The organism is Nereida sp. MMG025, assembly GCF_021654165.1.
Taxonomy (GTDB): Bacteria; Pseudomonadota; Alphaproteobacteria; order Rhodobacterales; family Rhodobacteraceae; genus Nereida.
In genome coordinates, this window is record NZ_JAKFZN010000003.1 from 57672 (window position 1) to 114132 (window position 56461).

57 protein-coding genes and 4 pseudogenes (2 of these 61 only partly in view) are annotated in these 56461 nt (G+C 56.2%); 23 read left to right on the plus strand and 38 right to left on the minus strand.

All coding sequences use genetic code 11. From position 1 onward, the window contains the following. Window positions 1–156: the end of a hypothetical protein gene (locus tag L1065_RS09480; protein WP_237095242.1), read on the plus strand. It extends 234 nt beyond the left edge of the window; only the last 156 of its 390 coding nucleotides appear in the window; its start codon lies off the left edge, out of view; the stop codon is at window positions 154–156. A gap of 69 nt (window positions 157–225) precedes the next feature. Here L1065_RS09480 and L1065_RS09485 read toward each other — a convergent pair whose 3' ends face one another. Continuing rightward, entirely contained in the window at window positions 226–417 is a 192-nt protein-coding gene (locus L1065_RS09485) for a DUF1127 domain-containing protein (protein ID WP_237095243.1), read from the minus strand. Between the two features lie 364 nt (window positions 418–781). Here L1065_RS09485 and ruvC point away from each other — a divergent pair, with 364 nt between their 5' ends. The 16 genes from ruvC (at window position 782) to folD (ending at window position 15874) form a co-directional block, all read left to right on the plus strand. After that, window positions 782–1285, plus strand: a complete 504-nt coding sequence (ruvC, locus tag L1065_RS09490) for a crossover junction endodeoxyribonuclease RuvC (protein WP_237095244.1) — start codon at window positions 782–784, stop codon at window positions 1283–1285. Beyond that, window positions 1282–1932: a Holliday junction branch migration protein RuvA gene (gene ruvA / locus L1065_RS09495; protein WP_237095245.1), complete on the plus strand. Its 651-nt coding sequence runs from the start codon at window positions 1282–1284 to the stop codon at window positions 1930–1932. Before ruvC ends, ruvA begins: the two co-directional genes overlap by 4 nt. Window positions 1933–1935: 3 nt before the next feature. Further along, the gene (gene ruvB, locus L1065_RS09500) at window positions 1936–2964 is read left to right on the plus strand and encodes a Holliday junction branch migration DNA helicase RuvB (protein WP_237095246.1); all 1029 of its coding nucleotides are present in this window, start codon (window positions 1936–1938) and stop codon (window positions 2962–2964) included. A 15-nt stretch (window positions 2965–2979) separates the two neighbouring features. Continuing rightward, window positions 2980–3630 (plus strand): hypothetical protein, encoded by a 651-nt coding sequence (locus tag L1065_RS09505; RefSeq protein ID WP_237095247.1) that lies wholly within the window; start codon window positions 2980–2982, stop codon window positions 3628–3630. Further along, the gene (gene ybgC, locus L1065_RS09510; RefSeq protein WP_305082549.1) at window positions 3620–4009 is read left to right on the plus strand and encodes a tol-pal system-associated acyl-CoA thioesterase; all 390 of its coding nucleotides are present in this window, start codon (window positions 3620–3622) and stop codon (window positions 4007–4009) included. The genes L1065_RS09505 and ybgC overlap by 11 nt, the downstream gene beginning before the upstream one ends. A 100-nt stretch (window positions 4010–4109) precedes the next feature. Next, a complete protein-coding gene (tolQ, locus tag L1065_RS09515; protein ID WP_237095248.1) occupies window positions 4110–4784 on the plus strand; it encodes a protein TolQ in 675 nt (224 codons plus the stop codon). 1 nt (window position 4785) lies between these two features. Further along, entirely contained in the window at window positions 4786–5271 is a 486-nt protein-coding gene (gene tolR, locus L1065_RS09520) for a protein TolR (RefSeq protein WP_237095249.1), read from the plus strand. Window positions 5272–5280: 9 nt separating this feature from the next. Next, window positions 5281–6357, plus strand: a complete 1077-nt coding sequence (locus tag L1065_RS09525) for an energy transducer TonB (RefSeq protein WP_237095250.1) — start codon at window positions 5281–5283, stop codon at window positions 6355–6357. Window positions 6358–6392: 35 nt separating this feature from the next. Further along, entirely contained in the window at window positions 6393–7718 is a 1326-nt protein-coding gene (tolB, locus tag L1065_RS09530; protein ID WP_237095691.1) for a Tol-Pal system beta propeller repeat protein TolB, read from the plus strand. A 57-nt stretch (window positions 7719–7775) separates the two neighbouring features. After that, a complete protein-coding gene (pal, locus tag L1065_RS09535; RefSeq protein ID WP_237095251.1) occupies window positions 7776–8309 on the plus strand; it encodes a peptidoglycan-associated lipoprotein Pal in 534 nt (177 codons plus the stop codon). After that, on the plus strand, window positions 8310–9122 hold the full coding sequence (gene ybgF / locus L1065_RS09540) for a tol-pal system protein YbgF (protein WP_237095252.1): 813 nt from the start codon (window positions 8310–8312) through the stop codon (window positions 9120–9122). It begins immediately after the preceding gene. Window positions 9123–9125: 3 nt separating this feature from the next. After that, a complete protein-coding gene (gene tilS, locus L1065_RS09545) occupies window positions 9126–10382 on the plus strand; it encodes a tRNA lysidine(34) synthetase TilS (RefSeq protein WP_237095253.1) in 1257 nt (418 codons plus the stop codon). Between the two features lie 84 nt (window positions 10383–10466). Continuing rightward, window positions 10467–12386, plus strand: a complete 1920-nt coding sequence (ftsH, locus tag L1065_RS09550) for an ATP-dependent zinc metalloprotease FtsH (RefSeq protein WP_237095254.1) — start codon at window positions 10467–10469, stop codon at window positions 12384–12386. A 102-nt stretch (window positions 12387–12488) separates the two neighbouring features. After that, window positions 12489–13085: an MOSC domain-containing protein gene (locus L1065_RS09555; RefSeq protein WP_237095255.1), complete on the plus strand. Its 597-nt coding sequence runs from the start codon at window positions 12489–12491 to the stop codon at window positions 13083–13085. 155 nt (window positions 13086–13240) lie between these two features. Then, entirely contained in the window at window positions 13241–14917 is a 1677-nt protein-coding gene (locus L1065_RS09560) for a formate--tetrahydrofolate ligase (RefSeq protein WP_237095256.1), read from the plus strand. 54 nt (window positions 14918–14971) lie between these two features. After that, window positions 14972–15874, plus strand: coding sequence for a bifunctional methylenetetrahydrofolate dehydrogenase/methenyltetrahydrofolate cyclohydrolase FolD (gene folD, locus L1065_RS09565; protein ID WP_237095257.1), 903 nt, complete (start codon window positions 14972–14974; stop codon window positions 15872–15874). Here the strand turns inward: folD and L1065_RS09570 are convergent. From L1065_RS09570 to L1065_RS09590, 5 genes are read right to left on the minus strand one after another with little or no spacing between them, the layout of a single operon-like run. Continuing rightward, window positions 15871–16281 (minus strand): PaaI family thioesterase, encoded by a 411-nt coding sequence (locus tag L1065_RS09570; RefSeq protein ID WP_237095258.1) that lies wholly within the window; start codon window positions 16279–16281, stop codon window positions 15871–15873. The two genes, folD and L1065_RS09570, sit on opposite strands and share 4 nt — an antisense overlap. Window positions 16282–16291: 10 nt before the next feature. Beyond that, window positions 16292–16951, minus strand: coding sequence for a ligase-associated DNA damage response endonuclease PdeM (gene pdeM / locus L1065_RS09575; RefSeq protein WP_237095260.1), 660 nt, complete (start codon window positions 16949–16951; stop codon window positions 16292–16294). Between the two features lie 39 nt (window positions 16952–16990). After that, the gene (locus L1065_RS09580; RefSeq protein WP_237095261.1) at window positions 16991–19444 is read right to left on the minus strand and encodes a ligase-associated DNA damage response DEXH box helicase; all 2454 of its coding nucleotides are present in this window, start codon (window positions 19442–19444) and stop codon (window positions 16991–16993) included. A 1-nt stretch (window position 19445) separates the two neighbouring features. After that, window positions 19446–20183, minus strand: coding sequence for an NAD(P)-binding domain-containing protein (locus L1065_RS09585; RefSeq protein ID WP_237095262.1), 738 nt, complete (start codon window positions 20181–20183; stop codon window positions 19446–19448). A gap of 51 nt (window positions 20184–20234) precedes the next feature. Further along, on the minus strand, window positions 20235–21545 hold the full coding sequence (locus L1065_RS09590) for an ATPase (RefSeq protein WP_237095263.1): 1311 nt from the start codon (window positions 21543–21545) through the stop codon (window positions 20235–20237). Between the two features lie 184 nt (window positions 21546–21729). Between L1065_RS09590 and L1065_RS09595 the strand changes: the two genes are divergently transcribed. Further along, window positions 21730–23382, plus strand: coding sequence for a hypothetical protein (locus L1065_RS09595; RefSeq protein ID WP_237095264.1), 1653 nt, complete (start codon window positions 21730–21732; stop codon window positions 23380–23382). On the opposite strand, the gene L1065_RS09600 is transcribed toward L1065_RS09595, so the two are convergent. The 12 genes from L1065_RS09600 to L1065_RS09655 form a co-directional block, all read right to left on the minus strand. Then, on the minus strand, window positions 23379–23879 hold the full coding sequence (locus tag L1065_RS09600; protein ID WP_370641166.1) for a prepilin peptidase: 501 nt from the start codon (window positions 23877–23879) through the stop codon (window positions 23379–23381). The genes L1065_RS09595 and L1065_RS09600 overlap by 4 nt on opposite strands. Before the next feature lie 29 nt (window positions 23880–23908). Further along, a complete protein-coding gene (locus tag L1065_RS09605; protein ID WP_237095265.1) occupies window positions 23909–24766 on the minus strand; it encodes a lipopolysaccharide assembly protein LapB in 858 nt (285 codons plus the stop codon). A 33-nt stretch (window positions 24767–24799) separates the two neighbouring features. After that, window positions 24800–25348, minus strand: a complete 549-nt coding sequence (locus L1065_RS09610) for a tetratricopeptide repeat protein (RefSeq protein WP_237095266.1) — start codon at window positions 25346–25348, stop codon at window positions 24800–24802. 34 nt (window positions 25349–25382) lie between these two features. Beyond that, window positions 25383–26366, minus strand: a complete 984-nt coding sequence (locus L1065_RS09615; RefSeq protein ID WP_237095267.1) for a type II secretion system F family protein — start codon at window positions 26364–26366, stop codon at window positions 25383–25385. Window positions 26367–26378: 12 nt separating this feature from the next. Continuing rightward, on the minus strand, window positions 26379–27347 hold the full coding sequence (locus tag L1065_RS09620; RefSeq protein ID WP_237095268.1) for a type II secretion system F family protein: 969 nt from the start codon (window positions 27345–27347) through the stop codon (window positions 26379–26381). Window positions 27348–27353: 6 nt separating this feature from the next. Continuing rightward, entirely contained in the window at window positions 27354–28805 is a 1452-nt protein-coding gene (locus tag L1065_RS09625) for a CpaF family protein (RefSeq protein ID WP_237095269.1), read from the minus strand. A 6-nt stretch (window positions 28806–28811) separates the two neighbouring features. Next, window positions 28812–30062, minus strand: a complete 1251-nt coding sequence (locus L1065_RS09630; RefSeq protein ID WP_237095270.1) for an AAA family ATPase — start codon at window positions 30060–30062, stop codon at window positions 28812–28814. A 244-nt stretch (window positions 30063–30306) separates the two neighbouring features. Next, window positions 30307–30966, minus strand: coding sequence for an OmpA family protein (locus tag L1065_RS09635; protein ID WP_237095271.1), 660 nt, complete (start codon window positions 30964–30966; stop codon window positions 30307–30309). Window positions 30967–30970: 4 nt separating this feature from the next. Next, a complete protein-coding gene (locus L1065_RS09640; protein ID WP_237095272.1) occupies window positions 30971–32389 on the minus strand; it encodes a type II and III secretion system protein family protein in 1419 nt (472 codons plus the stop codon). Between the two features lie 214 nt (window positions 32390–32603). Next, window positions 32604–33470 (minus strand): Flp pilus assembly protein CpaB, encoded by an 867-nt coding sequence (gene cpaB / locus L1065_RS09645; protein WP_237095273.1) that lies wholly within the window; start codon window positions 33468–33470, stop codon window positions 32604–32606. A gap of 148 nt (window positions 33471–33618) precedes the next feature. Further along, window positions 33619–33810 (minus strand): Flp family type IVb pilin, encoded by a 192-nt coding sequence (locus L1065_RS09650; protein WP_237095274.1) that lies wholly within the window; start codon window positions 33808–33810, stop codon window positions 33619–33621. Window positions 33811–33990: 180 nt separating this feature from the next. Beyond that, window positions 33991–34182, minus strand: coding sequence for a Flp family type IVb pilin (locus tag L1065_RS09655; protein WP_237095275.1), 192 nt, complete (start codon window positions 34180–34182; stop codon window positions 33991–33993). Between the two features lie 366 nt (window positions 34183–34548). Here L1065_RS09655 and L1065_RS09660 point away from each other — a divergent pair, with 366 nt between their 5' ends. Together L1065_RS09660 and L1065_RS09665 are read left to right on the plus strand one after the other, a co-directional pair. After that, the gene (locus L1065_RS09660) at window positions 34549–35361 is read left to right on the plus strand and encodes a lytic transglycosylase domain-containing protein (protein ID WP_237095276.1); all 813 of its coding nucleotides are present in this window, start codon (window positions 34549–34551) and stop codon (window positions 35359–35361) included. A gap of 4 nt (window positions 35362–35365) precedes the next feature. Continuing rightward, the gene (locus L1065_RS09665) at window positions 35366–36802 is read left to right on the plus strand and encodes a UbiA family prenyltransferase (RefSeq protein WP_237095277.1); all 1437 of its coding nucleotides are present in this window, start codon (window positions 35366–35368) and stop codon (window positions 36800–36802) included. A 7-nt stretch (window positions 36803–36809) separates the two neighbouring features. Here L1065_RS09665 and L1065_RS09670 read toward each other — a convergent pair whose 3' ends face one another. From L1065_RS09670 to L1065_RS09680, 3 genes are read right to left on the minus strand one after another with little or no spacing between them, the layout of a single operon-like run. After that, window positions 36810–37547: an SDR family NAD(P)-dependent oxidoreductase gene (locus L1065_RS09670; protein ID WP_237095278.1), complete on the minus strand. Its 738-nt coding sequence runs from the start codon at window positions 37545–37547 to the stop codon at window positions 36810–36812. Window position 37548: 1 nt separating this feature from the next. Continuing rightward, a complete protein-coding gene (locus L1065_RS09675; protein ID WP_237095279.1) occupies window positions 37549–38838 on the minus strand; it encodes an FAD-binding oxidoreductase in 1290 nt (429 codons plus the stop codon). A 3-nt stretch (window positions 38839–38841) separates the two neighbouring features. Then, the gene (locus L1065_RS09680; protein WP_370641167.1) at window positions 38842–39837 is read right to left on the minus strand and encodes a YbhN family protein; all 996 of its coding nucleotides are present in this window, start codon (window positions 39835–39837) and stop codon (window positions 38842–38844) included. A 199-nt stretch (window positions 39838–40036) separates the two neighbouring features. Between L1065_RS09680 and L1065_RS09685 the strand changes: the two genes are divergently transcribed. Beyond that, window positions 40037–41188 carry a winged helix-turn-helix domain-containing protein gene (locus L1065_RS09685; protein WP_237095281.1) on the plus strand — a complete coding sequence of 384 codons (1152 nt, stop codon included), beginning with the start codon at window positions 40037–40039 and terminating at the stop codon, window positions 41186–41188. Further along, window positions 41176–41535 carry a GFA family protein gene (locus tag L1065_RS09690; protein WP_237095282.1) on the plus strand — a complete coding sequence of 120 codons (360 nt, stop codon included), beginning with the start codon at window positions 41176–41178 and terminating at the stop codon, window positions 41533–41535. The genes L1065_RS09685 and L1065_RS09690 overlap by 13 nt, the downstream gene beginning before the upstream one ends. Window positions 41536–41560: 25 nt before the next feature. Here L1065_RS09690 and L1065_RS09695 read toward each other — a convergent pair whose 3' ends face one another. Genes L1065_RS09695 through L1065_RS09705 form a run of 3 tightly spaced genes read right to left on the minus strand, consistent with a single transcriptional unit; the run spans window position 41561 to window position 43228 of the window. Continuing rightward, window positions 41561–41845, minus strand: a complete 285-nt coding sequence (locus L1065_RS09695) for a GNAT family N-acetyltransferase (protein ID WP_237095283.1) — start codon at window positions 41843–41845, stop codon at window positions 41561–41563. A 55-nt stretch (window positions 41846–41900) separates the two neighbouring features. Then, window positions 41901–42524 carry a 3-oxoacid CoA-transferase subunit B gene (locus L1065_RS09700; protein WP_237095284.1) on the minus strand — a complete coding sequence of 208 codons (624 nt, stop codon included), beginning with the start codon at window positions 42522–42524 and terminating at the stop codon, window positions 41901–41903. Further along, window positions 42524–43228: a CoA transferase subunit A gene (locus L1065_RS09705; protein WP_237095285.1), complete on the minus strand. Its 705-nt coding sequence runs from the start codon at window positions 43226–43228 to the stop codon at window positions 42524–42526. The genes L1065_RS09700 and L1065_RS09705 overlap by 1 nt, the downstream gene beginning before the upstream one ends. Before the next feature lie 247 nt (window positions 43229–43475). On the opposite strand from L1065_RS09705, the pseudogene L1065_RS09710 reads away from it, so the two are divergent. Continuing rightward, window positions 43476–43749: pseudogene (locus tag L1065_RS09710) on the plus strand (transposase); the annotation flags it as partial. 966 nt (window positions 43750–44715) lie between these two features. Here the strand turns inward: L1065_RS09710 and L1065_RS09715 are convergent. The 14 genes and pseudogenes from L1065_RS09715 to dprA form a co-directional block, all read right to left on the minus strand. Then, the gene (locus L1065_RS09715; protein ID WP_237095286.1) at window positions 44716–45342 is read right to left on the minus strand and encodes a hypothetical protein; all 627 of its coding nucleotides are present in this window, start codon (window positions 45340–45342) and stop codon (window positions 44716–44718) included. A 526-nt stretch (window positions 45343–45868) separates the two neighbouring features. Continuing rightward, the gene (locus L1065_RS09720; RefSeq protein WP_237095287.1) at window positions 45869–46222 is read right to left on the minus strand and encodes a hypothetical protein; all 354 of its coding nucleotides are present in this window, start codon (window positions 46220–46222) and stop codon (window positions 45869–45871) included. A gap of 50 nt (window positions 46223–46272) precedes the next feature. Continuing rightward, entirely contained in the window at window positions 46273–46752 is a 480-nt protein-coding gene (locus L1065_RS09725; RefSeq protein ID WP_237095288.1) for a hypothetical protein, read from the minus strand. Window positions 46753–46974: 222 nt separating this feature from the next. Continuing rightward, window positions 46975–47872 (minus strand): annotated as a pseudogene (locus L1065_RS09730) (IS3 family transposase). Between the two features lie 674 nt (window positions 47873–48546). Then, window positions 48547–49110, minus strand: a complete 564-nt coding sequence (locus tag L1065_RS09735; protein ID WP_237095289.1) for a hypothetical protein — start codon at window positions 49108–49110, stop codon at window positions 48547–48549. Window positions 49111–49203: 93 nt separating this feature from the next. Then, a pseudogene (locus tag L1065_RS15935) lies at window positions 49204–49386 on the minus strand (hypothetical protein); the annotation flags it as partial. A 26-nt stretch (window positions 49387–49412) separates the two neighbouring features. Beyond that, a pseudogene (locus L1065_RS15940) lies at window positions 49413–49565 on the minus strand (IS5/IS1182 family transposase); the annotation flags it as partial. Window positions 49566–49601: 36 nt separating this feature from the next. Further along, entirely contained in the window at window positions 49602–49784 is a 183-nt protein-coding gene (locus L1065_RS09745) for a hypothetical protein (protein ID WP_237095711.1), read from the minus strand. Beyond that, the gene (locus L1065_RS09750; RefSeq protein WP_370641168.1) at window positions 49720–50055 is read right to left on the minus strand and encodes a PAAR domain-containing protein; all 336 of its coding nucleotides are present in this window, start codon (window positions 50053–50055) and stop codon (window positions 49720–49722) included. Before L1065_RS09750 ends, L1065_RS09745 begins: the two co-directional genes overlap by 65 nt. Before the next feature lie 301 nt (window positions 50056–50356). Then, the gene (locus tag L1065_RS09755; RefSeq protein WP_237095291.1) at window positions 50357–51184 is read right to left on the minus strand and encodes a hypothetical protein; all 828 of its coding nucleotides are present in this window, start codon (window positions 51182–51184) and stop codon (window positions 50357–50359) included. Next, window positions 51184–52416: a type VI secretion system tip protein TssI/VgrG gene (tssI, locus tag L1065_RS09760; protein ID WP_255766493.1), complete on the minus strand. Its 1233-nt coding sequence runs from the start codon at window positions 52414–52416 to the stop codon at window positions 51184–51186. The genes L1065_RS09755 and tssI overlap by 1 nt, the downstream gene beginning before the upstream one ends. A 98-nt stretch (window positions 52417–52514) precedes the next feature. After that, the gene (locus tag L1065_RS09765) at window positions 52515–52652 is read right to left on the minus strand and encodes a hypothetical protein (RefSeq protein WP_237095292.1); all 138 of its coding nucleotides are present in this window, start codon (window positions 52650–52652) and stop codon (window positions 52515–52517) included. A 478-nt stretch (window positions 52653–53130) separates the two neighbouring features. Then, on the minus strand, window positions 53131–55713 hold the full coding sequence (topA, locus tag L1065_RS09770; protein WP_237095293.1) for a type I DNA topoisomerase: 2583 nt from the start codon (window positions 55711–55713) through the stop codon (window positions 53131–53133). A 96-nt stretch (window positions 55714–55809) separates the two neighbouring features. Further along, window positions 55810–56461, minus strand: the 3' portion of a protein-coding gene (gene dprA / locus L1065_RS09775; protein ID WP_237095294.1) for a DNA-processing protein DprA. The gene runs 494 nt beyond the window's last position; 652 of the gene's 1146 nt are visible here — the last part of the coding sequence; its start codon lies beyond the right edge, outside the window; its stop codon occupies window positions 55810–55812.

A 56461-nucleotide genomic window follows, 5' to 3' on the forward strand; every position in this document is an offset into this window, starting at 1 on the left:
AAAGGGTATCTTTTGGCAGCCGAAGGACCGATCACGTATCTTGAGCGCGTGGCGGAGTTGGAAAACGGATCAACGGTTGGCAAAATTGGTGCCTTCGTGATGCAGGCGGACGTCCTGACGATGTATATTGCCGAACATCTTGCGCGTTTTGTCTAAACGCATGCACACATGAAAAGGGCCGCTCGGATGACTGAGCGGCCCTTTTGATTTAAATGGCTGTCGCCATTAAAAGTTTTCGATATCACCGCGCGACAGGCCGATGTCACCAAGCTCACGCAATGTGAGTTTTGTCAGCGCATTGCGTGTGATGCGTTTGTCGTTCCAGTCCTTGAGGGTGGCGACGGACGCGATTGCTGTTTTCATGATGCGACCGAACCCTTGGGCTGGCGCGAGGCGGGTGGTGTCAATTACGGCCATGAGTCCGTGTCCTTTTGTCAAAATTTGATGTCGTCTGAGCCGCAAATAGGAAGCCCTGCAAAAGCTGACTAGCGGCTTTTTTTGCATGGGTCCCATGCGTTTTTTGCATAGGTCGAAAACGGACAATTCGGATGTCGTATTCAGAATAGGATGCTACGATAAGTGTCGAAAACGGAACGAAAAATGACGATTTTGCCTGATCACCGCCAAAGGCATCACGCGCGTAAAATTTAGCCTAATTTGTTGGATATGCGCAAAGTGATGCGCCTGCGCCACAGCAGCCACCTGGCGCGTTTCCATTTGGCAAGTGTTCGCCTTTCGTGCTACTTACTTGGCCAAGCAATAAAAATGTTTGAGGGCGGCAGTGCGCATCATCGGAATTGACCCTGGGTTGAATAACATGGGGTGGGGCATCATCGATGTGGATGGCCCACGTTTGCGTCATGTTGGCAATGGTGTTTGTAAGTCGTGGGGCGACGATTTGGGCGCGCGGCTCTTGTCTTTGCACATGGCGCTGACGGCTGTAGTGGCGGAATTTGCCCCGACATCTGCGGCTGTCGAGCAAACATTCGTGAATAAAGACGGGGCTGGCACGCTGAAATTGGGCCAAGCGCGCGGTATTGCGATGCTGGTGCCTGCGCAGGCAGGGCTGGTGATCGGGGAATATGCGCCCAACGCTGTCAAAAAGACCGTTGTGGGTGTGGGCCATGCCGATAAGGGCCAAGTTGCGCATATGGTGAAGATGCAATTGCCCGGTGTGCAGATTGCAGGGCCTGATGCGGCAGATGCGCTTGCCATTGCGATTTGTCATGCGCACCATCGCGGAATGGACAGCCATTTGGAGCGCGCTTTGCGCAAAGCGGTATGATTGGAAAGCTACAGGGCAGGTTGGATTATCGCGGCCCGGATCATGTGATGATCATGGTCGGCGGCGTGGGGTATCTTGTGTTTTGTTCCGAGCGGACACTGGCGGCGCTGCCTGCGGTTGGTGGGCCTGTGGCGCTTTACACCGATTTGCTGGTGCGCGAGGACCTGTTGCAACTGTTCGGGTTCACAACACCGATGGAAAAGGAATGGCATCGGTTGTTGATGGGTGTTCAAGGGATCGGTGCAAAAGCGTCCATGGCGATTTTGGGCGCTTTGGGGCCTGATGGTTTGAGCCGCGCGATTGCGATGGGTGATTGGGCCAGTGTAAAGGCGGCCAAAGGTGTGGGGCCGAAAACAGCGCAGAAAGTTGTGATTGACCTGAAGGACAAGGCGCCTGCGGTGATGGCCATGGGCGGTGATCTAGCGCAGGATTTGGCGCAAGTGCCAGAAGATGAGGCGCAGGTGATTGAGCCAGCGGTTGTTCCTGTTGGCCCTTCGGCGCAGTCCGAGGCGTTGTCGGCGCTTGGCAATCTGGGCTACGCCCCGCAGGATGCCGCGCGCGCGGTTGCGCAGGCGGCGGGCGAGGGCGCAGACGGTACGGGCGCGCTGATCAAAGCGGCGCTCAAGCTGCTGGCACCGAAAGGGTAGGCGATGGACAGCGATCCCGCATTGCGCCCCGAACGGATGGCCGAGGACACTGACCGCGCGTTGCGTCCGCAGGGTCTGGACGAATTCATCGGCCAGGCCGAGGCGCGCGCGAACCTGAAGGTCTTTATAGAAAGCGCGCGGCGGCGCGAGCAGGCGATGGACCATACGTTGTTTCATGGTCCGCCCGGTCTTGGCAAAACGACGTTGGCGCAGATCATGGCGCGTGAATTGGGTGTGAATTTTCGGATGACCAGCGGGCCTGTGCTGGCCAAGGCGGGGGATCTGGCGGCGATCCTGACCAATCTGGAAGCGCGTGATGTGCTGTTCATTGACGAAATTCACCGCTTGAACCCTGTGGTCGAAGAAGTGCTCTATCCCGCGCTTGAGGATTTTGAACTGGATCTGGTGATTGGCGAAGGCCCTGCGGCCCGCACCGTGCGGATCGAATTGCAGCCCTTTACGCTGGTGGGCGCGACGACGCGTTTGGGGCTTTTGACGACGCCGCTGCGCGACCGCTTTGGCATACCGACGCGGCTGCAGTTTTACACCACCGATGAATTGCACGAGATCGTGCGCCGCGGTGCACGGTTGCTTGGTGTGAAGGCCGAAGATGACGGGCTGCGCGAGATTGCCAAACGCGCACGCGGCACCCCGCGGATTGCGGGGCGGCTGTTGCGGCGGGTCGTGGATTTTGCGCTGGTGGACGGTGACGGCGTGATCACCAAGGCGCTGGCCGATGGGGCGCTGACGCGTCTGGGTGTGGACCATCTGGGGTTGGACGGGGCCGACAGGCGGTATTTGAGCTTGATCGCAGAAAATTATCAGGGTGGGCCTGTGGGGGTCGAGACGATGTCGGCGGCCCTGTCGGAAAGCCGCGATGCGCTGGAAGAGGTGATTGAGCCGTATCTGCTGCAACAAGGGTTGATCCAGCGCACGCCGCGCGGGCGGATGCTGGCGCAAAAGGCGTGGGACCACCTTGGGATGGCGGCCCCGAAAGGCACGGGCAAAGATACGGGCGATCTGTTTGGATAAGATGGGGATAGGCGGATGAGCGATCTGGAAACCTATGATGCCAAGGCGGTTGAGCGGCTTTTTACCCGTTCGGACGGGCAGTATGTGTTTGCGCGATGGGGTCGTGCGATTGCGCCGGTGGTATTTGGTGTGAACGAAGCGACGCTTGAGGTGTTCAAGGGCGCGTGTGAGGCGGTGGTCACGCTGGCGGGCCACAAGATGACCGATGTGGACCCCGAGCTTGGCACCAATCTGATGGTGTTTTTCTGCAAAGACTGGGGTGAACTGACCGAGGTGCCGCATCTGGACCGATTGGTGCCCGACCTTGTGCCGCTTGTGGCACGCTTGAAGGGGGCGGATGCCAACCAATACCGTATCTTCCGGTTCGATGAGGCGGGTGGGATCAAAGCGTGTTTCGTCTTTTTGCGGCTTGATGAGGTTTTGGCCGACACACCTGCAGAGACAATCGCCCTGAGCCAGATGGCCCAGATGATTGTCTTGTGGTCGGACGAGGCGTTTTTAGGCAGCTCGCCCTTGGCGGTGGTGCCTGACGGTGGTGTGATCCTCAAGCCGCAAGTGGGGGATGTGATCCGCGCGGCCTATGACCCCGTTTTGCCTGTGGTTGCCAATGACGCCAGTCACGCTCTGCGGATATTTGCAAGGATGGGACAGCGCCATGACGCATAAGCTGGACGTGCATGTTTATTATGAAGACACCGATTTGGCGGGGATCGTGTATTACGCCAATTATCTGAAGTTCATCGAACGGGGGCGCACGGAATATGTGCGCGAGATGGGGGTAGATCAGGTAGCGCTGAAACGCGACGAAGGGATCGTCTTTGCGGTGCACCGTGTTGAAGCTGACTATCTGATGCCTGCCAAGTTTGATGATGATCTGGTGGTTGAAACATCCGTTGAGCAGATGACGGGCGTGCGCATGATCTTCAAACAGGACGTGCGGCGCGGCAAAGATCTTTTGTTCAGCGCCTTGGTCACGATTGTTGCGCTCAATGATGCGGGCGGTCCTGCGCGGCTTCCAGCGAATATTCGCCGAAAGCTACATTAGCGCGGGCCATCACACGCTTGTCATAGCATTTGCCATCCACATCGGCTAAACATGGGTTTAATGGAGGCCGCAAAGAGCCCCGTGGCAGATGTAGGCAGTTATGGAACACGCAGCAGATTTCTCAATGTGGGCGCTTTTTGCGCGCGCCACGATTACCGTAAAACTTGTGATGATCATGCTCATCGCGTCCAGTTTCTGGGCGTGGGCGATCATTGTTCAAAAGATCATTCAGTATCGCAAAGCCCGCGCCGAGGCGGCCAAATTCGATCAGGCATTCTGGTCGGGCGAGCCTTTGGACGGGTTGTTTGACCAAATTGGCATGACGCCCGATGGCGCGTCCGAAAAGATTTTCGCCGCTGGTATGATGGAATGGCGTCGTTCGCACCGCACGGATGGCGGTTTGATTGCAGGGGCCACCAGCCGTATTGACCGCGCGATGGATGTCGCCATCGCCCGCGAGGCCGATGAGTTGCAAAAAGGGCTGCCCGTGCTGGCCACCGTAGGGTCGACCACTCCGTTTGTTGGGCTGTTCGGCACGGTTTGGGGCATCATGAACAGTTTTATCGAGATTGCCGAACAGCAAAATACCAACCTTGCTGTGGTCGCTCCCGGTATCGCAGAGGCCTTGCTGGCAACGGGCCTGGGTCTGTTGGCGGCGATCCCTGCGGTGATTTTCTACAACAAACTGTCCTCGGACAGTGACCGCATCGTGAGCGGTTACGAGGCGTTTTCGGATGAATTTGCCACCATCCTCAGCCGTCAGTTGGATAGCTGATATGGGCGCGGGAGTAATGCCATCAGGCTCGGACGGGGGCGGGGGACGCCGCCGCAGACGCCGCCGTGCGACGCAGATGTCGGAAATCAACGTCACGCCATTTGTTGATGTGATGTTGGTGTTGTTGATTATCTTTATGGTTGCGGCCCCTTTGTCCGTGGTGGGCGTGCCTGTTGAGCTGCCCAAGACTGCGGCCAACGCGCTGAGCACGGATCAGGAAGAGCCGCTGACCGTGACGGTCACCGCTGATGGGCTTTTGATGATCCAGACAACCGAGACCGCGGACGCTGATCTGATCCCCAAGTTGCGCGCCATTGCCGCCGAGCGCGAGGACGACAAGATTTTCCTGCGCGCTGATGGTGCCATCGCCTATGAGCGTGTGGTGCAGGTGATGGGCGCGCTGAATGCGGGTGGCTTTTCGAACATCGGCTTGGTCACGGATATCGGCGGGCCAACGTTGGATGGCGCAGCGGTGGAAGGCCAGTAGGCAACACAGATGGCACGTTTGGGCTATATCGTTTCGGGTGTTGGACACGCGAGTTTGATCGGCTTTCTGCTGGTCGGACCAATTTTTACGGCTGAGCCTTTGCCATTCGAGGATGTCGAGGTCAGCGTGATTTCGGGCGAGGAATTCGCAGCCCTGATGGCGCCAAGCCAAGCACCATCCGAGGTGGTCGCCCCCCCTGCACCTGACGTGCCCGAAGCACCAGATGCGCCGCCACCTGCACCGCCAGAAACGCCTGTCGAGACACCTGATGTGGCCCCTGCGCCTGCGCCTGATGTGCCCGATGAAGCGCCTGACGTGACCGAGATTGCGCCTTTGCCGCAAACAGAAGTGACCGATACGCCGCCGCCAACTCCTGCGCCACCTGCTGTGCAGGATGAGCAGGTGACCGTTGTGATTGACGCCAGCAAACGCCCCAAGGCGCGGCCTGCGCCGCGTATTGCGCCAGAGCCCGTGGCCGCCCCGCCAGAAGATGCGCAGCTTGCCGATCAGACCCAGGAGGCCGTGACCGATACCGATGGCGGCGAAACGCTAGCTGAGCCGCAAGAGGCCACGGCCCCCGAAGAAGCGACGACGGAAGTTGTGACCGAAGCCGAAGAACCAGGCGGCGCCCCAACGGCCTCGATGCGTCCGCGCACACGGCCCAATCGGCCCGCACCTGCCGTGGCCGATGATGCCGTGGCCGATGCGCTGGCCGAAGCCCTGTCAGGTGACGGGCAAGAGGCCAGCGAGGCACCAGCCGCTGGTGGCCCGCCCATGTCGGCGGGTGAAAAGCAAAGCCTTGTTGGGCAAATCCAAGGCAAATGGGCCGTGCCACCACGTGTGGTCAGCGATCAGATCAGCATCGTTGTCACCTTTGAGATTGGCCGCGACCGAAAGCCGATCTCTGGCACCGAGCGACTGATCAGTGGCAATGGCAGCGCAGAGCTAAACCAGATTGCCTATCGCGCGGCACGCAGTGCGATTTTCCGCGCAGGGGCGTCCGGTTTTGATTTGCCTGATGACAAATTCGATCAATGGAAAGAAGTTGAAATTACCTTCAATCCATCGGGAATGAGGTTAAAGTGATGCGTAATGTGACCCCAAAGAAGGGACGATTGGCAATGGTTCGGCAGTTTCTGGCAATACTTTGTGTGGCGATGTTATGTGCGCCTGTGATGGCGCAGGCCCAACAGGGGCCGCTGCGGCTGGAAATCAATGACGGGATCATTGAGCCGCTGCCCTTTGCCTTGCCTACCTTTCAGGCCGAAACCCCGAATGCGGGCGAAATGGCCAACCAGATCAGCGCCTTGGTGGCCCAGGATCTGACAGGCACGGGGCTGTTTCGCCAGATTGGATCGGATGCGTTTATCTCAAACGTGAGTGCGTTTTCGGCACCGGTGCAATTTCCCGATTGGCGCGCGATCAATGCGCAGGCGCTGATCACGGGGGCGGTCAGTGTGGATGGTAGCGGGCAGGTCGTGGTGAAATTCCGTCTGTATGACGTGTTTAGCGGCAATGAATTGGGCCAGGGTTTGCAATTTGTCGGCACGACCCAAGGCTGGCGACGCATCGCGCATAAGGTTGCCGATGTGGTGTATGAACGGATCACAGGCGAAGGCCCGTATTTTGATAGCCGCATTGTCTTTGTGGGCGAAACGGGCCCAAAGAATGACCGCCGCAAGCGCCTCGGGATCATGGACTACGACGGCGCCAACACGCAGTATTTGACCGATAGTAGCGCGATTGTGCTGGCCCCCCGCTTTTCGCCAAACGGCGACCGCGTCCTTTATACAAGCTATGAGACGGGCTTTCCGCGCATCTATGTTTTGAACATCGGCAGCGTGAACCGCCGCGCCTTGGACGTCCCTGATGGCACCATGAGCTTTGCCCCGCGCTTTGCGCCCAACGGTCAGACGGTCGTGTTTTCGCTGACCACAGGCGGCAATACGGACCTCTACACACTGGATATCAACAGCGGCCAGCGCACGCGTTTGACATCAACCCCCGCGATTGAAACCGCACCAAGCTATTCGCCTGATGGCAGCCAGATCGTTTTTGAAAGCGACCGATCGGGCAGCCCGCAGATTTACGTGATGCCTGCCGGCGGTGGCGAGGCGCGTCGTTTGTCGAACGGGGCAGGGCGCTACGGCACACCTGTGTGGTCGCCGAAGGGCGATCTGATCGCCTTTACCAAACAAAACAACGGCCGCTTTCATATTGGTGTGATGCGCACCGATGGCAGTGAAGAGCGGTTGTTGACTGCATCGTTTCTGGATGAAGGCCCGACATGGTCGCCCAACGGTCGCGTGATCATGTTCACCCGCGAAACCCAAGGCGAAAACGGCGCTCCTGCGCTGTACTCGGTCGATATTTCGGGACGCAATCTTAAAAAGGTGCGCACCGATACGGCCGCATCTGACCCATCATGGTCGCCATTGCAGCGCTGATATGCTAGGCTGGCAACAATCAATAAACGAGCAAACGAGATACAGGATATTCCAGCTATGAAAACCTTGACCAAAGCAACCTTGCTGATCGGCGCGCTTGCGCTGGCGGCTTGCACTAACGCGGATCGCTTTGGCGATGGCACAGATGGCACCAACCTAAACGGCGCGGGCGCGAACACGGGCGTCGATCCGAATGCTGTCGGTGTGGGCGCGCTTGACCCATCCAGCCCCGAGTATTTCAACCAAACCGTTGGCAACAAAGTCCTTTTTGCTGTGGACCAAAGCACGTTGACCGCTGAAGGCCGTCAAACGCTTGCGGGCCAAGCGGCATGGTTGCAGGCCAACCCGAGCTATATTGCGGTCATCGAAGGGCACGCGGATGAACAGGGCACGCGGGAATACAACCTTGCCCTTGGGGCGCGTCGGTCCAATGCTGTGCGCGAATATCTGGTCAGCCAGGGCATCGCGGGCAGCCGTATGCGCACCTTGACCTACGGCAAGGAACGCCCCTTGGCGGCCTGTTCGACCGAGGCATGCTATGCCCAGAACCGCCGTGCGGTAACGATCATTTCAGCAGGTGGGCTGAGCTAAATGGCGCTGCGTCGGTTTGGTATCGCAATCGCTTTGGTGCTGACGCCTTTTGGGGCCAGTGCCGAAACGCTTGCAGATGTGCGCAATGATCTTGGCGCCCTGCGTGCCGAGATTGCATCGCTGAAAGCAGAGCTTACGGCAACAGGCAGCACTGATCCACTGGCAGGGGATGCACCGACGCTGGACCGCATCCAGACGATGGAGCAAAGCCTGACGCGTCTGACGGCCAAAACCGAGGACTTGGAAATCCGTCTTGGGCGGGTCGTGAGCGACGGGACCAATCGGATCGGCGATCTTGAGTTCCGTATCTGCGATCTTGATCCCGCCTGCGACATTGGCAGCATCGGTGAAACGGCACCTTTGGGGGGCGAGACGTCTGCAGCACCTGCCCCCATTGCACAACCCACGCCAAGCCAAGCACCATCGCTTGCCATCGGTGAACAAGCCGATTTTCAGCGGGCGTCGGAGGCGCTCGCATCAGGTGACTTTCGTGCCGCCGCAGACCAGTTTGCGACCTTTAGCCAGACCTACCCCGGCGGACCGTTAGCCGCCCAAGCCAATCTGCTGCGCGGCGATGCGCTGGCCGGACTTGGTGATATGGCACCCGCCGCACGCGCCTATCTTGAAGCGTTCAGCGCAAACCCAGAGGGCCCCGACGCGCCGCAATCGCTGTTCAAACTTGGCAAAGCCTTGGCCGACTTGGGCCAGACGTCCGAGGCCTGCGTGACCCTTGGTGAAGTGGCAAACCGCTTTCCAACGGCTGAACAGGCGCTTGAGGCGCAATCGGCGCGCCGCAATCTGGGGTGCAGCTGATCGGTGGCTGACCCCGCGACCCCACCCTCGATTTCCAAGGCACGCCTGATTGATATCCTTGATCGTCAATTCGGGTGGGAGCCGCCTGAACGCATTGGCGTGGCTGTGTCTGGGGGCAGTGACAGTCTGGCATTGCTGTACCTTTTGCATGAATGGGGCAGGTCTGAACTATGCGTGGCCACGGTCGATCACGGGTTGCGCAAGGAAGCGGCAGAAGAAGCCGCCTATGTCGCGCGTATCTGTGCATCACTGGATATTCCGCATGATACCTTGCGCTGGTCGTCTTGGGACGGACGCGGCAATCTGCAGGATCAGGCATTGCAAGCGCGGTACCTCTTGCTGGCGAAATGGGGACGCAAACGCAAAGCGAACCTTGTCGCGCTTGGCCACCAACGCGACGATGTGGCCGAGACATTCCTGATGCGATTGGGGCGGCGCTCTGGCGTTGATGGATTGGCGGCGATGCAGTCGCGCATGATCCGCCATGACATACGGTTTGACAGACCCTTTCTAGACGTGCGCCGCAGTGATTTGCGGGCTTATCTGACAGAAAAATCCATCAAATGGGTTGAGGATCCGTCCAATGATGATCCGTCGTTTGACCGTGTGAAAATGCGCAAGGCCTTAACAGCTTTGTCCGATTTGGGGCTGAATGTGGATGTTCTGGCCGATGTTGCGGGCAATCTGCGCGCGGAACGTCAGGCGCTTGAATACGCCGCCTATGAAGTGGCTGATCGGATCAGCGCGGAAGAAGGCGGCGATGTTGTTCTGGACAAAAAACGCTTGTTGCTTGCGGATCCAACGCTTCAGCGGCGTGTGTTGAATGGCGCTTTGCGGTGGGTGTCATCTGCGCGCTATGGGCCGCGCTCGGATGCTTTGCGTGATTTGACCGAAGCGATTGGTATGGGGCAAGACCGCACCCTTCACGGGTGTCATATAACGGTCAATGCCAATTCAGTCAGGGTCGGGCGCGAGGCCAATGCGGTTTGGGATACGGTCGCGCGATTGTCTGAGCTTTGGGACGGGCGCTGGCATATCTCGGGGCCCGAAATGCGGGGCGTTGAGGTGCGTGCATTGGGCGACACGGGGCTGTCATTGCTGGACGATTGGCGCACGGCTGGCCTGCCACGCCGCACATTACTGACCAGCCCCGCGATCTGGCACGGTGGCGAGCTGGTGGCGGCACCTGTTGCAGGATTTAACGATCAATGGCAGGCGAAATGCATCACTTCTTTCCTCGGTTCGCTTTTATCGCATTGAAGTTGGCAGCTTAGCCTCTATTTTAAGATGTAACGAAGGGGGTCACGCTTTGACCCCGATTTTCCCATTTTGAGGAGACCTCCCTTGGGTAACGCGAGAAATTTCGCCTTTTGGATTGTTCTGGGCTTGCTGGTTCTGGCCCTGTTTCAACTGGTTGGTGGCCGTCAGGCGGCAGTAAACACCAGCGAAGTGAGCTATTCCGAGTTTGTGAACTCGGTTGAAGGCAATGAGGTGGCCAACGCCAGAGTGGATGGCGAGCGCGTCACCTATCGGGGCACAGACGGGCGCGATTATACAACGATCATGCCGCGCGACGCCGAAGTGTCGACGTTGCTTTTAGAAAACGACATCCCGTTTGAGGCACGCAGCCAGGAAACCAGCGGCTTCCAGGCCCTGTTGTTCAACCTGCTGCCGATCCTATTGCTGATCGGTGTGTGGATCTTCTTCATGCAACGCATGCAAGGTGGCGGGCGCGGCGGCGCGATGGGCTTTGGCAAATCCAAGGCCAAATTGCTCACTGAAAAACACGGCCGCGTCACATTTGATGATGTGGCAGGGATTGATGAGGCCAAGGAAGAGCTTGGCGAGATCGTTGAATTCCTGCGCAACCCACAGAAGTTCAGCCGCTTGGGCGGTAAGATCCCGAAAGGTGCGCTGCTTGTCGGCCCTCCCGGTACGGGTAAAACATTGCTCGCACGCGCGATTGCGGGCGAAGCTGGTGTGCCGTTCTTCACCATTTCAGGCTCTGACTTTGTCGAGATGTTCGTGGGTGTAGGTGCCAGCCGTGTGCGCGATATGTTCGCGGATGCCAAAAAGAACGCGCCATGTATCGTGTTCATCGACGAGATTGACGCCGTGGGCCGCGCCCGTGGCTCGGGCTATGGCGGTGGCAACGACGAGCGTGAGCAAACGCTTAACCAGTTGCTTGTCGAAATGGACGGGTTTGAGGCCAATGAAGGCGTGATCATCGTGGCGGCAACCAACCGCCGTGATGTTCTGGACCCTGCCTTGCTGCGTCCGGGCCGTTTTGACCGTCAGGTCACAGTGCCCAACCCAGATATCAAAGGCCGCGAAAAGATTTTGGGTGTGCACGCACGCAAGACGCCGCTTGGCCCTGACGTTGATCTGCGCATCATCGCGCGCGGCACACCGGGTTTTTCGGGTGCTGATCTGGCAAACCTTGTGAACGAAGCCGCGTTGATGGCCGCCCGTGTTGGCCGCCGCTTTGTCACGATGGAAGATTTTGAGCAGGCCAAAGACAAGGTCATGATGGGCGCCGAGCGTCGCAGCATGGTCATGACGGCTGAGCAAAAAGAGATGACAGCCTATCACGAAGCGGGTCACGCGATTGTCGGCATCGAACTGCCAAAATGTGACCCCGTTTACAAGGCCACGATCATCCCGCGTGGCGGTGCCTTGGGCATGGTGATGAGCCTGCCTGAAATGGACCGCCTGAACATGTTCAAGGATGAATGCCACCAGCGTTTGGCCATGACCATGGCAGGTAAAGCGGCCGAGATTTACAAATACGGTGAAGATCAGGTCAGCAACGGTCCTGCGGGCGATATCCAGCAGGCCAGCCAACTGGCGCGCGCCATGGTGCTGCGGTGGGGGATGTCCGACAAGGTCGGCAACATTGACTACGCCGAAGCGCATGAGGGCTATCAGGGCAACACCGCTGGTTTCTCGGTTTCGGCCAACACCAAGGAGATGGTCGAAGGCGAAGTTCGCAAGTTCATTCAGGACGGATACGAGCTGGCGGCCAAAATCATCCGCGAAAAATCGGTTGAGTTTGAGCGTTTGGCCCAAGGTCTGCTGGAATACGAAACGCTGACAGGTGAGGAGATCAAACGCGTGATGCGCGGCGAGCCACCTCATCTTGGCAATGCTGATGATGAGGATGACAAGGACGACGGGTCAGCCCCATCTTTGACAGCCATTCCAAAAGCGAAACGGCGCAAGCCGCCCGCAGATGACAGCGGGATGGAACCAGAGCCAACCTAGCAAAGTGAACCCCGCCCCAGTGGCGGGGTTTTTCTTTGCGCAAGTTTCGGGTTGGCGCGGGCTGAACAAGTGGTCATCTTGCGATCAAACAAGGAGAGCCCAATGCCTGCACTGCTGAAAACCGCGCTAACCTGTAACATTACTTGGATGGGGTTTGTGCCTGACCGAGACGCGAGTTTGCGGTCTGTCGCGGTTAGTGAGGCGCAGGCCACCTTTGCGGGGTTTGAGGGCGAGGCACATGGCGGCGCGATGCGGGCGTCGTGTTCGCGGGTGAAATCGCAGCACCCGCGTGGCACACAGATCCGCAATGTGCGCCAGTTTTGTGTGATGAGTGTAGAAGAGCTGGCGCAGATCGCGGCTGCCGCTGACCTTGATCATTTGCCGCCTGAATGGATGGGGGCATCCATCGTGGTGGAAGGCCTGCCCGATTTCACGCATGTGCCACCGTCGTCACGTTTGCAGAACGCGGCCGGGACAACTTTGGTCGTGGATATGGAAAACCGCCCCTGCCATTTGCCTGGTCTGGAGATGGAGGACACAGCTGCGGCAAAGAAACTCAAGGCAGCGGCCAAGCACAAGCGCGGCATCACCGCTTGGGTGGAGCGCGAAGGACCGCTGGCTGTGGGAGATACCTTGACCCTGAATATACCTGATCAACCCGTCTGGTCCCACTTGGACCGTGCGCGTGGCCTGACTTAGCCTTCGTGTTACCCATCGGAAACTTCTATTCCGACGCGTGACGTTCAGAGCGCGGAAAATGTCGGAAATGCTGTGAAGGGCTAGTGAAAAAATGCCTAGGTGTTTTCATACATCAGTATGCACCCGCGACTGCACCATAGGGGAGGGCCAGACCAATGGCTTACAAAACAGACATCGAAATCGCGCGCGAAGCGACAAAGCAACCCATCCAAGAGATTGGCGCGAAACTTGGCATCGGGAGTGATGATCTTTTGCCCTACGGTCATGACAAGGCAAAGGTAAGCCAGTCGTTCATCAATTCGGTTCAGGGCAACAAAAACGGCAAGTTGATCCTTGTGACAGCCATCAATCCGACACCTGCGGGCGAAGGCAAAACCACGACAACGGTTGGTCTGGGTGACGGGTTGAACGCCATCGGTAAAAAGGCGGCTGTTTGTATTCGTGAAGCCTCGCTTGGTCCAAACTTCGGGATGAAGGGCGGTGCGGCAGGGGGCGGCTACGCTCAGGTGGTGCCGATGGAAGATATGAACCTGCATTTTACAGGCGATTTCCATGCTATCACCTCGGCCCACTCGCTTTTGTCGGCGATGATCGACAACCATATTTACTGGGGCAACGAATGTGAGATCGACATCCGCCGCGTGCAGTGGAAACGCGTTGTCGATATGAACGATCGCGCATTGCGTCAGATTACAGCGTCTCTTGGTGGCGTGGCCAACGGGTTCCCGCGCGAGGCGGGTTTCGACATTACTGTGGCGTCCGAGGTCATGGCAATCCTGTGCCTCGCGCTTGACCTCAAAGACCTGCAAAAACGTCTGGGCGATATGATTGTTGCCTACCGCCGCGACCGCACGCCGGTTTTCTGCCGCGATATCAAAGCGGACGGCGCGATGACGGTCCTGCTGAAAGATGCGATGCAGCCCAACCTTGTCCAAACGCTCGAAAACAACCCTGCTTTTGTGCACGGCGGCCCGTTTGCCAATATTGCGCACGGCTGTAATTCGGTTATTGCGACAACGACGGCCCTTAAAATTGCGGATTACGTTGTGACCGAAGCGGGTTTTGGCGCGGATCTGGGTGCTGAAAAGTTCATGAACATCAAATGCCGCAAAGCAGGTCTGGCACCCGACTGTGTTGTCTTAGTTGCCACGGTCCGCGCCATGAAGATGAACGGCGGGGTGGCAAAAGCGGATTTGGGGGCCGAGAATGTCGATGCGGTTAACAAAGGCTGCGCCAATCTTGGGCGTCACATCCGCAACCTGAAATCATTCGGGGTTCCCGTAGTTGTGGCAATCAACCATTTTGTGACCGACACCGATGCAGAGGTGCAAGCCGTTAAAGACTACGTGGCAGGTCAGGGATCAGAGGCGATCCTTTCGCAGCACTGGGAACATGGCTCAAAAGGGTCAGAGGCGCTGGCAAGCCGCGTGGCAGAAATTGCCGATAGTGGGCAAAGCCAGTTTGCCCCGATTTACCCCGACGACATGCCGCTTTTTGAGAAAATCGAACGCATTGCAAAGTCGATCTATCACGCCGATGAGGTGCTGGCCGATCAGAAAATCCGCGATCAACTGCGCCTGTGGGAAGAGCAAGGTTATGGCCACCTGCCAGTCTGCATGGCGAAAACGCAGTATTCATTCAGCACAGATCCAACCCTGCGCGGCGCACCTGAAAACCATTCGGTGCCTGTGCGAGAAGTGCGGCTGAGTGCCGGCGCTGGCTTTGTGGTCGTTGTCTGCGGCGAAATCATGACAATGCCCGGTCTGCCGCGGGTGCCATCGGCTGAAAACATTTACCTGAACGATGATGGTCAGATCGAAGGTTTGTTCTAAAGAGAGTGGGGGCCAATCGGCCCCCGCGCTACGTAAGATCGAAGGAAAACAGAAATGAGTGCGACAGTAATCGACGGCAAAGCCTTTGCCGCAACCGTTCGGGAAAAAGTGGCCATTCACGTGGCGCGCCTGAAAGAAGAGCATGGCATTACACCCGGCTTGGCAGTCGTACTGGTTGGCGAAGACCCTGCAAGTCAGGTGTACGTGCGCTCAAAAGGAAAAATGACCGTTGAGGTTGGCATGAACTCGTATGAGCACAAGCTGGACATCGACACACCTGAGGATGTTTTGCTCGCACTGATCGCCAAGCTGAACGCCGATCCGGCGGTGCACGGTATCTTGGTGCAACTGCCGTTGCCCAAACATCTGGACGAAGACCTTGTGATCAATGCGATTGATCCCGCCAAGGACGTGGACGGGTTTCACATCAGCAATGTCGGGCTGCTTGGCACGGGGCAAAAATCGATGGTGCCTTGCACGCCACTTGGCTGCCTGATGATGCTGCGTGATCACCACGGTGCGCTGTCTGGGATGAATGCGGTGGTGATTGGGCGCTCGAACATCGTGGGCAAGCCGATGGCGCAACTTTTATTGAACGATAGCTGCACTGTGACGATTGCGCATTCGCGCACGAAAGACCTGCCCGACGTGGTGCGCGGCGCAGATATCGTTGTCGCGGCTGTGGGGCGGCCTGAAATGGTGCCAGGGGATTGGATCAAAGACGGCGCCACCGTGATCGACGTGGGCATCAACCGCATTGACGCGCCCGAAAAAGGCGAAGGCAAAACCCGATTGGTTGGCGATGTCCATTACGAAAGTTGTGCAGCGGTTGCTGGTGCAATCACGCCCGTTCCAGGGGGTGTGGGGCCAATGACCATCGCATGTCTTTTGGCCAACACCGTCACCGCCTGTTGTCGTGCGAATAATCTGGCAGAACCGGAAGGGTTGACGGCTTAACCTTTTGGGGCGCCGATCATGGTGCCTTGTAAGGCGGCGCAGAGTTTTCCATCCGCATATACCTTCGCTTCTACAACAGTCAGAAGGCGACCTGCCTTCAATACGGTGCCAACCGCGCGCAGCATGTCGCCACCCGCGGGGCGCATCAGGTTGATCTTCATTTCGGTTGTCAGAACGTCTTGGCCTTTGGGCATCATCGTAAGCGCGGCATACCCTGCCGCGCTGTCGCCGATTGCAAATGTCATGCCAGCATGGGCAAAGCCATGTTGTTGTGTCGCCAAAGGCAGGATCGGGGCGCAAATCTCGACTTCGCCCTCTTCGATGCGCGTCATTCGGGCCTGAAACGTGGCCATTAGTGCTTGTTTGTCAAAGCTGTCGCGGATGTTTTGTATAACGGCTTGATCCATGTATCGCAGCCTAGCGGGGCATCGGGATCGTGCAAGGGGTCTGGCCTGTCAAAACCGCGCGTGCGTCGTCATCCATAAGTCGCACCAAGGCTGCATCGGTCGTTCGCAGACCGCCTGTATAGGCCCCAAAAGCGGGCATGATCAGCTTTGCGGTATCATATAAAAAGCACGGTCGGCTGATCGCCCGTCCGCGCAGATGCATCGTGGCTTTGGGATGGTAATGGCCGCTGATCTCTCCGACCTGTCCGCTTGTGATATGGGTAAAATGGAGCGCGCCAAGTGTCAGGTCGGCCAAATGGGTTCCGCCAAAATCGGTTGGGCCTGCGTCATGGTTGCCTTCGATCCAAATCCATTCGCGCCCTGCTTGCATCCGCGCGATCCAAAGGCGGTGCGCCTCTGACAGGCTTTGGGCGGCGATCAGATCATCGAAACTATCGCCCAGACAGATGACCGTTTTCGGGTCAACGGCTTCAATCGCGGCATCAAGTTTTCCCAAGGTCTCTTCGGTTTCATATGGTGGCACCATCTGGCCGGACCGCCGCGCGATGCGTTCCGATTTGCCCAGATGCAGATCAGAGACAACCACCACTGACTGCGCAGGCCAAAACAACGCACCATCGCCGCGCGCGTGCAATTCCGCACCGTTCAAATGGATAACCCGCTCGTTCATGCTCTGTTCTTGCCCGCAAATGGATCTGCCCGCAAGAGCCTAGAAGGGCACAGCCCATCGTTTGGGTTCATTGGTTTCGACACCAGCGGTTTGCAAAAGTCGTTCGGCCTCTTCTGCCATCAGGCGTTCATCCGCCAAACCTTTCACGGGGACGCGGCCTGCTTCCAAAAATAGCGGCGCGGACAGGGGGGTCACCTTTGGCTGGACGCGCAGATCAATGCGTCCTTCCACACGGGCCAGCATGTCCTCGATACGTCCAAAATCCACCAGACCGCGCATCGCTTCTTCGCGTGTGATTTGCATGATCACATGATCGGGGTCGTATTTGTGAAGCGTGTCGTAAAGGATATCGGACGAAAAAGTGGCCTGCCGCCCCGATTTGCGCTGGCTTGGCAGGTTTCGCTCAATCAGTCCTGCAATCGTCGCGCTGGCCTTGAAGGTGCGCTTCATGACGGCATTGCTGGCAAGCCATGTTTCGAACCCGTCGCGTAAGGTTGCAGGCTCAAACCACGGGGCAGGGTCGGTGACGGCATCCAAAGACCAGATAAGTGTTGCATAATCCGTCGCCACAAAACCCATGGGCCCAAGACCTTCAGCCTCCATCCTGTTGGTCAGCAGCAAGCCAAGCGTCTGTTGCGCGTTGCGCCCTGCAAACCCGTAGACAACCGTCTGGGCACGCCCGTCATGTGGAAAACTTTCGATGAGCAAACGGTCCGGTTTCGGCAACTCGCTGACCTTGCGCTGCAGGTGCAGCCATTCGCGTGTGGCGGGGGGTAGCTCTGGCCAATCATCGTGTTGGAACATGCGCAAGATGCGCTCGCTCAGCTGCGTAGATGTGGCAAATTTTGTCCCAAGGAAGGTTGCGATCTTGGGTTTGTCACTGGCACGTCGCGTGACCTCAACTGTCATTTCGCGCAGCCCTTCGTAGCGCACGATCTGGCCGCCAATCAGAAACGTATCCCCTTGGGTCAGCGTCGCGGCGAACCCCTCTTCGACCTCGCCCAACGGTTTGCCACCCATGCGGTTTTTCAGGCGAACCTTCAGGGTATCGGTGTCCTGAATGGTGCCGATGTTCATCCGTATGCGTTGGGCCGCGCGCGGATCGCGCAGCTTCCATGTGCCATCGGGGTTTTGCATCAGGCGTTGCCAGCGGTCATAGGCCCGAAGGGCATAGCCACCTGTGGCACAAAAATCCAAACAGTCATCAAATTCGGCGCGTGTCAGGGCGCTGTAGGCGCCGCAGGTGATAACCTCATGATAAAGGGCATCGGCATCAATGGGGCCTGCACATGCAGCAATCAGGATATGCTGGCAGAGCACATCGCGTGGACCCGCGCCGCGCGGTTCACCGTCCAGATCATGGGCTTTCACGGCCTCCAGTGCCGCCATACATTCGACGACTTCAAAGCGGTTGGCAGGCACAAGGCGTGCTTTGGACGGTGCATTATAGCGGTGGTTGGCCCGACCAATCCGCTGAACCAGTCGTTTGACATTCTTGGGGGCGCCGATCTGGATCACCAGATCCACATCCCCCCAGTCGATGCCCAGATCAAGACTGCCTGTGCAGACCACCGCCTTAAGCGCGCCATCGACCATGGCCTGTTCGACCTTTTCGCGCTGCACACGGGCCAGACTGCCATGGTGGATGCCGATGGGAAGCTGATCTTCATTGGCCAGCCACAGGTTGTGAAAAAACAATTCTGCCTGTGCACGGGTGTTGTGAAAGATCAGTGTTGTTTTGTGGCGTGCGACCTGCTGCAAGACGGCAGGAATTGCGTATTTGCCGCCTGAACCCGCCCAAGGGGGGGCCTCATCGATCTGCAACATTGCGATATCGGGGGGCGGTCCAGCATCGGCTGTGACGATATTGCAGGTGTCGGGGTGCTTGGCCATCAAATGGGCAATAGCATCGGGGTCTTCGACCGTTGCCGATAGGCCGACGCGCCGCAGATCGGGGCACAGCGCCTGCAACCGTGACAGCGCAAGAAACAGCTGATCCCCTCTTTTGCTTTCCGATAGGGCGTGGATTTCATCAATGATGATCCGCTTCAGCCCTTTGAACATGCGCGGGCTGTCTTCGTAGCTGATCAGCAGCGCAAGGCTTTCTGGCGTGGTCAGCAAGATATGTGGCGGGTCCGCACGTTGCCGCTTTTTCTTGGTTTGCGATGTGTCGCCAGTGCGATCTTCAATTCGGATTGGCAGGCCGATTTCATCCACGGGCGTGCGTAGATTGCGTTTAATATCGGCGGCCAAGGCCTTGAGCGGACTGACATAAAGCGTATGCAGCCCATCGTGTTCGCCGCTGGCCAAATCGGCGAGGGTCGGCAAAAACCCGGCCATTGTTTTGCCGCCACCAGTGGGGGCAATCAACAAGGTGGCGGGGTCATCCGCGCGCGCCAGCATCTCCAGCTGATGCGGATGCGGCTGCCAGCCTTTGGCGGCGAACCAGTCGATTATCGTGTTGGGCAGGGCCATGCCGCTAAGGTGTGGCATATCAATGGGGTTTCAACGCGCGGATCACCTTTTGCACTTCTTTTGGCAATGTGGTGTCCGCCCCGTCAGGAAGGGCGTCTAATGCGGCGTCGATGTCTTTCGTCAGAATGCCGATGGAGTTGTCGAGCGACCATCCGTCTTTGGCAAATTCGATGGTGTTCCAGCCGCTGACCAACCAGTTTTGCCCCGACGAGGCGTTGACGAGGTTAAGGAAGTCCGCTTCGTCCAAGCCTGCAGCGTTGGCCCAGTCCACAACCTTGCGCGTCATCGCTGTGGATGTAGCCGCCAGCAGATTGTTCAGGACTTTAGCCTGCATCCCTGCACCCACCGCACCCATGGGGTGAATACTGCCACCCATGGTTTCGAGCATGGGTTGAATCTGGGTGATGTCGCCGCCTGTCATAAAGCTAAGCCGCTTTTCTTGGGCCGCGATTTGCGCGCCTGACATGGGTGCGTCGATCAGTGCGACGTAACCCGGCAGGCGGCTTTGTAAGCCCATCAGGTATTTAGGTGACAGGGTCGAGCAGATAACGACCGTGTTCAAATCACTTGCATGTTTGGCTATGTTTTGTGCGCCAAACAGCAGATCATCGCACTGCGCAGCGTCCCGAACCACAACAAAGCAAACTTCAAGACCTTGGCAAAAGCTACGGAAATCATTTGATATTTTTGGGTGATCAATACCCCGAACATCAAAGCCGCAGGCATCAAAACCACCCGCCAGCAGGGCGTCCAACATGGGTTCCCCCATTCGTCCGCACCCTGCCATCCCAATTTTCATACTTTGATCCTAGTGTTCGATGTGTTCCTCTTTCACGAACATATTGGCCCAGGCGCGATCAATCAAATCAGGCGTCATCTGGTATGGAATACCTTCAAATTCGCAGATTGAAATCATCTGATCGATCAAGAATATCGGCTGATAGTTTGCATAGACATTGTTGATCGTCGGATATTTCTTCTTGAGCAAATAGACCAGGGCTTCCTCGTTCAGCGGCATTTTCCGCTTCTTTGCCACCAGTGCAAAGATCTTCAGGAAGTCCTGCTGATTTGGGCCATCAATCTTGATTTTAAAGAAGATACGACGCAGCGCCGCTTTGTCGAAAATCTCGTTTGGATGGAAGTTGGTCGAGAAAATAACCAACGTATCAAAGGGCACCTCAAACTTTTCGCCTGACTGGAACGCAAGAATATCGCGGCTTTCTTCAAGTGGGACAATCCAGCGGTTTACCAGTTTTTGCGGCGGTTCTGCTTGGCGGCCAAGGTCATCCACGATGAATACGCCGCCGGTGGATTTCAACTGGAGCGGCGCCTGATAGGTCCGTGCCGTTTTGTTGTAGACCAGGTCAAGCATGTCCAGCGAAAGCTCCCCGCCCGTGACAACGGTGGGTCGTTCGCAATGCACGTAACGGCGATCATAGCGGTTCAAATTGGTGCGTAGCGAATTAGGGTCGTCGCGTTCTTCTTCGGCAGCGGTGTGCACAATCGGGTCAAACACAGTGATAATCTGGCCGGAATATTCGATTGCGCGCGGGATATAGATCTTGTCGCCCAGTGCATCGCGGATACCGTTCGAGATTGACGATTTACCGTTACCGGGCGGGCCATACATCAAAATCGAACGCCCTGCGCCGACGGCTGGCCCAAGCTCGCCGATCAACGTAGGCGGCAAGATCAGATGCCCCATCGCGCCCATCAGCTGATCACGGGTCAGATTGATGTTGCGGATAGATTGGCGTTTGACCTGCTCGCTGTAGACCTCAAGCGGGACAGGGCAGGCGCCATAGTATTCTGACTGTGCCAAGGCATCCAAGGCCCGTGCTTTGCCAGAATCTGTCAGTTGATAGCCCATTTCCGAGCCTGAGGTGGCGTGCAGCGTGCCAGTGGCCTCAATCAGGTTTTGATCGCGGCCCATATCAATCAATTCCTGCGTCACCCGCACAGGCAGGCAGATCGCTTGTGCAATCTCGCGGGTCTGTTCAACATTGGCGCGGAACATGGTTTTGATCAGGATATCGCGCATCATCACAATCGACAGACGCATATCCGCAAGTGTTTTGGGCGATGGCGGGGCGAGAACATCGCCGGCGATCATATTCATGTCATTTCCCTTCTGCTCAAAGCCCACGAACGGGCGGGTCATGTTTCGTTCATAAAAGCTGGATATCTTTTCACACCAAATTCCAGCTTTGGCTTTGGTTGCGCCACATTTGCGGCCTATACCTGTCGCCAATCAAGAAACGAACTATCCCGCGTTTAGGGTCAAATTAAGGCAGAGCAGTGACATGACAGAGCAATCAGCGCAGCACGTAGATCGAATTGTTTCCATTCCGCTTGGCTTTGGCCGAAGGCTGGCGATCATCATTGGTGTGATGATTATCGCTATGGGGGGCGCGGCGTTGGCCAAGGGCGGGCTCTATGTGGGCAAGCACGAAGGTGATATGATGCACCTGCTTGAGATCACTTTGCGGATGGCCCAAGGGCAGATCCCCCACGAAGACTTTATGACCCCCATCGGAGCATTGGCATTCTGGCCGATCCTGCCATTTCTGAATGCGGGTTGGGGCATCGGGATGTCGTTGATGGCCAGTCAGATCCTTGTCGCTTGTATTTTGGCACCTGCCGTATGGTGGGCGGCGCGCAGCCGTTTGACGGGGCTTGTTGCTTACGGCTTTGTGGCCTTGTGTATGGCGCTGATCCTTGCGTTGGTGCACGGCGAGGCCGAGCGCAGTGTTTCTTTCAGCATGCACTATAACCGTTGGGCTTGGGTCGCGGCCTTTGTTGCCGTGCTCGTTGCGGTGCTGCCTGCAAAGCGCAGCAACCCGGCGATTGATGGGATCGTCGTTGGCCTGATGATGGCCGCTCTTGTGATGATCAAGGCGACCTATTTTATTGCCTTCGCTCCTGCGGTGATCATCGGTTTTTTGCAATACAAACAGGCCAAAGCGCTTGGTCTTGCGGTGGTCACTGGTGTGTTTGTGGCCGCTGCCTTTACCCTGTTGCTCGGTTTTGACTTCTGGGCCGCCTATGTCACGGACCTTCTGTCCGTCTCTGTATCAGAGGTGCGTTCTGCCCCAGGCGATGCCTTTGCCGCCGTGATGGCCGCGCCTGCCTATCTTGGCGCCTCCTTGGCCTTGTTGCTTGGCGTTATCTTCTTGCGTCAATCCAAGCGGATGGAAGGCGGGCTGTTGCTGCTGATCCTTGCACCGGGTTTTTGGTATGTGACCTATCAAAACTTTGGCAATGATCCGCAGTGGCTGCCGCTTCTTGCCGTTATCTTGTTTGCCTTGCGCCCCGCTAATGGTGTGGTGAACGGGTTTGGATGGGACATGCGCCAAGCGGTGACAATGACTGCTGTTGCCGCAATTTGCTTTGGCCTGCCATCTGTGTTCAATCTTCTTTACAGCCCCTTTCGTCATCTTAATGTGGACGGATCGGAGTTCACGGCTGTTTTACCACAAAGCGCGGTGCATGATGATTTCCTGTCGCCGCAAGTACGGGTTGAGCAGCTGGACGCTCGTATTCAACTGGACAACGCCCAAAACGGCCTGCCTGCGTATGAAGACCGCGAGGGGATCACGGAATGGAACGGAGAGGTGCTGCCGTATTGCACCTTGGAACTGGGCATGACCGCATGGTTTCAGACAATCGCCGATGATCTGACCGCACGTGGCTATGCGGGCACGCGGATTTTTTCGGCTGATCTGTTCTCGAGCTTTTGGTTGTTTGGCGATTTCAAACCGCTGTTGCAGGGTGCGCCTTGGTATTACGGGGGGCTGCCTGGGTTAAAGACGGCCGATTACATGTTGATCCCGCTCTGCCCGGGGGTGCAATCCGTGCGCCATCAAATTCTTGAAACGGTTGAGAAGGAGGGCTTGACCTTCCGCGAAGTCGAACGGACCCCGAACTATATCCTCGTCGAGAAAACCAACGGCTAGGACCCGAAACGCGCCGCCGCCGCCAGATACATTATCAGGGTAGAGCTCAGCGCAAAGCCCATCGGATAGTCCCACCCTGTCGTCCAGCTTTTCCAGTTGGGCGCCAGATTCCGAAGCGGCGTATGTTTGACCAACCGATGTGTCAGCCAAGTGCCCAACAGGTTGGCGCAAAAGAGCATCAAAAGAAATGGCACGTCGGGCAACGCAATCATCGGGGCCGCGGCTGCTGCAAATTTCGCATCACCTGCGCCCACGCCGCCCATTGCATTTGCGCCAAATCCTACGGCCAAAACGATTGCAAATTGCAACCAACGGCGCAGGTATTCATCCATCGGCAGCATGATCAAACCTGCAATCGCAAAGATAGCCATCAATGCCAGCACGGATTTGTTTGGGATGCGCATCCGCGACAGATCAGACCAAGCCGCCCAAAGCGCGATGGGGGTCGATAGGATCAAAAAGACAAGCGCCGAATTGGCGGTGGCGGCCATTTGCATCTTATCAGGCTCCCGACGTCACGAATGACTTAGTTTGTGATGTTGCTTTCCAGCGCACGAAGCGAGCGGACGGCTGCCTCAAAGTGCTGCGGATGGGTGTCGATTGCTTCTTTCAGCAACCCTTTGCCTGTCGCCAAATCACCCTGTTTCACGGCCGACAAACCAAGCGTGTGGAGCAACTGTGCACGCTCGACCTGACTCATTGAGATCACAGGCATATCGTATTTGCGCTGCGCACCACGTGCGAGGATCAGGTTATTCTTGGCGGTAAAAAGTTTTGGATCGTTGCGGATGGATTGCATGAACAAGCGTTCCGCTTCGCCAAAATCACCGCGTGTCAGTTTGGAATAGCCCCAGTTGTTCAGCACACCTGCCGGGCGGGTGGTCAGCCCAATTGCTGTGCCGTAAAAGCTGTCGGCGCGGTCCCATTCCTGATTGCTGTCGGCCACCATGGCTTCAAGGCGATAGCGCTTGAATGTTTCGAAAGTGGGCGGCACGTCATCAAGAACTTTTTCTGCTTTTTTCCACTGGCCTGTGCGGATCAGGGCGTCGGCAAGATCAACGCGGTCATCATTTGTGGCGTCCGGGTGGCTGGCGACTTTTGTCCAAGCGCCGACACCTTCATCGGCACGCTTTGCACGGATCAATGATTTGGCCAGACCGCGCTGAAACTCAAGCCGTTTTGGCTCTTGCTTGAGTGCTTTTTGGAAGTAGTTAACGCCCTCATTGGGGTCGGCAACCGAAAGCATGATGTCATTGAGGTTGCTATCATCGATCACATTCACGTCTTTGATCGCGCGGGTCACCTCTGCCTCGGATGACTTTTGGCATCCAGAAACAATTAAACCTGCCGAAAGGCAGAGGCTCAAAATCACGGTATGGCGCATGTTGCCTGCGTCCTTTTTACTGCTCGTATCGACCTATGGTGTCGAAAGGATCAGGTAGTCACCCGTACCCCGACGCACCAATTGTAATGGTTCATTCTGTTCAGTGTAGCTTGGATTTTCGAGTTTTGCGAGTGTTAACCGCAAGTTGTCACGAATTTCGGCACTTTCGCCACTATCAAGAGCAAAGGCGCGACGGAAAACCTGTGCGGCTTCCCCGATTTCGCCGCGTTCGACCAAAATAACGCCAAGATTGTTCCACGCGGGGACAAAGGTTTCGTCCTTTTCAATCGCTTGACGCAAGTAGCGTTCGGCCTGCCCCAAACGCCCCAATCGCATATTCGCGGACCCAACCGCTGATAAAACATCAACCGTAAGTCCTTGTTTGCCAGCCTCGCGGGTGTACGCCTTCAGTGCGAGCTCGTATTCGCCCGCGGCCATCAGGCGGTGACCGATTAGCAAACCGTCAATGTCGCTTTCACCAGCGATGCCTGGCGCAAAAGGGTTGGACGGGTCGGCCTGCGGGGCACATGCCAAAAGGCCAAGACATGCCAGCAAAACGGCGCCTGCGTGTCTTAGCCTCATGATTGCCCCCATGGTTGGGCACGTGATCTGCCCGTTAGAACTGTGCGTTGCTCAACAACTCGACGATACCGTAGACCGATGGCCCGATCATAATGATCAGCAGCGGCGGAACCGTCAGCATCATTGTGGCAAGTGTCATCTTGGTGGGCAAGGTGTTTGCCTTTTCTTCCGCCCGCATCACGCGTTTGTCACGCATTTCGGCGGAAAAGACACGCAAGGCTTCGGCGATCGAGGTACCAAAACTGGCAGATTGGATCAACACGGTCACAAAGCTGGCCACATCAGGCACGCCGCACCGTTCGGACATATCTTTGAGAACATTGATCTTGTCCTTACCGGCTTTCATCTCGTGGGCCACGGTTTCAAACTCTTGGGCCAGGGCAGGGGCGCCGGCGCGCATCTCGGTTGAGACGCGGTTAATGGATTGGTCCAGCGATTGGCCTGCTTCGACGCAGACCAGCATAAGGTCCAGAGCATCTGGAAAGCCGTTGGTAATTTCTTCCTGACGGGTCTGTTGTCGCTTGGTCACCCAGTATTTTGGTAGCATGTATCCCACAACACCTGGGATCAAAACCATCATGATGGTCTGTGGGGTGGTTGGTTCGGCAACCGTTGTGCGGAACAACGCATAGACCGCGCCAAGAGCCAAAAACCCAAGGCCAAGCGCAAACTGCATGAAGTGGAACGTGCGCACGGCGTTCTTGCCGTAATAGCCCGCCTGCATCAATTTCAGGCGGATGGCCGAGTATTCCTCTTCATCCTGCGGCTCAAGGAAATCGGCATATTTGTTAAGGGCATCGCCCCCGATTTCCTTGCGGCGCAGTTCGGCGGCCTTCTCACCTGTGTCTGAACTGCGGGCCTGCGCACGCAATTTGTCCAGCGGGTCTTTTTCTTTCTTCAGCAAGACGGGAAGGGCCAGAAGGACCATGAACAGTCCAAGGATGCCCACAATGATCAGCATCCCGAAGGGGCCAAACATGTCTGTCAATTTACTATCGATCGTGTCGAGAATTGCCATGTCCTAGATCCTTTACACCTTGATGTTCACAAGGGCGCGCATGACGACCATGTTGGTGATCAAAAAGCCAGCCACGACCAGACAGGCGGGGATAAAGACCGATGTCTCTTTCACCTCGTCGTAGTAGTCGGGTTGAATCAGGTTGATCATGATAAGTGCGCCAAGCGGGAAGATGGACAAGAACATGCCCGACCATTTCGCCTCCGCCGTAATGGCTTTCACACGGCGAAACAGTTTGAACCGTGCGCGGATCACCTGTGCCAGCCCGTACAGAACCTCGGCCAAGTTACCACCGGATGTTTGCTGGATCGTCACCGCGACGGCCAAAAAGCGCAAATCCTGCAAATCAAGACGTTCGGCCATATCTTTGAGCGCATCGCCCGTGTTGCGGCCATAGGTGCTTTCGTCTGCAATAATGCCCATTTCGGTGCCCAACGGATCGGGAACTTCTTTGGCCACGATCTGCAACGCGCTTGCAAACGGGTGTCCCACGCGCAAGCTGCGCACCATCAATTCAACGGCATCTGGCAGTTGTTCCTGGATCATGGCCATTCGGGTTTTGGCCTTTTTATTGATCCAAAAGTAGACGCCTCCGATGCCCATCGCGACCGCAACAACCATGCGTACGGCAGGTTCCGCCCCTGTGCCGACAGTCAAACCCACAAAGGATACGATCGACAAAACGCCCATCAGAAGAACAAGCTGCCCAGGGGTGAACGCGATGCCGCCCTTTTGGGCCTTGCTGGCCAAGATAGAGTAAAGCGGGATGGAGGAGGAGCGCAGATGCTGGCTCATCTCCTTGCGCAGTTGTTCAAGAACCTCCTCGCGGCCTTGCCCTTTTTCGAGCATGTCGAGGCGGCGGTTGACCTTACTGTTCAGGCTGATCGATTTACCGAAGGCAACCAGATAGATCCCTTCGACAATCACCACAACGGCGACGAAGATCAGACCATAGATAAGAAGTGCTGGATCAAAAGACATCAGTGATTATTCCATCTTTACAGGTTCATAGATCGATGGTGGCAGATCGAAGCCCCACATCTTGAACCGTTCCGAGAAGTGCGAGCGCACGCCAGTGGCGGTGAAGTGGCCCAGAATTTTGTTGTCAGGCGACAGCCCGACACGTTGATAGCGGAACACCTCTTGCATCGAGATGACATCGCCTTCCATGCCAGTGATTTCCGTGATCGAGACCATGCGGCGCGACCCGTCTTGCAAACGGCTGGCCTGTACGATCAGGTTCACAGCCGAAGCAATCTGGCTGCGCACCGCTTTGATTGGCATTTCGATGCCCGCCATCGCGATCATATTTTCCAAACGGCTGATCCCGTCCCGTGCAGAGTTGGCGTGAATTGTGGTCATCGATCCATCGTGGCCCGTGTTCATCGCCTGCAACATGTCGATGACTTCTTCGCCACGTGTTTCCCCCACGATGATCCGGTCCGGACGCATCCGAAGGGCGTTTTTCAGACAGTCACGCTGGCTGACGCCGCCGCGGCCTTCCACATTGGGCGGCCGGCTTTCCATCCGGCCAACGTGGGTCTGTTGCAGTTGAAGTTCTGCCGTATCCTCGATCGTCAGGATACGTTCATCATTGTCGATGAACGATGACAGCGCGTTAAGCGTCGTGGTTTTACCGGAGCCTGTCCCGCCTGAAACAATGACGTTCAGACGTGTCGATACGGCGGCTTGCAGATAGGCAGCCATCTCTTCGGAAAAGGCTCCGAAATCGACCAAATCGCTAATCCCGAGCTTGTCCTTTTTGAACTTACGAATGGACACAAGGCTGCCATCCACCGCAATCGGCGGCACCATCGCGTTGAAACGCGAGCCATCGGCCAAGCGGGCGTCGACATACGGGTTTGATTCATCCACACGGCGGCCAACGGCCGATACGATTTTGTCGATGATGCGCAAAAGATGCCGTTCATCTTTGAAGGTGATATCGCTCAGTTGCAGTTTACCCGCACGTTCGACGAAGATTTGTTGCGGTCCGTTGACCAGAATATCGTTGACGCTTTCGTCTTTCAAAAGCGTCTCGAGCGGGCCCAGACCTGTGACTTCATCATAAAGATCCTGGATCAGATGTGAGCGGTCCTCGCGGTTCAAAACCATGCCAAGCTCATTGAGCGTTTCGCCAGAGATCGCGCTGATCTCCGACTTCAGCTCAGATTCCGAGGCGTGTTCAAGGGCCGCAAGATTGAGGTTGTCCAACAGCTCACGGTGGATTTGAAGCTTCACTTCACCCAGTTTTTCCTTGCGCTTTTTCTCTTTGTCCATGGGGACAACTTGTGCCGCCTTTTTGGGCGGAGCCGCAGCTGGCGCGGGCTTTGGTGCAGGGGCCGCAGCGGGTGCGGCTTCGACAACCTGTGCAGCGGGTGCTGCTGCGACCGCAGCGGGTGCTGCGTCAGCGGTGGGTTTTTTATAACGTGAAAACATGCGCTATTATCCTTTTGCCGCTTGCGATTTTGTGCCCTGCGCCATTTCATGAAGCGAGGCGGCCAATTTCATGATCTCTTTGCGAAGCGGGTTTTTGGCGGCGGTTTCGGCCAAAGGAAGCCCGTGATCACCAGCCTGACTGACGGGTTTGCCGCCATCCGGCAAAAGCAATTCCAGCGATACATCAAGGCTTTCAGCCATCCGTTTCACCCGTGATTTGCCCTGCAAGTCGGTAAATTTAGGCGAACGGTTTACGGCAAAGCGTAATTTGTCATGGGGCAGGTCCTCTGCCTTGAGGGCCTTGATCATCCGCAAGACATTTTGCGCCGATCGCATTTCCATTTCGATGGGGCAGAAATAGACCGCCGATGCGTTCAACACAGTCTCTGTCCACGATACCAAGGTCGAAGGCATATCAACGACCACGTAGTCAAAGTTTGCCTTGGCCACATCAAGAATACGCGCGACATCTTCGGGCTGGATCAAATCAAGCGGGATGATGTCCGTCGGGGCCGTCAGAACATGAAGCTTTTCGTTAAAGCTCAGCAAGGCCTGCATAAAGCTGTCGCTGTCCATGTTTTCCGTGTCGGACAGAAGTTCAAACACGGCTTCACGGCGCGGCAGGTCCAGGTAGGTTGAGGTTGCACCAAACTGCAGGTCAAGGTCGAGCAGACACACACGTGGTGCGTTTTCCTTGTCGATCAGCGCGAGTTCCCACGCCAGGTTGACCGCGAATGTCGATGCGCCAGTGCCGCCCGCCAAACCGTGAACAGGCAAGATCAGTCCATTGCGGCTGTTGGAAGAGGCGGTCAGCGTTGGCTGCAGTTCCGCAGGCACAGGCGCTTCAGGTTCAGGCGCATTCAACCGCTCAATCGCCGCGGCCAATTCGCCTTCGGGAAGCGGGTAGGGCACAAAGTCGTTGGCACCCAAGCGCAGCAATTGGTGCAGGGCGACGGGTGTCAAATCCTCGGCGATCAGGATCACCTTGATATTGGCATCGCGCGCGGCCGTGATGATTTCAGCGACCTGAGACAGGTTTTCCTCGTCATCTTCGTCCACGGCGACGGCTACAAATTCAAGCGTTTCCGCGTCGGGTTGTTTGAAGAATGCTAGCGCATCATCAAAACCCAAATCGCCCCAGTTTTCACCAAGCGCGGTTTCCATGTCTTCGATCAGAAGATCGAAATTCTGGACATCTCGCGAGATCGTGCAGGCGGTAAGCGGTGCAAGCTCTGTCTGAAGTGCGGGGGTACCCATTGCTCTCTCGTCCTCTTCACAGATCCAAAGATCCGACCCTCAAAGGGGTCTTTTGATTGCGGGCCAAGACGTCTGATTGCAGACACACTTCACCCTTTGAAACTGTTTTGACGGGGGATTGGGGCAGGATTGGGACCAAATTGATACGTTTATGTGAATTTGGTCAACGATCAGAGCGAATTGCGATGATTGGTTCTGATGCAAAAGGGTAAAGCGACAGCGCCGCTTTACCCGTGATGGGTGGTTATTGGCCTTCGGCCTCGACGCCTGAAAGTTCGGTTGTCGCATTCGCGCCACCGACGTAATCACGATAGACGATCTGGGCATATTTGCCGTCCATCACCGTTGGATGCGCGCCAACAAAGCCCGAAACTTCCGTTACGGTGCGGCGGTTCCGGCGTTCCTTGCCCTGGCTGACAACCAATGGCTGCGTTTCACCGTAAGAGACAAGCGCTTCAAGGCGGTTGCGACTAATGCCAAGAGACGACAGGTAGTGCACAACTGCATTCGCGCGGCGTTTGCCCAAGGCACGGTTGTAGCGGTCTGATCCAACCGCATCGGCGTGACCATAGACGCTAAAGCGCACTTCGGGGAACTGGCGGATAAAGTCTGCCTGTTGGCGCAAGACCTGCTTGGCCGCGCTGTCCAAAGCTGCAGAGTTAAACGCGAACGTAATTGTTGTTGGCACTTCGCGGGCAAAGCGTTCGGACATATTGACCAAATAACTGCGCTCGCCGTTGTGAATAAGGGTATTGTTCATCGTGGCGTTGCCAAAATACCCTTCGTCCACCAGCGCACCGGCTTCCACGTTCCATGCAACCGTTCCAGGATTGTCAGACCCGCAACCTGCCACAACTGCGAAAGCCGAAAGGGCAATCATGCTTTTGAGGGGTGTGCGTTTCATCTTATCAATCCAATACGTAGCCATATGACCCGTTGAAATCCTGCTTGGCAACCTCTGCCGCGGCACCTTGCGACGCGCCACCCGTTACTTTGCCACGCAAGAACAAATCACGTTCTGTTGGCAAGGTGACACGATCTGTCGGCAAGGCCAAGGCTTCGCCGCGTGTGGGGGTCACCAAATGTGGGGTCACGATGATCACAAGCTCTGATTGCGCGCGCTCATATTCCGCGCTGCGGAACAGCGCACCAAGTACAGGGATATCGCCAAGCCATGGCACCTGTCCGTTCAAATCCGAAAAGTCGTCTTGCAAAAGACCTGCAATTGCAAAGCTTTCGCCGTCCCGCATTTCCACGGTTGTTGATGTTTCGCGGCGCTGGAAGGCATCAATGGTGAAACCACCTTGGCTAAAGCCGTTGGAAGGGTCAATCGAGCTGACGGCCGCGCTAAGTTGCAGGTTGATGACATCATCATCCAGAACGCGCGGGATAAAGTTCAGCTCAATACCGAATGGTTTGAATTCGACGGTGATGGAATCTTCGCCCTGTGCAACGGGAACAGGGTATTCACCACCGGCCAGGAATTTCGCTTCCTGACCTGACAGTGCTGTCAGGTTGGGTTCTGCCAAAGTGCGCACAACGCCTTTTGATTCAAGGGCTTCCAGCAACCACGCCACTTCCAGCCCGCCCGCGTTGAACCCAAAGAGGGTCGCGCCCGTATTGCCGTTAGAGGCGGGCAGGGCACCGCCCAGGGAATTGGTGATCGCGCCATTTGTGACGTTTGCGCCTGTGCCCGAGCGGACACCAAGTTCATCGCCAAACAGGCTGCCCGAAATACCGATGGACGAGCTGAGCGATTTGCGCACGGTGCGCTGCATCTCTGCAAAGCGGACCTTCAGCATGACTTGCTGTGTGCCACCAACGCTCATCAGGTTAGAGACACGGTCGGGCGCGTAGCGTTCTGCCAGCTCCAACGCGCGGTCCAGCCGCCCGATCGACGAAACTGTCCCACTCAGAACGATGCCGTCATTTGCCGTGCGCACTTCGATCTTTTCATTTGGAAGGATCTGGCGCAGGCGCTCTTTGAATTCTGCGATATCGGGTGCGACACGCACCTCAACGTTGGTGATCAAACGGCCATCTGGCCCCAGAAGGGTCAGCGTGGTGCGTCCGGGCTCTTTGCCCAACACATAAATGGTGCGATCCGAAAGGGTCGAGATATCGGCAATGCCCGGGTTGGCGATGCTCAATTCTGCGAAAGGGACGTCGCTTTCGACGACAACAGCGCGGTTCATCGGCACATTCAATGCTGTCGATGGCGCACCGCGCATAACACGCAGGGTTTCGGCAGCCGATACATCTGGCATAGCCGAAAACGTCAATGCGAACCCAACAAGGGCCGCCTTCAAGAAAGGGGTCTTTTTCATTGTGACTGCCTCATATGATGTCACGACTGCTCGTGGGGTCTTTGCCCCTTTTTTTAAAACATGCGCCAGTTTTGATTTTTTTGCAAGAATCAATGTGTTGTGGCGACTTCCTGATGTGGTTGCGGTGCAACATAGGGTGGGGTGGCGTAGCTTTTACACGAAAATCGCGCGCCCAACCGGGACGCGCGTTTCCGTTTTTTGACCTATGCCTCAGCTAGTTTGTGCATGGGATCGGGATTTCGATCACTTCGGCGCCTTTACGTGTTCTGATCGTGCAGACGCGGTCTTTTTGCACTTCCTGAATTTCCTGGGGCGTAATGCCCAACAATTCGTTCTGGTTAACCTCAAAAGCCGCAACCTCGGTATCATCGTTCGAGCCGACAAGTGAGAGGGACAGATCCCCGGTGGCTTGGGCCTGGGTCAAAAGCGCGACCTGTTGGGGGGTTGCTTCAACTGTGACGGTGCCTGCAATTTGTGCGCCAGTGCGGTCCATGTCAGCCGATTGGTCAATCGCGATCAGCTTCAATCCGGTTTGAATGAGCTTCGTGATCCGCCCGTCGCGGGGTTCGTTTCGGCTGTTGGTGGCGCCTTGGACGTTCCCTGACCAATAAACATCGACACGGTCATTGGGACGCAAGAAACCAGATACGCCCGATTGCGCATTCACATTGATGGCAAAGGCGCGCATGCCTGGGCTGAGGCGCGAGGTGATGCCTGCATCAGCGCCTGCATCCGTCACTTTGACCTCCAAAACGGCCTCGCCCTTTTCCATTGCACGTAGCGCAACGCGCGGCACGTCAAATCCTTTCGGGAACAACACGTCCTGATCGGTAAAGGCGCCTTCTGGGATGGCTTCAACAGGCCAAAGGATCGGCTTCATATCATCTTTTTGCAAAGGCTCGCCGTAGCGGACGGCGCGTGTTGTGATGAACACAACATCGGTTGGCACAATTTTCGATGCGGCTTCGCGCTGTGCTTCCAACTCGGCGCGTTGCTGCGAAACATACCCTTGGGCAACGTGGACGGCAAAACCTGCCAGTCCAAGCCCGAGAAGCAAGACAAGTGCAAATACCATACGCATCGTTTCTATCCTTCAATTAATGGGGTGCGCCTGCACCGACCGTTGGTGACAAGGTGCCAGACAAATACGGCAAAACCGCGGCGCAAACCTGACGTAACAAAGAAATTGGTTCGATTGGTAAACGCCGGTGCCGTTTTGCGACCATTGTTTACTTGTCAAACATACCCAGTGGGCGTGTCTGCATCTCTGCCGAAACGTCACTGGCAAGCTTTTCTGTGCTGCTTCCCATGACCAATAGAATACCGATGGCCATTCCTGCAATTGCCGCCGTGATCACGACCCAATCAATTGTGATTGCGCCGTCTTCTGAGCGGAAGAATTTTTTGAATTGAGTGGGCATGCTGCTCTCCTGTCCTCTCGTGTCGCGTACACATGACGCGTTGGGACCATCGTTATCGGGGGAATGCGTCAAAATTCGTACCAAACATAGTCTATTTCCTGCCAATTTCATTTGATCATCACCAAACGAAAAAGGGCCGCACGGATGTGCGACCCCTTAAGTCCGAAACGGACCTGGCTATTATTTGTAGCCCAGAGTCTGTGTCGACAGCTTCGAGCTGATTTTGTTTGCCAGTGCTTCTGTGCCGTTACCGACCGAGAACATGATGGCCAGGCCCAGGCCTACGATGGCAGCTGTCAGAACAACCCAGTCAACTGTTACTGCGCCGTCTTCGTCTTTGCGGAAGTTTTTGATCATGTTTACGAATTTCATAGTAGGTCCCTCCAAAGGATCACATAGGTTTATTTTCTACCTCGGCGGGACGTTATGGCCATCTCCATGTGCCTGTTCCGCTTTGGATGAGCAGATATAGCCATCGGTTTGGGGCGAGAATTGGGCACCATTTGTCCTTTTTTAAGAATACCGATTTTACCTGCAGAAAAATACGTAAGCCCTTGTTTTTGTTGGTGGAAAAATATGAATAAAAAGCAATTCAGCCAGCGGTTAACTTAGCGTCAAGCATGCGGATACGGCCGAATCTGACCGTTTTGCGCAGGTTTTTCTGGTCAGCTTGCCGCTGATTTGCGATAGTTTGCACAACAAAAACAAATCACGTCCCAAGGGCAGAGCAGCACCCGCATGAAGCGGAATTTGATAATCAGCACAATGATGCTGGCTTTGGTGGCCAGTGCAGCTTTGGCGGATGCGCCCAAGCCCTTTCCCGATTTTACCTTCAAGCGGGTCAAACCACCGTCTAAATCTTCGAAAAACCGTATCACGGTGCAAATTGCGCCCAAGACGGCGCCACAGGTCGAAAGCCCCGCGCGTCCCGCTGCGGTTACCCCTGTGGCCCCCAAGGACATGGTGGGGTGGTATTGGGGCAGTATCTCTCCAAAGCTTGCTGATGCTGGCCCCGGGCGATTGGCAGGCGCGGTGCAACATCTGTCCAATGCACCCTCGGGCCAGGGAATTCGGGCGCCGCGCTTGCAGACGTTGCAAGATATCGCCGCTGTGCACGGCACCGACATTCTGACCGCGACCATCGGCACCAAAGTGTCGCCCGCGCTTGTTTTGGCTGTGATCAGTGTTGAATCCTCGGGTAAAACGGATGTTGTCAGCTCAGCTGGTGCGCAAGGGCTGATGCAATTGATGCCCGCCACGGCAGAACGTTTTGGCGTGACAGACCGCACCGACGCCAGACAAAACATTGCAGGGGGTGTGAAATACCTCGATTGGTTAATGGGCGAATTTGACAGCGACCCGCTGATGGCGCTTGCCAGCTATAATGCAGGCGAAAACGCGGTGAAAAAACATGGCGGCGTGCCGCCTTTTGCCGAGACACGGGCCTATGTGCCCAAGGTGCTTGCCGCTTGGACGGTGGCCCGTGGTTTGTGCAAAACCCCACCAGAATTGGCGAGTGATGGCTGCGTCTTTACAGTCCAAGGGAGATAGCCCCGTGAGTGATTTGAAACCGTTGGTCCTTGATGTGGACGGGACATTTTTGAAAACGGATATGTTGTTTGAGTGTTTTTGGGCGGGCCTGGGCCGTGATCCCATTGCGGTCCTAAAGACTTCGGCGCAGAATTTTCGCCATCCGGCTGTTTTGAAAGCCGAACTGGCCAAGATCGCCGAGATCCGCGCCGATCTGTTGCCAGTCCAGCCCGAGATCAAGGCGCTTGCGCAGGAAAGTCTTGCCGCGGGGCGCGAGGTCGTCCTTGCCTCAGCATCGCATGAAACGCAGGTACGCGCCCTGGCCAAGGCCCACGGGCTGAGCGAACGGGTTTTTGCAAGCGATGGGGCGACCAACCTTAAAGGTGTGCGCAAGGCAGATGCACTGGTCGAAGCCTACGGTGAAAACGGTTTTGACTATGCGGGCAATGAAGCCACAGACATCCCGATCTGGCAGGTGTCGGAAAATGCGTTGATGGTCGATGGGTCTGATGCGCTGGCGCAAACGGTGGCGCAATCCGGCAAGACGGTCTCGCGTTACGGCGATGGCTGGTCGATACGTGATGCGATCCGCGCGATGCGCCCGCATCAGTGGGTCAAAAACGTGCTTTTGTTCCTGCCGATGATTGCCGCGCATGATTTTGGATGGATGGCGATTTTGCTGACCCTGCTTGGTATGGCTGCGTTTTCGGCTGCCGCCAGCTGCATTTACATCGTGAATGATCTGCTGGATCTGGAGGCGGACCGCCTGCACAAAACAAAACACAAGCGTCCTTTTGCAAGCGGGGCGGTGCCGATAAAGATCGGCATGATGCTTTGCCTGCTTCTTGGGGTGATTGCCTTGGGGCTTGGCGCGCTGCTGAGCCCCGCGTTTTTCGGTGTCATCGTTATCTATATGACGCTGTCACTTGCCTATTCGCTCCGTTTGAAACGGATGCGTTGGATTGATGTAGCCGTGCTGGCCACGCTTTACACATTGCGTGTAGTCGCGGGGGCCGCGGCCAGTGGGGTGGATGCATCGGGGTATATGCTGGTGTTCATCTTCCCTGTGTTTATCACACTTGGCTGCGTTAAACGCATGACTGAACTGGCCAAGGCCGAAAATGATGATCGCCTGCCTGGGCGTGGATATGGCAAACCCGATCGCGGCGATTTGCTCAATGTCTCCGCAATCGGGATGGTGGGCGCGCTACTGATCTTTTTCCTCTATAGCTTCTCCGAACAAGCTCTCGCACTCTACCCGTCGCAGTGGCTGTTGTGGTTGGCGCTTGTTCCGATCGCAATCTGGCTTTACCGCATGATCAAAACAGGCTGGCTTGGCGCGATGGACTACGACCCGATTGTCTTTGCCCTGCGTGACAAAATGGGCGTTGGCATCATCCTGATTGTCATCGGAATGATGTTTTACGCCGCTGGATTGTTCCAACAGTGGTTCGGTTTCTGACCCGCAGTTAGATCGACAGCTTTTTGAAAATCGGCTCGGGCACGGATTTGATAATCCGCATGATGTAGCGCCAGAAGAACGGCGTATAGACGACGTTTTTCTTCTTTTCGACGCCGCGCAAGATATCGCGGGCTACATCGTCGGGCGAGGCGACAAGGAACATGCCTTCAAGCCCCCAAGTCATTGCCGTGTCCACAAAGCCTGGTTTGACAGTGACCGCATGCGCGCCTGCACGGGTCAGGCGATTGCGCAGGCCAGACATATAGGTGTGAAAGCCCGCTTTGGCGGCGCCGTACACATAGTTGCCCACGCGCCCGCGGTCGCCTGCGACACTGCCAACACCGACAACCGTGCCGCCGCCGCGCTCTTCCATCAAGGGGGCGAGGCGTTCGAGGAAACGGGCAGGGCCCGTAAAGCTGTCCATGACGGTGCCATCCACAAGCGACGGATCGGCGCTGATGTCGGCCTGATCAGGCATAGAGCCGACAAAGACCGCACAAGACACCATTCCGTCCTCACGCGCGGCGCGGTCGATAATGGCTTCAAAACTTTTGGGGTCGCGTGCATCAAAAGCCACGGCCTCGGCCAATGCCGCGCCACGTGCCGCACAATCGGCAGCGGTGGCTTGCACATCTTTCATATCGCGCGCTGCAAGGATCAGCCCCTTGCCATCATCGGCCAAACGACGCGCCATCGCACGCGCCATGCTGGAGGTCGCGCCCAGAATAATCCAAGTCTCGTTCATTTTAAGCGCTCCTTAGCTTGAGGCGGCGGGTCATATCGGTTTCCAAATGGCCATCGGGATCGGCCTTTTGGACCTCCTTGAGCCATTTGGCGTGGTCGGGATACATCTTCTTGATTTGTGCGCCCGTGGCCAAAGCGTCTTTGGCCAGATAGAGCCGCCCATCCGCGGCCTGGGTCATATCTTCCAACCGCTCGATCAGTTTTACGGCTGCGGCGCGGTTGGGGAAATCAACGGCCAGCGTATATCCTTCCATCGGGAAAGACAGATAGCCAGATCGACCTGGCCCCATGCGTTTGAGCACCGCCAGAGGGGAGGCCAGACCACTTGATGCAATCAATTGCAGCATATCGCGCAGCGCAGGCGCCTGCGCGATTGGCACGACGCATTGAAACTGGTGAAAGCCCCGTTTGCCATAAAGCTTGTTCCAGTCATGAATTTTGTCGAGAGGGAAGAAAAACTCCTCAATAGGTTTAACCGAAGTGCGCCCCATATCAGGCACGCGACGATAGTATGCTGCATTAAAAAGCTTAACGATTGGTTTCGACAGTGCCCAATGCGGTGCATTAAACGGGATTTTTTTCGATTTGGATGGCTTGGGGACCAGACCTGCGCCTGTTTCGCCTTCCTCAAGAATGCCGCGACCCAGATTGTCACCTTTGGCTGTCGCATCGATCCAGCCGACCGTATAGGTGGCAGTTGACGCATCGAGCGCGGCAAGAAACTCATCCCACCCGTCCATACGGCGCTCGGTCACCATCATCACATCGCCTTTGCAGGCCAGCATTTGCAGCTTGGCCGACAGGATCACGCCTGTCTGTCCAAGCCCGCCAACCGTGGCTTTGAAAAGGGCAGAGTTGGGTTTGACGCGTTTGGTCGTCTCGCCTTGTTTGAGAGTGATTTCAAGCACATGCTGGCCAAAGCTGCCCAAACCGTGATGGTTTTTGCCATGCACATCCATTGCGATGGCGCCGCCCACGGTGGCAAACCCTGTGCCTGGCATGACCGATGGAAGCCAGCCACGCGGTGCAAAAATCGCGGCCAGTTCGCCAAGTCGCATCCCGGCTTCGACCTCCAGAATGCCTGTGGTCTCGTCAAAGCCCAAGATGCGATCAAGACGGCTCATGTCGGTGATCACGCCGCCGTCGTTGAGGGGCGCATCACCGTAGCTGCGGCGCATGCCCATCGCGGGTGCATCGGCACGCACATGGGCTATCCGCTCGGGTCTGGCGATTTCGGATGTGGCTGTCAGGGCGCGGCCCCAACCTGTCAAAGTCTCTGTTTTTGTTGGCATAATTTACTCGGCTCGTAGCGATTTACGTTCAGCGATTGGAAAGACCACAAGACCGATTGCAATAGCAAACCAAAGCGTGGTCACTCGGATAATGAGGGTGGCAGGCACAGAAACCTCTAGCGGGATGCCTTGCAGGGACAGCAGGGCAACCATAGCGGCCTCGGCGCCTCCGACACCGCCGGGTGCCCCTGTCAGACCACCGGCGAGGGTTGAGAACACAAAGATTGCGACAGCGGTCCAAAAGCCGATGTCAGCGCCCATCCAGACCAGCAGGAGATGAAAGGCGTAGCCTTCGGCGATCCAGCCGATAACGCCAAGCAGGGCTGCAAAGATGAGGATCTGTGGATTGGTAAAACTGCGCAGGCTGTCGGCGGCGCGACGCACCTTGGCAAACAGCCGCGGAAACAGGCCTGTGGCCCTGTAAACACGGGTCACACACCACGCCAGAAGGGTGGGGCGGGTGGCGACGTAAGCGGCTGAAAACGCAAGTAAAGTGACGGGAATTGCGCCTTTGATGCCTGCTGTCGAGAATGAAATTGCAACCCCGAGGATCACGGCCATCGCCGCCAGATCGGCTGCGCGGTCCACAAGAACCAGCGGGGCCGTGCGTTCAAAACTCCAGCCCGTTTCACGGCGCAGCCAGCGCATGCGGATCAACTCTCCCACACGGCCCGGGGTGACTGTCATTGCAAAGCCGCCAAGGAAGTGGCGCAGGTCCTGGCCCAGTGTCGTGGGCAGGCCAAGGCGGTTGGCAAACATATGCCAGCGTGCGCCGCGGAAGAGATAATTCACCATAGAAAGGCAAAGCAAAACAAGGACTTGTGTCATGGACAGCGACATGAGCTGGGCCCATGTTTCTTCCCATCCAGTTGCCGCGGCAAGACCGATCAACCCCACAAGCATAAGCCCGAAGAGACCGCCAAGGATTGCGATGTCGCGCCAGCGTCGCGCGGGTTTCGCGGACGATAGGGAGGGATCTATTTGATGTGTGCTGCTCATTGTCATTGCCGTTGGACCTAGCGACAGAATAGGGCAAATTTGTGGAACTGTCGCGCAAATGCGAACAATTTTGCGTGTTTTTTCACATGCGTGACACGCCGCTTAAAACAGGCAAAACTGGCTGTCATTCGATGTATGGCTTAGCGTCTGCTCACGGTATGGCAATGCGTATGACAACAAAAAGAGTCAGGTATTGCCGATGACAGGCGCTTTGAGGATCGACAATCGCACGGCCCGCGCCCTTTGGCTGGACGTAAACGGCTTGTCTGCCGCCCCGACAGGCGCGTCTGATGTGATGGGGATTATCCGCGCTTTGGGCATGGTGCAGCTGGATACCATTCAGGTGGTTGCGCGGGCGCATCATCATATCCTGTGGAGCCGCATGAACAGCTACCGCGAGCGGATGTTCGACCCGCTTTTGGCGCGGGATCGCACGGTGTTCGAACATTTCACCCATGATGCCAGTATCCTGCCGATGGAATTTCTGCCCATGTGGCAGCGCCAGTTTGCCCGCAAGCGCGCGGTGTGGGATGCAAAAGGAGCCCCTGATGCGGGATTGCTGCGCGATGTGAAAGCGCGCATTGCCGACGAGGGGCCGCTGTCGACCCATGCGTTTGACACCAAGATAGACGGCCCCAAGGAGGTTTGGGCGCGTCCGCCGCACAAAAAGGCGTTGGATTATCTTTGGTATGCGGGCGAGTTGGCGACCTGTCACCGCGAGAAGTTTACCAAATTTTACGATCTGGCCGAGCGCGTGTTTCCGAGCCAGTTGTGGGGGCAGCAGACCACGGATGCAGAGCAGGTGGATTGGCTGTGCCGCGCCGCGTTGGAGCGGATTGGCGTTGGATCGGTCGGCGAGGTGCAGCGCTTTTGGGAGGCGATGAGCGCGGCAGAGGCACGCGCATGGGCGCAAGGTGCCGATCTGGTGCCTGTGCAGGTGCAAGGCGCCGATGGCAGTTGGACCGACGCCGTGGCGCTGCCCGGTATTGCCGCAAGGCTGGCGCAGGTCACACCGCCCACATCAAGGCTGCGGATTATGAACCCGTTTGATCCCGCGATCCGTGATCGTGTGCGGCTGGAGCGGCTGTTCGGCTTTGATTACCGCGTGGAGATGTTTGTGCCTGCGGCCAAACGCAAATGGGGGTATTACGTGTTTCCGCTGCTGGAGGGCGACCGCTTTGTCGGGCGCATGGAGGCCAAGGCCGACCGCAAGGCGGGGGTGTTGCGCGTTACACGGCTGTGGCCCGAGGCGGGGGTGCAGTGGACGGTCGCACGGCAGCGCAAGTTGGAGGCCGAGGTGGACCGCATGCGCAGGTTTGTAGAGGTGGAGGCATTGGAATGGACAGCGTAAAGGCGGGATGCGCATGCGGCGCGATACGGCTGGTGGCGCGGGGTGCGCCCAAGCGGGTCGGCGTGTGTCATTGCATGGACTGCCGCAAGCATCACGGTGCGGTGTTTTATGCGGCGGCGATTTACGACCGGTCTGCGGTTGAGATCACGGGCGATGCACGCGCGTATGAGGGGCGGCATTTTTGTGGGGTTTGTGGTGGATTGGTCTTTGCCGTGACGGGGGGCGCGGTTGAAGTGCATCTGGGTGCGATGGACGCGCCAAGCCAATTTGTCCCGACATATGAAGGGTTTAGCGACAGGCGCGAAAGCTGGCTGCCTGCGCTGAACGGCGCGAAACGGGACTTGTAATGCGTGTTATGGCGGTTGGGGTGGATCAGGCCTGAAACACGTCGGCCCAGTCGGGGTGCTTGCGGCGCATGGCGTTCACAAAAGGGCAGAGCGGCAGGATTTTGAAGCCTTCGGCGCGGGCATCGGCCACCAGCCGTTCCACAAGTTGCAGGCCCGTGCCTGTGCCGCGCAGCGCCTCTGGCACGCCCGTGTGATCGGCGATGCGCAGTTTGGGGGAGGCGATAGAGAAGGTCAGATCCGCTTCATGGCCATCAATGCGTGTGGCGTAGCGGCCTTTTGAGCCGTCGATCGTGAGAGTGATATCAGACATCGCGGCACCTTTCGGAAGGGTCTGCGCCCGCGCGGTTGCGGACGCAGGGAAGGCTTTAGACGATAGTGGCTTCAGTCGCGGCGCGCAATTCGTCTTCGGTGACGCCATCGGCGGTCTCGACGATTTGGAGGCCGCCTTCGACCACATCCAGCACGCCAAGGTTGGTGATGATGCGGTCGACAACGCCCTTGCCTGTGAGCGGCAGGGTGCATTCTTTCAGCAGCTTGGACGCACCGTGTTTGTTGGTGTGGTCCATCACGACGATCACGCGGCCGACGCCTGCGACCAGATCCATCGCGCCGCCCATGCCTTTGACCAGCTTGCCTGGGATCATCCAGTTGGCCAGATCGCCTTTTTCATCGACCTCCATCGCACCAAGGATGGCTGCTGCGATTTTGCCACCGCGGATCATCCCGAAGCTCTGTGCACTGTCGAAATAGGCGGTGCGGTTCAACTCGGTGATGGTTTGCTTGCCTGCGTTGATCAGGTCGGGGTCCTCGTCGCCCTCAAAAGGGAAGGGACCCATGCCAAGCATGCCGTTTTCGGATTGCAGCGTGATGTCTTTGTCGCCCACATAGTTGGCCACCAGCGTCGGGATGCCGATGCCGAGGTTCACATACATGCCGTCTTCCAGTTCAGCGGCCGCGCGTTCGGCCATTTGATTGCGGTCCCAAGCCATTATGCAGTTTCCTTTTGACGGACGGTGCGTTGTTCGATGCGTTTTTCGTGTTCGCCCTGGATAAGGCGATGCACATAGATGCCGGCCAGGTGGATCATGTCGGGATCAAGGCTGCCAGTGGGGACAATCTCTTCGACCTCAACCACGCAGATCTTGCCGCACATCGCTGCGGGCGGGTTGAAGTTGCGGGCGGTTTTGCGAAACACCAGATTGCCTGTTTCATCGGCTTTCCACGCCTTTACGATGGAGAGGTCAGCAAAGATGCCTTCTTCCATGATGTAGGTTTCGCCGTTGAAATCCTTATGCTCTTTGCCTTCAGCGATCACAGTGCCGACACCTGTTTTGGTGTAAAAGCCGGGGATGCCGCAGCCGCCAGCGCGCATGCGTTCGGCCAGCGTGCCTTGGGGGTTGAATTCGATCTCCAGCTCGCCCGACAGATACTGGCGCATAAACTCGTCATTTTCGCCCACATAGGACGACATCATCTTTTTGATCTGATGGGTGTCGAGCAATTTGCCCAGACCGAACCCGTCCACGCCGCAGTTGTTGGAGGCAATGGTCAAGCCTTTGATGCCGCTTTCAACAATCGCGTCGATCAGGAGTTCGGGGATGCCACAAAGGCCAAAGCCCCCTGCGGCGATCAGCATGTCATCTTTTAGCAACCCATCGAGCGCGGATTTCGCGTCGGGATATATTTTCTTCATGTGGACTGGCCCTCGTTTAGCTCCCCAAATCTGGGGCGATTAGGGGGGAACGGGGGGCAGAAGTCAAATAGGTTGCTGCGCTGCGGCGCAGGTATTCAGGGGCGTGAATGCGTTTGGCGGGCCGCGCCGATCTGATATGTGGAACGTCAGATGACTTTGGCTTTCGGTGTTTTGAGTTAGCCTGTTCCCCAACTGAGGAGGCACACGACGAAGAGAAGCCCTTTTAAGCGAAGAACAGTTTCTTGGGATATGGAAAGAGCATCACGCCGGTGCGACCGCATTTGATCTGTGCCGCAAGCATGGTGTCAGCGATGCGACCTTCTACAAACGGCGGTCTAAGTATGGCGGTATGGAGGCTACTGATGCCAGGAAACCGAAGGCGCTTGAAGCCGAAAAAACCAAACTGAAGAAGCCATTAGCTGAGCAGATGATGGATGTACCGACGCTGAGAGAAATGCTGAGAAAAACTTTTGAGGCTCGGATTGCCACGCAGCTCTGCGGCTCGAGCCTTGAAAGAGAAGTGATACCCCCGGAAGCGAGCCCGCGCCCTGGCCGGGATTGATCCACGCGTTTACTACCGCACATATGATGATGTCACAGGGGGAAACGGTGGACTGAATGAAGGCTTACGAGGCAAGTTCGACCTCAAAAGTCCAAAATTGACCAACTCGTCTGATCAATGCGACAGTCCCAAATGCCTAGATTGGAATGAATATCAACTGGTCGGCTGCCAGAGTGAAAACGCTGCGCAGCGCAGAAGTGCGCTTCCCTTGAATAGCATCCAAATCGCCTTGAAAAAGCGGCAGCAACAAATCGAAATCTGTATAAGGCAATACAATCGTTGGTCTTAACCGGTCCCGAAGCATTTCGATGCCCCAGGACCAAAGCGCCGAGTCAGGTTCAGGTCCGACAAAGCGCGCCTTGCAGACCCCTCGGTCGTAATTCCCGCAGGCATCTATGTAAGATATGACAAAACCGTTCGTTGGATGCGAGCCCCGGCATTGCACACCAGCGGTGTCTCTGTGCCATAACGCGCGTTGTAGCGTTCAATGTTATTCTCAATCGCGCGCGCTGGCATTTGGCTTTGACGCACATGAGACCGACCGCAAGCAATGTCGCGACCATCCAGATTTTCCGGCGCATAGCGCGATTGCTAGCGCTGGGGCATTCGGCGCATGGGCATTGGATATCCACAACGACCCGTCCTGAGCGATGATAATTTGCTTGATACTGACGGCCTGATCCGCCTGCACTGGACCCCAGTCATTTGGGTGTGACACGCATAAATCCTGCCGTTCTTTGGCATCCGGATTGATCAACAAAAAAGTTTGCACCTGATCCATGACTTAGGGTGCATTCGTGCCAGCGTCATGATTGCATTCCTTATCACTGACTTGGCTGATCCCTGACAACACTGCCCCTGCGGCGGGTTTCTTCGATATCAAATCCTCGCCTTGTTTCGTTGTGATCGTATATTGAACGTCAATTTAGCCGATGAAGGCCCTGGCGTCACCAGAAGCGCTCCAGAAATCCGCAAGATGGCGTTCGTCAGCGTCCAGACCGTTTTGTGTCTCGAGGAGCGGCAGCAAAAATGCCGCCGCTTGCGCGGGCATTTTCGAGAGCGTTTGCACTGGAATGTCAAATGTAAGCGGCGCACCCTTGCGGGCCGACTGGGTGATGCAAAGTGGCAGCGTGCGATGCTGACACATCACCATGATTTTGCTTAGACTGTTTGTCTTGGGCAACAGGGAAGAGTTAATTAAATGTGCAGGCCGCTCAAACCCCTCGGTGCGCTTAATCGGAAATCCCGACGCTCCCCAGCTTGCCCAAACCTGCTCTAGCGTGCCGTTCTTGCACCAAGAAACTGCAATTGCCCCATAGGCCGTCCACCCTGCTGCGGCACACAGATTAATCCAGGACTCAGCTTCGATATCCTTCATATCCTGCAACAAAGATAAGGACGTTCTGTCAAGGTTGGAGCGCTCGTATTCCAGATCATCCGATTGCCAAAGGTCTGACCAGCCACGCGCCAAGCGGTGCAGCTTTACCCAGATTTCCGGCAGGGTTGCACCATTGGCTTTCAGCGCACCTTTGTTTGGATCAACATCACTCATGGGCGGTCCCAATCTGGTAGATATTCCGGTCCCGGACTTGTGAAGGGATCTCCCCAGTCATTCCAGTTCTGACCACTTGGTCGTTCCCCCCCGAACGGATTGAACCGGGGGATTGGCAACCGGTCATCGAAATCAAAACCGAGAAAGTTTGATTCCGTTGCCTCACGCCCGGTGTGATGTTTGTTCCATTCCGTCAAACTGAATTCCGTGCGGTATGTATCGCTGATCCAGCCATCCACATCGATCAGCAGATCACGGGCCTCTGGCATGAAATCAACACAGCGCGTCGCCCGGACGGGGCCGACAAAATTACCATCTGCGTTCACTCACACGGTGACGACAGTGCCGCCCAAAAGGTGTTGGGCGTTATAGGCTAGCTGGCCTGCGGCGTAGCCCATCCTGTGGTGGGTATTAAGCATGAGCGCCGTATTATTTGAATCAACAACAAACACTTCGGAATTAGGGAAGCCGTCAGCCCGCAGCGTAGATGTGAACCTGACAGTTTGCACCTCCGGGTACGATCAATTTAAAACACCACCGTGCCGCTCAAATCGAGCCACGGGACGATGATATCGTTTACCGAAGGCCAAGCCGTAAAGGCGTGATTGATCCCGCGAAAATGCCATTGAAAATTGCCCGTCTGCATCCCTTCGGGGTTATAGGGGCTGGCGTTCAGAACACCGTTTTCCTCTGGCGGCGTGCGTTCATCTTCATAATTCTGTTCAACGCCCCAAGGTGCTGTGCTGGGATCGGATATCGGTCGCGCGTTCGTAGTGGTGCCTGTCATGAAATCCAGCGTCCATTCGGCCCGAATGCGGGACGTGACATCCAGTTTGGTCTCAAAACCTCGGCTGTCACCTTTGAAGTACATCCCGCCCATACCAAATCGGCCATCTGGATGAAACGCGCGGGCGTGTACTGTATGTTCGCTTATTCTCCCGATGTCCTTGAGATAGACAAATAGAGGGCCGAAATGTCGTTCCCTCCCAAGGGCGCATCGCTGTCACAATCAGGCCCGATCGTGAAAATATCTGCTTGAACGCCAGTTTCGATACCTGGCAATGACCGCGTGTCACCATTTTCAAGTGTTTCCACACCGCTATTCAACCGGACCGCTATAACCCCCGTGAGCCGAAACAAGGGGTTGCGCCGAAGCGTTTCGCCATTCGGCAGATGAACAAACCGCAAATCTGCCCGCGTGTAGGGTGATGGCAGGTTAATCAAAACCGCGTTCGGCATGTCTGGCAGGATATTGTAGCTCAGAAATTCGGGCGGCTCTTCCACGGGTGCCGAATTCTCCCCCCAAAATACGACAAACTCCCCGCAGTATTTGTCTGGCAAAATGATATGCACCTGCGGCTTATCCACCGCAACATCATGCGCACGCAGGATCAATTGCCAATACAGCATCGCCACCAAGGCAATTAGCAGCCCGATTATGATAATGTGGCTACCCAGTACCTCAATGCTGCCATCTCGGTTGGCGCGGATAGTCGAGGCACCGCAGCGGAGTTTTATTTCATTTCCCACCTCGAAATGAAGGTTCTTTCCGACCGACTGATCTGCCCCCCGAGGCTCCCTCATTTATAACGAGAGTTTGCGGGATTGGATTACATATTCCTCATCGTTATTTTAGGCAAGCGCGTCGTGCGCGGAGTCCTCAAATTGCTCAAGCGCTCGACGCGCTTCTGCGGGTGTTTGGTTTGCCAGTGATGAGTGCGGTCTGACGTTGTTGTAGTCGTAGCGCCAAAGGGCCAGTTTGCGGCGAGGCTCATCCAAAGTTTCGAAGATCTCCTCATTCAGCAGCTCGTCTCTCAGGCTCCCATTGAAGCTTTCGATGAAGCCATTCTGCTGCGGTTTGCCCGGATCGATATAATGCCAATCAATATCGTTGTCGCCAGCCCACTTCAGGATCGCACGACTGGTGAATTCTGTGCCGTTATCGCTGACGATACAGGCAGGCTTTCCATAAACGCGCAAAAGCGCATCCAGTTCCCGTGCCACCCTTGCACCAGAGATACTGGTGTCAGCCATCAAACACAGGTTCTCACGGCAACAATCATCATACACAGCCAGCATGCGGAACTTGCGTGATGCGCCGAACGTGTCGGACACAAAGTCGAGTGACCAACGCTTGCCTGGACGCAGCGCCACTGGCATCGGTGTTCGCGATCCACGCGCTCGTTTGCGGCCCCTTCGTTGCTTCACGCCGAGCCTTTCCTAAGTATAAAACTGATACAGCTTCTTGTGCTTCATGATCATTCCTTTGCGTTCCAACAGCACGCCGATACGGCGGTTACCGAAGCGACGCCGCTTGTTGGCAATCGCCTTCATCCCTTCGCGAACTTCTGGATTGTCGGGCAGACCTTCACGCCGAACAGACGTTCATGCCGCCATACTTGGCTTTGAACTTGTAAAATGACGCGGGACGGAGGCCATGTCTGCGACACACCTCTGCATTTGGCATCCCAGCCTCTTGTTCTTTAATCAACCCGATTATTTGAGCTTCGGTAAATCGGCTCTGTCGCATTTGTTTGCTCCTTCTAAAGGTTGAGCAAACTCTACATTAAACTGAGGGAAGTTTCGGGGGGCAGGTCAACAGCACTGTTGGCACGGCGCGATCCACGTTGTAATCGTGCCAGCCAACTGAACGTTTTCCTATTGAGGCCGCTGAAATACCCGTATTTATAAAAATGCTACGCCATCTGCAAAGGTTACAGTAGCTCGACCTGACGGAGTAATAGAAAGCGGAAAACTCACAGCCAATGTCTTATTCCTCAGCGCCGCTTTGCGGTTTCGCGTTGACCAGCGCAAAAGCGATAAGCAGTGCCACTACAGGGAATACACCCTTTAGCAGATGTCCCTAAAGGGTAACGCTACCATCTGAAACTATTCTGATCCCGTAGAGGCCAAGGCCTTCCACACCGCTGTAACGATATTCGGTAACCAAGAACTGAGCGGTAAATAGTACAATAATTCCCGGCCAAAATGCGCGCCCCGAGGTTATGAATAAGCCCGACACTAATATGACGAATATGTAGCGTGTCATTTCCCCGAGAAAAATCAATGAAATGACCAAGATATCCGTACCATCGGGTAAACCAGAATAAGCGATTGTTTCCGACACAACACTTCCAAGAAGCAAGACGGCGCAGCAGAATGCCTAGGAAATTAGGAATGGAAGGACTGGATGATCTGCAATCATCAGTTGATATCCACCTTTTTAGCCTGAAGTTTGATGTGGTTAGTGGCGGACATATCAATTTTGTTCAGCTCCTCCAACAACATCTCAAGTTTTCCTGCCATGTCGAGATGGGCCTGTGCCAAAAAGACTTGGACACGTGGTTCCTCATAGAACGCCGGCCCAACTAGGTAACTCAAAATGGCCCAGTAGTAGATCTCGCTTTCTTCTGACGCCCCTTGGGAGCGCGAGATATCTGCTGCCGCCTTGACCTTTTCAAGTATCTGATCGCGTCTTTCGTTAACTGTTCGCTCCGGAAAGGCGCTTTTGATGAACATCGCAATTTCCTTATAGAAACCGTGTTCTACGCAGGTTGTCATGGCCTTGTATTGCGGGTGAGCAATGGGACGAAAGGGATAGCCTGCCTGATAGGTCTGGTCCGCAACATTTGGCGCAACATCTTCCCAGGCATCGTTTTCGCCAAATGCGCCTTCGATCCCGCGCTTCAGTTTATCCTGTTCCATTCTAAACAACGTCCAGCCCGGCGATAGGTCCGATGGCGCAGCAATTGTATCAATCCCGTCCATAAAATCTGCCCACAGTTCCACAAATCCACTGGCAAAAAAACAGCTCAGAGTGCGGCCGTCATAGAACCGAAAAAACGCGGGTTCCGCGTGATCGGGGACCATAACAGTCTGAAACCGCTTAAGCCGCGAGCGCATACGTTCAAGCGCATACTCTGAATAGATCACGACTCCCAATCGACGAACAAATCCGTCATCTAGCCAAGGCCGCAAAAGCTCTGGTCTTTGGGTAATGTCGATGACGAGAGGGGATCTGGCGTGCGCCTCATCGCGTGGCAGGTTCGGTTGGCCAAAACGGGGCTCCCACCCGTGTGGCTGTAAAGCGCGGCCAGTTCACCGCGAAGGGCTGAAAAGTCCACAAACCGATCGACGTGGCGCAGCAAATGATCCTCAGGAACGTAATCTTCCAGCCGAAGCCGATAGAAAAGCTGTTCTTGGTGTTTGACTTGGCCCATCATCGCACTGTCCCCCCCCGCATCAATATATCAATTGAATCAGGTGGATAGCTGCCAATCAAGCACATTCAATGACAAGAAATCAACATCTGATGACCCGAGTTTTTCACCGATATCGGGCGTTTTAAGGCATGCCGCTATATTGCCGAACTGAGGTTCAATCTCCGATGAAAACTGTGCCGGACCCGGCATCAGCGTTGCCGCCGCACGAGATTGGGTCACCTATTCTGCCCGCCGGCTTGCCATTTATGAAAACACTTCCCGAGCCTCCTGACAGGCTTCGCGCATGAGCAGGGGCGGGGCAAGTCCCACATCCATGCGGGGCGTAGGCATCACCTTGTCGTACAGCTGGAATCCCGTCGATGTCCACATCCGGCGAGGCCGCAATCGATGCTGTTGGCGGAAAGTGGCAGGCATGGCCTGAACCAATGTCTCCGAGGCGAGTCGCTTTGGGCATTTGAACTCCTCTTTTGAATAAGCTCCCTATGGTCATTAAATTCGTTGCCGCCCCCGAACCTTCTACAATGCAGGTTCACTCTATTTCGATATGAGTGCCTTTAGACTCGTCATTCTGACTATGATCTGTGACCCATAGAAAATCAGAGCCTTTCTCACTGCCTATGCGATAGAGCCGACGCCAATGGATACCGCCTATCAGACACCATCCACCTAGGGCAATTGCGATGAATATTCCTAGGCTTCCCTCAATCACGCTAGCAAGAACAAGCGTGACGACACCGCCCGAAACATAGGTATTTATCCAGAGGAACTTAAACAGCAAGACAGGGAACCTATTATTCATACCATCGTTCTCTAGCCATATCTCTAATTACATCAATTGGACCATTAATATCGTCTAAGTAATCTTCCGAAATTTCCCCATTTAACACCCTGAGTGCTATTGCTGCGCGAATTTCTTCCTCGTCGTCCTTTAGTCCAAGGTAAGTTGTTCCGATAACATAACTTCCGAGCAAACCAAGCACACCCCCACGGCTTGCAAGAGATGTAACACCTCTTCCCTCAGTTGCAGCCTGCACAATTCCACTACCTCCGGATCGTAGTCGTGCCAAAAAAGAACTCCAAGCGGCCGTTCTTCCGCCAGTTATGCCACCTTCTATTCCTCGGGCAATGCTGGTCTCAATTGTACCATAAGCCCCACCCGCAGTAACAAGTAGTACCACGGACTCGATCACTCCAGTAACAATCCGACGCCATCTGTAACCTTGAATCAGATCGTCGGGGTCACCTATGGTCAGCCGGGTCCATTTCGCGCGATAGAACATCATTTCTGTCCGAGTTGCGCCCCACGCTGTTCTCACATTGGTATTTGAGGTGCCATAATCCATGTTCAGGGCCATCCAAACGCCATCCATGAAACGTAGGTCTTCTACCGGAAAGTATTCATCAACAAGTTGCCGCAGCTCTCTGTCAGCCTCGTGCCTATCTGCAGTGTTTTCAATCGCAGGATAGACATACAGCCCAGCAAATACCTGCAATGCTTCACCCCGCAAATTCTCAGGAATATCGTCATAGTTCATATCAAAAAGGAGACACAGTTGGCGCAGAAAAACCAAACCATTTTGGTTGTCAGGAACGATATCAGGGGGAGTAAAATCTTGCATCAGTTTAAGTTTATTTTCTTGGCTTTGAGGTTCAATTCATTTGTCGCCGTAATGGAAACATTTGTTCCATTAATTTCAAGCGTGCCGTCGGATTCTAGCTTAATCCGGCTTGCGCCGACCCGTATCGTTAACGCCTGACCAACGGCCAAATCGTAAAACTGCTCGACCCGTTCAGTTCGCAAACCTTGAACAGTTAAAGAATCATTGCGGTGCACGTGAGCGCGGCGTGATCCGCTGACATCCACATGAAGATTGCGACCCACGTTCTCATTTGTATCACGACCAGATCCACGCATGGAATTGCCCCCCGAGGATAGCAATAGGTTTTTGCCGGCGCTTTGAGTTACGTTTTGGTCACCGGATATGTTAACATCTCCGGGGCGTATATTTGCTAAGTTAACGAGCGGTAGAAGGTTCGCGCTTTGGGATACTTTTCCTGCAAAGTTTCCTATTCCACGCATTGCAGAAATGCCAAGAGCTGAAGGTCCAGATAAGATATTGATGCCACCAAAGGCCGTCGTGTAACTCGCTCCAAGCGTTTCGGTCAGACGAATACCAGTAACGGTGTCGATCCCAGACCCCTTAACAATTGCTGACCTGTCGTTCTTTACAATCGTGTTCATGTCTCTTTCTGCGTGAACACGAATTTCCTCTTCACCATTCGCGTCCTCAAACCTCAGCTCATTGAACCCCGTTCCCTGATGGGTATCTGTCTTGAACGTTGAGCGCGTCTTGTGCTCCGGCAGCGGGTAAGGCGGCTTGTTCGCGCCGTTGTATACGCAGCCCGTGACGATGGGTTTGTCGGGATCACCGCGCAGGTGTTCTACGATGACCTCCATACCGATGCGCGGGATGACCATGCCGCCCCATCCTTTGGACGCCCAGTTCTGGCTGACGCGTACGCGCATGGTGTGGGCGGCGACATCGTCCCAATGGAACTTTACCAGGATGCGGCCGTGTTCGTCGCAGTCGATCTCTCCGTCGCCCACGACCACGGCCGTCTCGGGGCCTAGCACCCGTGGTCCAACGGCGCGCCGTTCGGGCCGAAGCGGCGTGTCGTCGGGGATCAGCACATATGCGCCGTCGTAGGGCGTCTCATCGCCGCCCGCGTCGCCTGAGCCAAATCCTTGCGCGCGAAAACGGTGCTTGGCCTTCAGGCATACGAACGTGCGTCCAGTCGCGTGCTGACCACGCCGCGCCCTTCGCCCTAGTCCAGATAATCGCCGGGCCAGTCGTAGCTCTCAATGTCGCCGCCTGGGTGGGTGGCATCGCCCAGATGATCCACGTCTTGCGTGGCCAAAAGCGCGTGCAGATCAAGTCCCGCATCAGGCTACAAAGCCTCAACCCGCCACTCGAAATCCGCCGACAGCTCCTCAGTTCCGTCCATCCGCAGCAGCACCAAAGTGCTTGCGCCGAGCGTCGTCGTGAGCCGCCCCTGACGATCCTGCTGGCTGAAATGACTGTTCATAAAAAGAGACCTGAAAATACAACTAATAAGAGAAAATTATTGACCTTGCCTCCGAAAGGGAAGCTATTCCAACTTTGTTTCTAGAAGGCTAAAAAAGCAGATCGAAATCACAGTTTGTTGAATGGGCTGACGTGAAAGTCGGCATCGGTGCAGACGCAGCGAAAGGCTGCTTTATCCCGCAACTTTATCCTTGGAGTAGCCAACGATGAAGGTCAGTTCTGGGTCAGAAATGTTTGGCTTTTGGGTCAGTATTGCGTGATGCGGCCTATTGAGAGGATCCAGAAAACCCGCTGCATTGATACAGAGGTGCGCGACGTTCCACATGATAGCAGAACGCAGGTATAGGCGCGGCGCTGGCGCATGGGGTGAACCCGTGTGAAGCCCCGCTATAATCCTGAGCGGGGCTGAAAATTCGAATTTTCAGGGGCGCGATTTTTCGAAAAATCGCTTTGCAGGCGGTGGTCGCGTGCCCTGTTCGCTATTTCTTCTTGGCGGTGGTTTTCTTTTTGGCTGCGGGTTTCTTCTTTGCCGGCTTTTTCTTGCCCGCTTTTGCAGCCCGTTCGTCAATAAGATCAACGGCTTGCGCCATTGTCAGATCATCAATCTCGACAGTGTCGGGGATGGTCGCATTGATCTTTTCCCACTTCACATAAGGCCCGTATTTGCCTTTGTAGATCGCCACGGGGCCGCCCGCTTCGGGGTGTTCGCCAAGCTCACGCACGGGTTTTGCAGCGGCACCGCGCCCACCGCGGCTGGCCACTTTTTCGGCCAGCAGTTGCACCGCGCGGTTCATGCCGACGGTCCAAACCTCGTCCAGCCCTTCGAGGTTGGCGTTGGTGCCCCCGCGGTCCGATGTGCTTTCGGCATGTTTCAGATAAGGGCCATACCGTCCGATGTTGGCCCAGACGTTGACGCCATCTTCGGGGTGCAGCCCGATGAAACGTGGCAGTGACAGCAGTTTGACGGCTGTTTCCAGATCCACATCTTCGGGCGCCCATTCTTTGGGGATCGATTGGCGATTGGGCTTTTTGTTGTCATCTGTGACCTCGCCGCGTTGGGCGTAGGGGCCAAAGCGGCCTTTGTGGATCCAGATATTGTCGCCGTCGTCGGTGCCAAGCAGTTTGCCTTCGGGCGGGATCGCACTGGCTTCGGCCTCCGGGTTGGGAGGGCCAAAGGGACGGGTGTATTTGCACTCGGGGTAGCGCGAGCACCCGATGAACGCACCGCCCGCGCGGGCTGTGCGCATCGACAAACGGCCCTGTTCGCAGTTGGGGCAAAGACGCGGGTCTTTGCCGTCGCCCATATCTGGAAAGATATGGGGTGCCAGAACATCGTTAATCTTTTCAAGGACATCGGTGATGGAGTTGTCCATCGCCTCGTCGATCGTCTTTTTGAAATCGCGCCAGAAGCCGTCCAGAAGTTCTTTGTAATCGGCCTCGCCTGCGCTGACGTGGTCCAGCTCTTCTTCCAGTGAGGCGGTGTAGTCATAGCCCACATATTTGCGGAAATAATTGGTCAGGAAAGCTGTCACCAGCCGCCCTTTGTCTTCGGGAAAGAGGCGGTTCTTTTCCTTGCGGACGTATTCGCGGTCTTGGATCGTGGTCACGATGCTGGCGTAGGTGGACGGGCGCCCGATGCCCAATTCTTCCATGCGCTTGACCAGCGTGGCTTCGGTGTAGCGGGGGGGCGGTTGGGTGAAATGTTGCTCGGGTGTGACCGAAGATTTCTTCATCGCCTCGCCCTGGTTCACTTGTGGCAGGCGCTTGTCGTCATCGTCCACCACGGCGTCGTCATCGCGGCCTTCTTCGTACACCTTCAAAAAGCCGTCAAAGAGCACAACCTGACCCGTGGCGCGCAATTCGACCTGCCCATCCGCACTGCCAATATCGACCGTTGTGCGCTCCATCCGGGCGGCGGCCATCTGGCTGGCGATGGTGCGTTTGTAGATCAGATCATAAAGCTTGCGCTGGTCGCCTTCGGACACTTTGATGTCATCGGCGCTGCGCATCATATCGGTAGGGCGGATACATTCGTGCGCTTCTTGAGCGTTTTTGGCCTTGTTTTTATACATGCGCGGTTCTTTGGGCACGTAGTCTTTGCCAAACTTGGTGCCGATGGCGTCGCGGGCGGCGTGCACGGCCTCGGGGGCCATGTCGATGCCATCGGTCCGCATATAGGTGATCAGACCTGCTTCATAAAGCCGTTGAGCGGCGTTCATGGTTTGGCGCGCACCCATGCCAAATTTGCGGCTGGCCTCTTGTTGCAGGGTCGAGGTCATAAAGGGGGCGGATGGGTTGCGGTTGGCGGGTTTGGCCTCAACGGATTTGACCACCAGATCGCGGCTTTCGATGGCCTGTTGGGCCAGTTCCGCCTGTGTCGCGTTTTCAATATCGAATTTGTCGAGCTTTTTGCCTGCCAGAACGGTCAGGCGTGCTTCGAGCGGTTTGCCGCGTGGTGTTTCGAGCATCGCTTTTACGGACCAGTATTCGCGGTTCTTGAAGGCCTCGATTTCCATCTCGCGTTCGACGATCAGGCGCAGGCAGACCGATTGCACGCGGCCCGCCGATTTGGCACCAGGCAGGCGGCGCCACAAGACGGGCGACAGTTTGAAGCCCACAAGATAGTCCAGCGCGCGGCGGGCCAGATAGGCCTCGACCAGCTCCATGTCGACCTGCCGTGGGTTTTGCATGGCTTCGGTCACAGCTGTTTTGGTGATCGCGTTGAACACCACGCGGCTGACGGGGGTGTCTTTTTTGATGGCTTTGCGTTTGCGCAACGCCTCTTCAAGGTGCCACGAGATCGCTTCGCCTTCGCGGTCGGGGTCGGTGGCCAGCACCAATTCGGGGTCGTCTTTCAAGGCATCGGCAATGGCTTTGACGTGTTTTTTGCTGTCACTGGCGACTTCCCAGAGCATTTCGAACTGGTTATCAGGGTCGACCGAGCCGTCTTTGGGCGGCAGGTCGCGCACGTGCCCGAAACTTGCCAAAACCTTGAAACCTTTGCCTAAATACCCCTCGATGGTTTTTGCTTTTGCAGGGGATTCAACGACGACAACGGGCATATACTCTTCCGATTCATGGCATGGGGACTGGTCGCGCAAGATGTGGTTGGCGCAGGCGCTTTGTCAATGCGGCTTGTGAGCGGAATTGACCTTTGCCTAGCTGGCGCGCGCCAAAAGCCCGCCTGCGTGGCGCACCAATTTCCCGTCCATTTCCAATTCGAGCAATACAGGCGTGACGGCATCGGCGGTGGTTTTCAGATCGCGGCACAGCTGGTCCTGTGGCACCGGCGTTGGGCCCAATCGGTCTAGGATCTGCGTGTGAAGTGCCGCTGTTTGCCGTAATGAGCGTGGTTGCCCTGAGGGTGGATCCTGTGGTGGCGGGAAGGGCAATTCGGGGGCGGGGGCTGTGCCGATGACCTCAAGGATGTCGGCGGCGCCTCGCACCAGCGTGGCCCCGTCGCGCAACAGCATGTTGCAGCCAGAGGCGCGGGCGTCAAACGGATGGCCGGGCACTGCCAGAACATCGCGGCCTTGGTCCAGCGCATTGCGCGCGGTGATCAGGCTGCCGGATTTGGCCGCCGCTTCGATCACCACGGTGGCGCGGGACAACCCGCTGATGATGCGGTTGCGGCGGGGAAAATGCCGCGCTGTGGGTGTCATGCCCATGGGTTGTTCTGACAGGCGCAAGCCGGTTTTGGCGATGTCATGGTGCAACTGCGTGTTTTCGGCTGGATAGATCTGGTCCACCCCGCCAGCTTGGACGGCGATTGTGCCGGTTTTCAACGCCGCGATATGTGCGGCGGTATCT

Excerpts from the sequence above, each read along its gene's own strand:
- L1065_RS09750 (WP_370641168.1), bottom strand. The coding sequence starts at position 50,055 with ATGACCATAGGGAGCTTATTCAAAAGAGGAGTTCAAATGCCCAAAGCG.
- tolR (WP_237095249.1), top strand. The coding sequence starts at position 4,786 with ATGGGCGCGGGAGTAATGCCATCAGGCTCGGACGGGGGCGGGGGACGC.
- ybgC (WP_305082549.1), top strand. The coding sequence starts at position 3,620 with ATGACGCATAAGCTGGACGTGCATGTTTATTATGAAGACACCGATTTG.
- ybgF (WP_237095252.1), top strand. The coding sequence starts at position 8,310 with ATGGCGCTGCGTCGGTTTGGTATCGCAATCGCTTTGGTGCTGACGCCT.
- L1065_RS09765 (WP_237095292.1), bottom strand. The coding sequence starts at position 52,652 with ATGAACAGTCATTTCAGCCAGCAGGATCGTCAGGGGCGGCTCACGACG.
- L1065_RS09630 (WP_237095270.1), bottom strand. The coding sequence starts at position 30,062 with ATGGGTACCCCCGCACTTCAGACAGAGCTTGCACCGCTTACCGCCTGC.
- topA (WP_237095293.1), bottom strand. The coding sequence starts at position 55,713 with ATGCCCGTTGTCGTCGTTGAATCCCCTGCAAAAGCAAAAACCATCGAG.
- ruvB (WP_237095246.1), top strand. The coding sequence starts at position 1,936 with ATGGACAGCGATCCCGCATTGCGCCCCGAACGGATGGCCGAGGACACT.
- L1065_RS09650 (WP_237095274.1), bottom strand. The coding sequence starts at position 33,810 with ATGCCCACTCAATTCAAAAAATTCTTCCGCTCAGAAGACGGCGCAATC.
- L1065_RS09595 (WP_237095264.1), top strand. The coding sequence starts at position 21,730 with ATGACAGAGCAATCAGCGCAGCACGTAGATCGAATTGTTTCCATTCCG.
- L1065_RS09485 (WP_237095243.1), bottom strand. The coding sequence starts at position 417 with ATGGCCGTAATTGACACCACCCGCCTCGCGCCAGCCCAAGGGTTCGGT.
- tolB (WP_237095691.1), top strand. The coding sequence starts at position 6,393 with ATGGTTCGGCAGTTTCTGGCAATACTTTGTGTGGCGATGTTATGTGCG.
- L1065_RS09720 (WP_237095287.1), bottom strand. The coding sequence starts at position 46,222 with ATGGGCGGGATGTACTTCAAAGGTGACAGCCGAGGTTTTGAGACCAAA.
- L1065_RS09620 (WP_237095268.1), bottom strand. The coding sequence starts at position 27,347 with ATGTCTTTTGATCCAGCACTTCTTATCTATGGTCTGATCTTCGTCGCC.
- L1065_RS09610 (WP_237095266.1), bottom strand. The coding sequence starts at position 25,348 with ATGAGGCTAAGACACGCAGGCGCCGTTTTGCTGGCATGTCTTGGCCTT.
- L1065_RS09635 (WP_237095271.1), bottom strand. The coding sequence starts at position 30,966 with ATGAAACGCACACCCCTCAAAAGCATGATTGCCCTTTCGGCTTTCGCA.
- L1065_RS09560 (WP_237095256.1), top strand. The coding sequence starts at position 13,241 with ATGGCTTACAAAACAGACATCGAAATCGCGCGCGAAGCGACAAAGCAA.
- L1065_RS09755 (WP_237095291.1), bottom strand. The coding sequence starts at position 51,184 with ATGCAAGATTTTACTCCCCCTGATATCGTTCCTGACAACCAAAATGGT.
- L1065_RS09640 (WP_237095272.1), bottom strand. The coding sequence starts at position 32,389 with ATGAAAAAGACCCCTTTCTTGAAGGCGGCCCTTGTTGGGTTCGCATTG.
- L1065_RS09605 (WP_237095265.1), bottom strand. The coding sequence starts at position 24,766 with ATGCGCCATACCGTGATTTTGAGCCTCTGCCTTTCGGCAGGTTTAATT.
- ruvA (WP_237095245.1), top strand. The coding sequence starts at position 1,282 with ATGATTGGAAAGCTACAGGGCAGGTTGGATTATCGCGGCCCGGATCAT.
- L1065_RS09615 (WP_237095267.1), bottom strand. The coding sequence starts at position 26,366 with ATGGCAATTCTCGACACGATCGATAGTAAATTGACAGACATGTTTGGC.
- L1065_RS09525 (WP_237095250.1), top strand. The coding sequence starts at position 5,281 with ATGGCACGTTTGGGCTATATCGTTTCGGGTGTTGGACACGCGAGTTTG.
- L1065_RS09600 (WP_370641166.1), bottom strand. The coding sequence starts at position 23,879 with ATGCAAATGGCCGCCACCGCCAATTCGGCGCTTGTCTTTTTGATCCTA.
- cpaB (WP_237095273.1), bottom strand. The coding sequence starts at position 33,470 with ATGCGTATGGTATTTGCACTTGTCTTGCTTCTCGGGCTTGGACTGGCA.
- L1065_RS09625 (WP_237095269.1), bottom strand. The coding sequence starts at position 28,805 with ATGTTTTCACGTTATAAAAAACCCACCGCTGACGCAGCACCCGCTGCG.
- L1065_RS09725 (WP_237095288.1), bottom strand. The coding sequence starts at position 46,752 with ATGCTGTATTGGCAATTGATCCTGCGTGCGCATGATGTTGCGGTGGAT.
- L1065_RS09685 (WP_237095281.1), top strand. The coding sequence starts at position 40,037 with ATGACAGGCGCTTTGAGGATCGACAATCGCACGGCCCGCGCCCTTTGG.
- pal (WP_237095251.1), top strand. The coding sequence starts at position 7,776 with ATGAAAACCTTGACCAAAGCAACCTTGCTGATCGGCGCGCTTGCGCTG.
- L1065_RS09715 (WP_237095286.1), bottom strand. The coding sequence starts at position 45,342 with ATGAGTGATGTTGATCCAAACAAAGGTGCGCTGAAAGCCAATGGTGCA.
- L1065_RS09655 (WP_237095275.1), bottom strand. The coding sequence starts at position 34,182 with ATGAAATTCGTAAACATGATCAAAAACTTCCGCAAAGACGAAGACGGC.
- L1065_RS09695 (WP_237095283.1), bottom strand. The coding sequence starts at position 41,845 with ATGTCTGATATCACTCTCACGATCGACGGCTCAAAAGGCCGCTACGCC.
- L1065_RS09580 (WP_237095261.1), bottom strand. The coding sequence starts at position 19,444 with ATGCCACACCTTAGCGGCATGGCCCTGCCCAACACGATAATCGACTGG.
- L1065_RS09690 (WP_237095282.1), top strand. The coding sequence starts at position 41,176 with ATGGACAGCGTAAAGGCGGGATGCGCATGCGGCGCGATACGGCTGGTG.
- L1065_RS09505 (WP_237095247.1), top strand. The coding sequence starts at position 2,980 with ATGAGCGATCTGGAAACCTATGATGCCAAGGCGGTTGAGCGGCTTTTT.
- L1065_RS09585 (WP_237095262.1), bottom strand. The coding sequence starts at position 20,183 with ATGTTGGACGCCCTGCTGGCGGGTGGTTTTGATGCCTGCGGCTTTGAT.
- L1065_RS09590 (WP_237095263.1), bottom strand. The coding sequence starts at position 21,545 with ATGAATATGATCGCCGGCGATGTTCTCGCCCCGCCATCGCCCAAAACA.
- L1065_RS09680 (WP_370641167.1), bottom strand. The coding sequence starts at position 39,837 with ATGAGCAGCACACATCAAATAGATCCCTCCCTATCGTCCGCGAAACCC.
- L1065_RS09675 (WP_237095279.1), bottom strand. The coding sequence starts at position 38,838 with ATGCCAACAAAAACAGAGACTTTGACAGGTTGGGGCCGCGCCCTGACA.
- L1065_RS09555 (WP_237095255.1), top strand. The coding sequence starts at position 12,489 with ATGCCTGCACTGCTGAAAACCGCGCTAACCTGTAACATTACTTGGATG.
- L1065_RS09670 (WP_237095278.1), bottom strand. The coding sequence starts at position 37,547 with ATGAACGAGACTTGGATTATTCTGGGCGCGACCTCCAGCATGGCGCGT.
- tolQ (WP_237095248.1), top strand. The coding sequence starts at position 4,110 with ATGGAACACGCAGCAGATTTCTCAATGTGGGCGCTTTTTGCGCGCGCC.
- L1065_RS09735 (WP_237095289.1), bottom strand. The coding sequence starts at position 49,110 with ATGGACGGGATTGATACAATTGCTGCGCCATCGGACCTATCGCCGGGC.
- folD (WP_237095257.1), top strand. The coding sequence starts at position 14,972 with ATGAGTGCGACAGTAATCGACGGCAAAGCCTTTGCCGCAACCGTTCGG.
- L1065_RS09570 (WP_237095258.1), bottom strand. The coding sequence starts at position 16,281 with ATGGATCAAGCCGTTATACAAAACATCCGCGACAGCTTTGACAAACAA.
- L1065_RS09700 (WP_237095284.1), bottom strand. The coding sequence starts at position 42,524 with ATGGCTTGGGACCGCAATCAAATGGCCGAACGCGCGGCCGCTGAACTG.
- pdeM (WP_237095260.1), bottom strand. The coding sequence starts at position 16,951 with ATGAACGAGCGGGTTATCCATTTGAACGGTGCGGAATTGCACGCGCGC.
- L1065_RS09660 (WP_237095276.1), top strand. The coding sequence starts at position 34,549 with ATGAAGCGGAATTTGATAATCAGCACAATGATGCTGGCTTTGGTGGCC.
- L1065_RS09705 (WP_237095285.1), bottom strand. The coding sequence starts at position 43,228 with ATGAAGAAAATATATCCCGACGCGAAATCCGCGCTCGATGGGTTGCTA.